We start from the raw sequence: 50,668 nt of genomic DNA on the forward strand, positions 1-50,668 counted from the left end.
CCCCCCACCCCCGCCGCAACCAACCCCCCACCCGAACACCCACCCCACCCCCCGAACACACGAACCCGCAAAAACTGGTTGCACCACCCCGTTAGACTGGCCCCATGGCCATTCTCCTCGCGCATTAGACGGCGGGAACGTCCTCAGCCGCCTGTCCCGCCACCAACCCGCCCTGGAGTCTGTCCGTGATCTCCGCCTCCGGTATCGAGCTGCGCGCCGGTGCCCGCGTCCTCATCGAGTCCGCCACCTTCCGTGTCGCCAAGGGCGACCGCATCGGCCTGGTCGGCCGCAACGGCGCCGGCAAGACCACCCTCACCAAGGTCCTGGCCGGCGAGGGCATCCCCGCCGCCGGCGCCGTCACCCGCTCCGGCGAGGTCGGCTACCTCCCGCAGGACCCCCGCACCGGCGACCTCGACATACTCGCCCGCGACCGCGTCCTCTCCGCGCGCGGCCTCGACGTACTGATCCGCAAGATGCGCGAGAACGAGCAGCGCATCGCCAATGGCAAGGGCGCCACCCGCGAGAAGGCGCTGAAGCAGTACGAGCGGCAGGAGACGGAGTTCCTCACCAAGGGCGGGTACGCCGCCGAGGCCGAGGCCGCCACCATCGCCGCCGCGCTCAACCTGCCCGACCGGGTGCTCGGCCAGCCCCTGCACACGCTCTCCGGCGGTCAGCGCCGCCGTATCGAGCTGGCCCGGATCCTGTTCTCGGACGCGGACACCCTCCTGCTGGACGAGCCGACCAACCACCTCGACGCCGACTCCATCATCTGGCTGCGGGACTACCTCAAGACCTACCGCGGCGGCTTCATCGTGATCTCCCACGACGTCGACCTGGTCGAGACGGTCGTCAACAAGGTGTTCTACCTGGACGCCAACCGCGCCCAGATCGACATCTACAACATGGGCTGGAAGCTCTACCAGCAGCAGCGCGAGGCCGACGAGAAGCGCCGCAAGCGCGAGCGCGCCAACGCCGAGAAGAAGGCCGCCGCGCTGAACGCGCAGGCCGACAAGATGCGCGCCAAGGCCACCAAGACGGTCGCCGCACAGAACATGGCCCGCCGCGCGGAGAAGCTGCTGTCCGGCCTCGAAGACGTCCGCATGTCCGACAAGGTCGCCAAGCTGCGCTTCCCCGAGCCCGCGCCCTGCGGCAAGACCCCGCTGACCGCCGAGGGGCTGTCCAAGTCGTACGGCTCGCTGGAGATTTTCACCGACGTCGACCTGGCGATTGACAAGGGCTCCCGCGTGGTCATCCTGGGCCTCAACGGCGCCGGCAAGACCACGCTGCTGCGCCTCCTCGCAGGCGTCGAGAAGCCCGACACCGGGCAGGTCACCCCCGGCCACGGCCTGAAGCTGGGCTACTACGCGCAGGAGCACGAGACCCTCGACCCGGACCGCACGGTCCTGGAGAACATGCGCTCCGCCGCGCCCGACATGGACCTGGTCGAGGTCCGCAAGGTGCTCGGCTCGTTCCTGTTCTCCGGCGACGACGTCGACAAGCCGGCCGGTGTCCTGTCCGGCGGCGAGAAGACCCGCCTCGCCCTCGCCACCCTGGTCGTGTCGTCGGCGAACGTCCTGCTCCTCGACGAGCCGACCAACAACCTCGACCCGGCCAGCCGCGAGGAGATCCTCGGCGCGCTGCGCACCTACAAGGGCGCGGTCGTCCTGGTCACCCACGACGAGGGCGCGGTCGAGGCACTCCAGCCGGAGCGGATCATCCTGCTGCCGGACGGCGTCGAGGACCTGTGGGGCGCGGACTACGCGGACCTGGTCGCCCTCGCCTGAGCCCCACCCAGTCCCATCGGTCAGTGCGGCTTGATCGAATGGTTGATCCACTGCGTATGGATCATTCGGCTTAGCCGTGATCCATCATCTGTGTGAGATCTCCTCGTACCCAGGTGTGTCCTACACCCGATTCCGGTGAATCCCTTTATCGACAAGGGCTCGGTCGTGTGACCTTCCTGACCTGCCCCTTCGTGGATCAACCCGTTCGGCCGTACGCACACCACTCGACGGAACTACGAATTCCACTTGTGGGGATGCGCTCCTGTCGTCAAAACCCTCATCCACGGACCTTGCCGAATGGGTGGCCATGAAGGCCCGGAGGGGTGATCATGAGGGGACCAGAGCGCACTTCCCATGAGGAGGCACGGGTGGCCGAGACTCTGAAGAAGGGCAGCCGGGTGACCGGCGCCGCGCGCGACAAGCTCGCGGCAGACCTGAAGAAGAAGTACGACGCCGGTGCGAGCATCCGGGCATTGGCCGAGGAGACCGGCCGCTCGTATGGCTTCGTGCACCGCATGCTCAGCGAGTCGGGCGTCACGCTCCGTGGGCGTGGCGGGGCGACGCGGGGCAAGAAGGCCGCTTCGGCCTGACCCCCGGGGCGCCCCTCGACTTCGATGGTGGCCACCCGGTCGGTCCGGTGATCGGCTGGGTGGTTACTGTGCAGTCACTTATGAGTGCCTCGGTACGGCACTCACGATGACCGCACCCATCGGAGGCGCCCATGGCTTCGCTCGACCCGGTACTCGACAAGGACGGCGTACGGCTCACCGTCGACGACGCGATCGCCACGGTGACGCTGACCAACCCGGCCAAGCGCAACGCGCAGAGCCCCGCTCTGTGGCGGGCGTTGACCGAGGCCGGTCGGCTGCTGCCGGGCACCGTCCGGGTGGTCGTGCTGCGCGCCGAGGGCAAGTCCTTCTCGGCGGGCCTCGACCGGCAGGCCTTCACCCCCGAGGGCTTCGACGGCGAGCCGTCCTTCATCGACCTCGCGCGTGGCAGCGACGAGGAGTTGGACGCGACCATCGCCGAGTACCAGGAGGCGTTCACCTGGTGGCGGCGCAGCGACATCGTCTCGGTCGCCGCCGTCCAGGGGCATGCCATTGGCGCGGGTTTCCAGCTCGCCCTCGGCTGTGATCTGCGCGTCGTCGCCGACGACGTGCAGTTCGCCATGCGCGAGACCAGCCTGGGCCTGGTCCCGGACCTGACCGGCACTCATCCGCTGGTCGGGCTCGTCGGCTACGCCCGCGCGCTGGAAATCTGCGCCACGGGACGCTTTGTGCACGCGGACGAGGCCGTGAACACCGGGCTGGCGAATGTCGCCGTACCGGCGGCCGAGCTCGACGGTGCGGTCCGCGACCTCGCGGCGGCGCTCCTTGCCGCGCCGCGCGACGCGCTGATCGAGACCAAGGCGTTGCTGCGCGGCGCGGGGGAGCGGACGTACGAGGAACAGCGCGTCGCCGAACGCGCGGCTCAGGCACGGAGGTTGCGGGATCTCGCGGGCCTGGGCGAGTGACGCCGTCAACCCACCGCCGTGATCAGTACGGCCACTGACGGGTGATCTTTCAACGCCGATCCCACCTGTGCGCGGACATGCCGGGCCACCTCCAAGGCCCGGTGGTCCGCGCCGACGGCGATTTCCACCCGGACATGCCGGCGCGGCAGCGTGGCCTCGCCAGGGCTCTCCTCGATGTGCACCGCCCGGCCGAGTATGTCCGTAAGCCGCGTCACGCCCGGGACCGCAAGGGCCGCGGCGGCCACGGCGGCCGCGTCGCCGTCCGCGGGCTGCCGCGCCCGGGGCGGCTCCGGCGCTCGTACGATGTCCGGTTCCGCGTCCTCGTCCAGCAGGGCCGTCACCCGTAGGTCGACCTCCGCCACCGTCAGCCCCAGCCGTGCCGCCGCGGTCGCCGACAGGACCGTACGCAGCCGGGCGGCGGTCGTCGGCAGCGGCTCGGCCGCCGTGGCCGCGCAGTCGGCGGTCAGGCGAAGAGGGCCCGGTGGCAGGGCAGTCGGTGGGGGCGGTACGGCGGGGGCGTGGGCGGCGTCCGGGTCGGCCAGGGTGATCCGGAGCGCGCCCAGGCGCACGCCCGGCACCGCGTTCCCCGCGCGCCGCAGGACCGTCGCGGCCGCCCCTTCGGCGATCCACGCGCCGTCGCGCGGGCCGCCCAGCGGGAGCAGTCTGCCGAGGCCCAGCTGCTGTCGTACTGCCTGCGTCCATCGGTCCGCCGTCATTGCTCCAGCCTGCCGCATTCCCGGCGCGGGTCCGTGCAGCCTCACTTACCGTGGTCGCAGGACGACGGAAGGACGCACGGCGATGACCGAGATGGACCGGAACCGGACGCAGACCTCCGAAGGAGAGACCGAGCCGCCGGTGCAGACCCGCAAGCCCGTCAGGCGGGGCGGCGGGGATCCGGGGACCCGGGGCAGGACCACCATCGCCGACGGGGTCGTGGAGAAGATCGCCGGGCTCGCCGCCCGCGACGTCGTGGGCGTCCACGCGATGGGCAGCGGACTGAGCCGCACCTTCGGGGCCGTACGGGACCGGGTGCCCGGTGGGTCGAAGTCCGTGACACGTGGCGTGAAGGCCGAGGTCGGCGAGGTGCAGACCGCGCTCGACCTGGAGATCGTCGTCGATTACGGGGTGTCGATCGCGGACGTCGCGCGGGCCGTGCGAGAGAACGTGATCGCGGCCGTGGAGCGGATGACCGGCCTGGAGGTCGTCGAGGTCAACATCGCGGTGAGCGACGTCAAGCTTCCCGAGGAGGAGGAAGAGGAACCGGAGCCCCGGATTCAGTGACGTACCGTCACTCGAAGACCGTAATGGACCAGAATGACATCGAACGCATCCCTAATGGGCCCGAATGACTCGCACGGCTACGAGCTGAGGAGCGCACGATGAGCAGGGCCGTGGTCGGCATGATCGCCGGAATGGCGCTGGGTTTCGCCGGGTACTTCGGCGGGTTCGGCGCGTTCGTGCTGGTGGCGGCGCTGGGCGCCGTCGGGTTCGTCGTCGGCCGGTTCCTGGAAGGGGATCTGGAACTCGGCGACTTCTTCCGCACCCGCGACCGGCGGCGGTGACGTCCGTGAGCAGCGGGGGCGACGAACCACGCGGAGCGGGCGCCGTGATCCCGGCGGGCGAGCGTGGGCAGACCACCATCGCCGACCGGGTGGTCGCCAAGATCGCCTCGCAGGCCGCCCGCGAGGCGCTCGGGAAGCTCCCGCAGGACGCGGCCCGCCCACATGCCACGGTTGTCGTCCACCACGATGTGGCCCGGGTGCGCGTCGATCTCGAACTCGACTACCCCAGCGACATCGGCTCCCGGTGCGGCCAGGTGCGTCGCCATGTCGTGGAGCGGGTAGGCGCGTTGGTGGGAATGGAGGTTCCGGAGGTCGCCGTCCAGGTGGAGCGGCTGCATCTGGCGGCGGCGCACGCGGCACAGGGGAGGACCCGATGAGCGAGCCCCAGGGCTCCGAGGGCACCACACAGAGACTGCCGGTGATCGAGAAGGCCGAACCGGAGTTGGGCCAGTCCGAGTCGGCGGCCGCCTACGAGCCCCGGCCCGCACTCGAAGGCGAGGACGGCCGAACCCACCGCTTCTGGTCGGCCCGCCGCGTCCCCGCGGCCGTCGTCGCCACGCTGCTGCTGGTCGTGGCCGGCACCTTCCTCTACGACATCGCAGCCGTACGCGCCGACCAGCGGGCCATGTTCTGGCGGCGGGAACTGGCCCGGCAACTCGCCGAACGCCCCCTCGACGACACCTGGGTCCTGGTCGGCGCGGGCGTCGCCGCCGCCCTCGGCCTGTGGCTGATCGTGCTCGCCGCCACGCCCGGCCTGCGCGACGTCCTGCCGATGCGGCGCACGCACCCCGACGTACGCGCCGGACTGCACCGGGGCGCCGCCGCGACGGTGCTGCGCGACCGGGCCATGGAGGTGTCCGGGGTGCAGTCGGTACGGGTGCGGATGCGCCGCCGGCGGGCCGACGTCCGCGCGGTCTCGCACTTCCGTGAACTGGACGACGTACGCGCCGATCTGGACGAGGTGCTCGCCGACGCGATCAGGGCACTGGGCCTGTCCCGCCGCCCGGCGCTGTCGGTGCATGTCCGGCGGCCCGGCCGGAAGGGGTGACTACGGTGCTCAGGACCGTCAACCGGGTACTGCTCGGCGTCGCAGGACTCGTGATGGTCGTGCTGGGCGGCGCGGTGCTGGCCGTCGGGCTGGGGGTCGAGGCGCCGTCCTGGTGGATCCACGACAGCCGCAACGACGTACTGCTCAGCGACGCCGAGCGGACCCGGTGGCGGGACGCCGGCTGGTGGTGGCCGACCGTGCTCGCCGCCCTCGCGGTCCTCGTCCTGCTCGCCCTGTGGTGGCTGGTGGCGGTGGTGCGCCGGCGTCGGCTGGCCGAAGTGCTGGTCGACACCGGCGACGGCGAGGGCGCCCTGTTGCGGGGCAGCGCCCTGGAGGGCGTACTCGCCGCCGAGGCGACCGCGCTGGACGGCGTCGCCCGCGCCCACGTCCACCTCACGGGCCGCCGCACCGCCCCCGCGGCCCGCGCCAGGCTCCTGCTGGAACCCCACGTGGACCCGGGGGAGGCGCTGGACCACCTGGCGAACCAGGCCCTGGCCCACGCCCGCACCTCGGCGGGGCTGGCGTCGCTGCCGGCGGAGGTACGGCTCAAGGGCGTCAGGCACCGCGCGGAAAGGGTCAGTTGACGCCCGCGAGCCCCACGCCGGGAAGGGTCGCTCGACGCCCCCAGAACCCGTCCCGGCGCCGGACGCGGCGGGAGGCTACCGCCGGTGCCACGTGCGGCCACTCCGCCCAGGCCGGGCATCCGCCGGGCGCGGGAAGGGCCGTTCACGGCCTCAGGCCCGCGCCGGGAGGGGTCGGTTGACGGCGTCAAGAGCACCGCCCAGCCCCACATCCGCCGGAAAGGCTCAAGCCGACGCCCTCAGAAGCCGTGCCGCGCCCCACCGTCCACCGGCACCATGACCCCCGTCAGGTACGACGCGGCCGGAGACATCAGGAAGGCCGCCGTACGCCCGAACTCCTCCGGCATCCCGTACCGCCGCAGCGGAATCCGCGACTCACTGGCCGCCCGGGTCGCCTCCGGATCTGCCGACAGTGCGTCCAGCTCCCGGACCCGGTCCGTGTCGATCCGCCCCGGCAGCAGGCCCACCACCCGCACGCCCCGCGGACCCAGCTCGTCCGACAGCGACTTGGCGAACCCGGCCAGGCCCGGCCGCAGGCCGTTCGAAATCGTCAGCCCCGCAATCGGCTCGTACACCGACCCCGACAGTACGAACCCGATGACACCCCCGGCCTCCAGCTCCGCGGCCGCTGCACGAGCCAGCCGCACCGCCCCCAGGAACACCGACTCGAACGCGGCCTGCCACTGCTCGTCGGTGTTGTCGGCGACGAACCCGGCGGGCGGACCGCCCACGCTCACCAGAATCCCGTCGAACCCGCCGAACCGTTCCCGCGCCGCACCGATCAGCCGTGCCGCCGCCTCCGGATCGGCGTTGTCCACGGCCACGCCGTGCGCGTTCGGCCCCAGCTCCGCCGCCGCGTCGGCGACCCGCTTCTCGTCCCGCCCCGTGACGACGACTTTCGCACCGTCGGCCACCAGCTCGCGCGCGGAGGCGTTGCCCAGTCCACGCGTGGCCCCGGTGACGACGTACACCCGGTCCTTCAGTCCAAGATCCATGGGCCCTATCCTGCCCCCTCGTCCCCGAACAGGGCGAGGGCCGTGTTCACCAGGCCGATATGGCTGAACGCCTGCGGGAAGTTGCCGAGCTGGCGGCCGGACACGGGGTCGTACTCCTCGGACAGCAGCCCCACGTCGTTCGTCAGCCGCACCAGCCGTTCGAACAGCTCGCGGGCCTCCTCCCTGCGGCCCGTCATGTGCAGCGCGTCCGCCAGCCAGAACGAGCACACCAGGAAGGTGCCCTCACCGCCGGGCAGCCCGTCGACGACCGTGTGGTCGGTGCTGTAGCGGCGCAGGTAGCCGTGGTGACCGAGTTCGGCGCGGACCGCCTCGACGGTGCCCTGCACGCGCGGGTCGTCGGGCGGGAGAAATCCCACGCGCGGGATGAGCAGCAGGGCCGCGTCGAGTTCGCGGGAGCCGTAGTACTGCGTGAAGGTGTTCCGCTCGGGGTCGTAGCCCCGTTCGCACACCTCGCGATGCACCTCCTCGCGCAACTGCCGCCAGCCGTGCAGATCGCCCTTCAGCTCCGGATGCCGCTCCATGGTGCGCACCGCGCGGTCGGCGGCCACCCACACCATCACCTTGGAGTGCACGAACTGACGGCGGCCGCCGCGCACCTCCCACAGCCCCTCGTCCGGCTGTCGCCACGCCGACCGCAGGAACTCCATCAGGGCGCACTGCAGTTGCCACATGTGCGGCTTGACGGCCATCCCCGACGTCCGCGCCAGCGACAGCGAGTCCATCACCTGGCCGTACACGTCCAGCTGCAGCTGCCGTACGGCGGCATTGCCGATCCGGACCGGAGTGGAACCGGCGAAACCGGTCAGCCACGGCAGTACGGACTCGGGCAGCCGTCGCTCGCCGGCCAGCCCGTACATGATCTGCATGTCCGCCGGGGCGCCCGCGACCGCGCGCACCAGCCAGTCACGCCAGGCCTCGGCCTCCTCTTGGTAGCCGGCCATCAGCAGCGCCCCCAGGGTGAGGGTGGAGTCGCGCAGCCAGCAGTAGCGGTAGTCCCAGTTGCGTACGCCGCCGATCTCCTCCGGCAGGGAGGTGGTGGGGGCGGCGACGATGCCGCCGGTCGGGGCGTAGGTGAGGGCCTTCAGGGTGATCAGTGAGCGGAGCACGGTGTCCCGATGCGGGCCGTGGTAGCGGCACCGGGCCGACCAGGCCTGCCAGTCCGCGATGCTGCCGCGCAGTGCTTTGTGCGGGTCGACGAGGGGCGGGCGCGGCTCGTGGGAGGGGTGCCAGGTGAGCACGAACGCGACCTTCTGGCCCTCGTCGACCGTGAACTCCGAGTGGGTGCCGAAGTTCTCGCCCCAGGTGAGCACGGGCGGCTCACTGCGCAGCCACACCGAGTCCGGGCCCGCGACGGCCACCCGGTGGCCGTCGGACCTGCGCATCCACGGCACGATCGAGCCGTAGTCGAAGCGGAGGCGGAGGGTGCTGTGGACGGTCACGCGGCCGCTGAGGCCCTCCACGATGCGTACGAGGTCGGGGGCGCGGTCGCGCTGGGGCATCAGGTCGGTGACCCGGACCGAGCCCTGGGGGGTGTCCCACTCGGTGTCCAGGACCAGCGTGCCGGGACGGTAGGCACGCCGCGTGCAGGCGTGTGGGGCGCCGTCGGCGTCCTTGGGGGCGATCCGCCAGTGGCCGTTCTCCTCGTCGCCGAGCAGCTTGGCGAAGCATGCGGCCGAGTCGAAGCGAGGCAGGCACAGCCAGTCGACGGAGCCGTCCCTGCCGACGAGGGCGGCGGTCTGCTCGTCACCGATGAGGGCGTAGTCCTCGATACGGCTCTTGGCGATGTCCTCGGCGGAAATCCTGGTGGGCGGGTGCACGGAGTGCGGGTTCCCGGGGGGCCGGTCGGGCAATCGGGGGGTGGACCGGGTGGGGGAGCGGGGCCGCACCGGTGCTGGTGCGGCGTGGGTGGTGCAGGCCTGCACCGGCGGGGGCGCGGCATGCGTGGCGAGGCTGCACCGGCGCGGATGGCGCTGGCTGCACGTGCGCCGGTGCCGCACAGGTGACGCGCACTAAACCGGTGCCGGTGCTGTTTCCTCCTGCTGTGCCTCGCTCGCCGCCTGTGCGCGGTCCCGGGACTCGCGGCGGGCCAGGATCACCCAGCCGACGGGGACGCCCGCGGAGAACAGCCACCATTGGATGGCGTACGCCATGTGGTTGCCGATGCTGTCGTGGTCCGGGGCGGGGATCAACTCGGGCGTGTCGCCCTTCGGCTCTGGCGCGGTCAGTTCGATGTACCCGCCGAGGACCTGCTTGCCGAGGCGCTCGGCCTCCTGCCCGCTGTTGATCAGCATGATCTGGCGGTCCGGCAGGCCCTGGACGTTCTTGATACCGCTCTCGGCGGTCGTCTGGTCGGGCATCAGCCGCCCGGTGACGGTGACCTCACCCTGCGGGGGCGCGGGGATCTTCGGGAATGCGGTCTGGCTCAGCCCGTCGGAGGGCACCCACCCCCGGTTGACCAACAGAACCTTGCCGTCGTCCAGGACGAAGGGGGTCAACACGTGGTAGCCGACCTCGTCGTCCGCGTTGGTCCGGCGGCGTACGACGACCTCCTGCGCGGTGTCGAAACGCCCCTGCGCGGTCACGCGCCGGTACAGGTCGGCGTCCTTCACCTCGGCTCCGGGCGAGGTCAGCGACTCCACCGGGACCGGCTCGGCGGCCAGCGATTCGGCGATCACGTTGTTCAGCGCGACCCTGCGCTCGTGCCGGTGCAGCTGCCAGAAGCCCAGCTCGATCATCGTCGGGATGAGCGCGAGGACGACAAGGGTGAGGATCACCCACTGCCGGGACAACAGGAAGCGGTACACCCCACGACCGTACATCTCGGGCCGTGGGGTGACGTGGGTGGGGGTGCGGGACGGGTTCCCCGGGGCTCAGACGCGGTCGACGATGCCCACCCTCCCCTCCGCGCGGGCGCAGTGGGCGCCGCAGTACCAGTGGCCCTCGACCTCGACGCCCTGCCCGATGATCTGGACCCGGCAGTGCTCGCAGATGGGTGCCATGCGGTGGATCGCACACGCGAAGCAGTCGAAGACATGCACCGCGCCCTGCGCGTGCACCTCGAAGGTCATTCCGTAGTTATTGCCGCAAACCTCGCAAGTCGCCATGCGCCACAGGGTGAGCCGTCCCAGAGGCGGGGGCGAGCGGACGCCGGGCGAGTCGCACACCAATCACCCGTCCGTACGGTCATGCCTCCGACGCCGGTTCCACATCCCTCAGCAGCTGCCCGAACGCCGCCTCGTCGACCACCGGCGTGCCGTACTGCCGGGCCTTGACGACCTTCGAGGTGCCCGCGTCCGGGTCGTTGGTGACGAGCAGGCTGGTCCGCCGGGACAGGCTCGTGGCGACATGCAGCCCCGCCTCGATGGCACGGTCCTCCAGCAGCTCGCGTTCGACGGACGTGTCCCCGGAGAAGGCGACCCGCATGCCCTGCTTGAGGCGTTTGCCCTCTTCGTACCGCCCCGGGTTGGGATACGGGCAGGCGGGTCTCTTGCGGGACGGACGCCAACTGCCCGGTCGGTAGCCGCCGTATCCGCCCGCCTGCTGCCCGATCATGGCGGCGGGCCGCTCCACCCACTCGGTCAGCGGCCGGCACTCGTGCAGCGGCAGCCGCACGCCGCCCTCCGCCGCGGCCCTGAGGCTCGGCCGGAACGCTTCCGCCAGCACGCGCGCGTCGTCCAGCGCGTGGTGCGCCCGCCGCTGTACGACGCCGAAGTGCGCGGCCAGCGACTCCAGCTTGTGGTTGGGCAGCGGCAGCTCCAGAGCCTTGGACAGGGCGATGGTGCACAGCCGCTGCCGTACCGGCGCCTCGCGCCGCACGCGCGCGTACTCGCGGGCGATCATCTGCCAGTCGAACACCGCGTTGTGCGCGACGAGCACCCGGCCCTCCAGCCGGGTCGCGAACTCCTCGGCGATGTCCTCGAAGAGCGGCGCCCCTTCGAGCGCCTCGCTCGTCAGCCCGTGGATCCACACCGGGCCGGGGTCGCGCTCCGGATTCACCAGCGTGTACCAGTGGTCCTCGACCTCGCCACGCCCGTCCAGCCGGTAGACCGCCGCGGAGATTATCCGGTCGTCCCGCGCCAGCCCCGTGGTCTCCACGTCAACGACCGCGTATCCGTGGGGATACGCGGTCGGCCAGGCTGTCGGGAAGGACGCTGCGGGCGTGCGGTCTTCGAGCATGGTCATTGAGGATACGGGCCGGGACTGACACCGCTGTCCGTCAGGTCTCCTGGTCCGCCTGCCTGTTCGAGCGGCGTACGTCTGCGGCGGCCAGGGCGGGTCGGCGCGCACCCGCGACGGTCCTTGGTGCATCCTCCGACCGTGACGGAACCCACGCATGACGAGGCCCATGGAGGCGCGCTCGGCGAACGCCTCAACTGGCTGCGGGCGGCGGTCCTTGGTGCCAACGACGGCATCGTCTCCACGGCCGGCCTGGTCGTCGGCGTGGCCGGCGCGACGGACGACCGCTCCGCTCTCCTCACGGCGGGCCTCGCGGGGCTGCTCGCCGGTTCCATGTCGATGGCTGCCGGGGAGTACGTCTCGGTCTCCACCCAGCGCGACTCCGAGATGGCCGCCCTGGCCCTGGAGAAGCGGGAGCTGAGGGAACAGCCGGATGCGGAGCTGGAGGAACTGACGGACCTTCTGGAGGAACGCGGACTGTCCCGGGACGTGGCCCGTGAAGCGGCGGTCCAGCTGACGGAACGTGACGCCCTCCGCGCGCACGCGCGCGTGGAACTCGGCATCGACCCCGACGAGCTGACGAACCCCTGGCACGCGGCGTGGGCCAGCTTCCTGGCGTTCACGGCGGGCGCGTTGCTGCCGTTGCTGGCGATGGTGCTGCCGCCCGAGGACTGGCGGCTGCCCGTGACGGTGGGGTCGGTACTGGTGGCGCTGGCCTGCACGGGGTGGAGCAGCGCGCGCCTGGGGGCGGCGAAGCCGGGGCGGGCCGTGGTGCGCAATGTGGGCGGCGGGGCGGTGGCCATGGGGGTCACGTATGCGGCGGGGAGCCTGCTGGGGGCGGCGGGAGTCTGACTCCGTGCTCGGCCGAAGGCGCCGGCCATTGGTGGAGATCGCCAACAAGCAAGCGCGTACCGCCGGTAATACTTGTCGGTAACAACCTCTAGCCGTGGCCGACCGGCGGTCCTACGGTGCACGCATGCCGAACCTCCCCAATGTCGTGGTCTGGTCCATACCGGCCTTCGTGCTGCTCACCGTCATCGAGATGATCAGCGTCCGCCTCCACCCGGACGAGGACGCGGCCGGTTACGAGACCAAGGACGCCGCCACGAGCGTCACCATGGGACTCGGCAGCCTCTTCTTCGACCTGCTGTGGAAGATCCCGATCGTCGCCATCTACACGGCCATCTACGAGCTGACGCCGCTGCGGGTGCCCGTGCTGTGGTGGACCGTTGTGCTGATGCTGCTGGCGCAGGACTTCTTCTACTACTGGTCCCACCGCGGTCACCACGTCATCCGCATCCTGTGGGCCTGTCACGTGGTCCACCATTCGAGCAAGAAGTTCAATCTGACCACCGCGCTGCGCCAGCCGTGGACGTCCTTGACCGTTTGGCCGTTCTATGTGCCCTTGATCGCTCTCGGTGTGCATCCCGCCGCTCTGGCGTTCTGCTCGTCCGCGAACCTCGTCTACCAGTTCTGGATCCACACCGAGCGGATCGACAAGATGCCCCGATGGTTCGAGTTCGTGTTCAACACGCCGTCCCACCACCGGGTGCACCACGCCTCCCAAGGCGGCTATCTCGACCGCAACTTCGGCGGCATCCTCATCGTCTGGGACCGCCTGTTCGGCTCCTTCGTCGCCGAGACCGAGCGGCCGGTGTACGGACTGACCAAGAACATCAACACGTACAACCCGCTGAAGGTCGCCACCCACGAGTACGTCGCCATCGCCAAGGACCTGAGAGCCGCCAGCGGTTGGCGTGAGCGTGCGGGGCGCCTTTTCCGCGGGCCGGGCTGGCAGCCCGCGCAGGCACCGTCGACAGCGCCGTCGCCGGAACCGGCCGGGGAGAGCGCGGCGGCGTGAGGACTCCTCGGACACTCCTCGCCGCCTTCGGCCTCGCCGCCGTCGTCGACCTCACCTCGCTCGCCGTCGGCTTCGAGCCCGGGCACACTGTCGCCAAGCCGCTCCTGATGCCCCTCCTCGCCGCCTGGGCCGCCCTGCGCGGCGCGCCCCGACTGCTCGTCGTCGCCCTGCTGTTCGGCTGGGGCGGGGACACCCTGCTCCTGTCGGACGCCGAGCCCGCCTTCCTGGCCGGGATGGCCTCCTTCGCCGTGGGGCACGTGTGCTACCTCGCCCTCTTCAGGGCACACGGCCGGCGCAACACCGCTCCACGCGCGCGTACGGGCCTGATCGCCCTCGGCTACGCCGCCGCGCTGACCGGCACCGTCGTCCTGCTCTGGCCCGATCTGCCCGCCGACCTGCGCGTCCCCGTCGCCGCCTACAGCGCGCTGCTCACCGCCATGGCGTACGGCGCCCTCACCCGGCTCGGCCTGCTCGCCGGGCTCGGCGGCGCGCTCTTCATGCTCTCCGACACCCTCATCGCCACCGGCGTCGCCGACTGGCCACAGCTGCCCAGGCCGGACTTCTGGATCATGCTCACGTACATCGCCGCGCAGTACCTGCTGACCCGGGGCACGCTCGGCGTGCGGGACACGATGCGGGGCGCTCAGGATGCCGGTCCCGGTGGTCCTGGCGAGCTGCGGCCGGGCCGAACGGATGACCCCGTCCGGCCCGGCCGGCTGTAACAAACGCCCCGACTACTTGGTCACGGCGTCCAGCGCGTCCGCCATGCCCCAGCCGTAGAAGCCGTTGTAGTTCTTCGGCCCCTCGCACACCGCGTCGACCTTGCCGTCGCCGTTGATGTCGTAGGGGTCCGTGCACGGCGTGGCGTCCGCCTCGGCGTACAGCAGGGCCTTCACCAGGGCGGGCGGGGCGTACGGGTGCGTCGACTTGATCAGGGCGGCGACCCCGGCGACATGCGGCGACGCCATCGACGTACCGGCCATGTAACCCCACTTGCCGCCGGGCAGCGTGCCCAGGATCAGACCGCTGGTCGCGGGCGGCTCGGGCTTCTGGTACGCCGTCGAGTCGCCGCCGGGCGCGGCGATGTCGATGACGCCGAAGCCGTGGTTGGAGAAGGACGACTTCAGGCCCTTCGCGCCGGTCGCCGCCACCGTCACGATGCCGGGCAACTGGGTCGGTATGTCGTAGCACTCGGACGGGTCGATCACCCGTTCGCTGGGCGTGGAGTCGTTGGGGGAGACCGGGTCGGTGATCTCGTCGGCCGCGAGGTCGTAGTTCTCGTTGCCGGCCGCGGCGACGTTGACCGCGCCCTTCTTCTCCGCGTACTTCGAGGCCCGGGTGATGGCCTCCACGAGCGCCTTCTGGTCCGGGTCGTTCTTGCAGTTGAAGTACCAGGGGTCGGTGTAATAGCTGTTGTTCGTGACGTCCACGCCGTGCTCGGCGGCCCAGACGAAGCCGCAGACGACGGCCTCTGTGTAGAAGAAGCCGGCGGTGGTCGACACCTTGATGCCGGACACCTTCACGCCCGGCGCCACCCCCGTCATGCCGACGCCGTTCTTGGCGGCCGCGATCTCCCCGGCCACATGCGTGCCGTGCGGGCTCTCCGCCGCGCTGGGCCGCCAGGCACCGTCGGTGGTGTCCGGCTTGCCCGTGACGCAGTTGACGGACGCCTCGCGGTCGAAGTTCGGCGCGATGTCCGGGTGGGTGTCGTCCACGCCGGTGTCGATGACGGCGACGGTGACCCGATCGCTTCCGAGCGACTTCTCATGGGCCTTGTCCGCCTTGATGGCCGGCAGGTCCCACTGCAGCGACTGGAGCGGGTCCTGCCCCTCGACGGCCTCCACATCCGCCAGGTCCTCGGCCGTGAGCACCTTCGGCGTCCCCACGTCGGTCGTGGACTGCGCGGGCAGCGGCGCCGTCCGGGTGGAGCCGGCCGACTGCACTCCGCGTACCTTCCTGATCGTACGAGCGAACTCGGCGTTCGCCGAGTGCACAACGATCACACCGATCTGGTCGTACGACATGACGATCGTGCCGCCGGCCTCGGCGATCGCCTTCTTCACGTGCCCCGAGGAGCCCTTCCCGGGGCGGACGTTGACGACATAGCTGAGCGAGGTGGCGTCGGTGGCCACCTGGGCGGCGGGCTGCGCCGCGGACGCCGTGGCGTTCGGCAGGAACGCGAGAGCCGTCGCCATGGCCATCCCGACCGGGATCACCAGGGCACGGCGGTGGCGGGGGTGAGGCACTGTCATGGTGTGCGTGTCTCCAGTTCGTTCGCGGTAGTACGAGCGGACCGTGCGGGAAGTTTCCGGGCGGGCGTGCGGCGGCGCGGCCGGTGATGCGGCCGCGCCGCGGCGTGAGCGACTATTTGACCGCGCGCAGCGCGTTGACGATGCCGTGTCCGTAGAAGCCGTTGACGCGTGTGCCGCCCTCGCACACCGCGTCCTGCGTACCGTCACCGTTCTGGTCGTACGACTCGGGGCAGGCCGTCTTGTCCGCCTGCGCCTTGAGCAGCCACTGGAGCTGTGCCGGGCTCGCCCACGGGTGCTCGGACTTCAGCAGCGCGGCGACGCCCGCCGCGTGCGGCGAGGCCATCGAGGTGCCCTGCAGGAAGGCGTACTGGTTGTTCGGCATGGTCGACAGGATGCGGCCGTTCTTCGACGGCGTGTCCGGGATCTGGTAGAGCCGGTCGCCGCCCGGCGCCGCCACGTCGACGACGCCCTTGCCGTACGAGGAGTAGTACGACTTGAGGTTCTGCACGCCCGTGGCGCTGACGGTGACGATCCCCGGGAGCTGCGTCGGCACGTCGAAGCACTCGTGCGGGTCGATGGTGCGCTCGACCGGGGTGGAGTCGTCGGGGCTGCTGTCGTCGACGATGGCGTCCGCGTCCAGGTCGTGGTTGGAGTTGCCTGCCGACGCCAGGTGCAGGGTGCCCTTCTTCTGGGCGTACAGCTGGGCCCGGTTGACCGCGTCGACAATCGCCCGCTGGTCCGGGTCGTCCATGCAGTTGTACAGCCACGGGTCGACGTAGTAGCTGTTGTTCGTGATCTCGACGCCGTGATCGGCCGCGAACACGAACGCGCACACCACGCTCTCCGGGTAGAAGAGCCCGTTGTGCGGGTCGCTCACCTTGATGCTGGAGACCTTCACACCCGGCGCCACGCCGGCGACGCCGATGTCGTTGCGGGCCGCGGCTATCTCACCGGCGACATGCGTGCCGTGGTAGTCCTCCGCGGTGTACGGCCGCCAGGCCCCCTCGCTGGTGTCCGCGACGCCGCCGACACAGTTGGCGGACTGGCCCGCGGAGAAGTTCGGGGCGAGGTCGGGGTGGGTGTCGTCGACGCCGGTGTCGATCACGGCGACGGTGACCTTGCGGCTGCCCGGGTTGATCTGCGCGGCCTTGTCGGCGCCGATCGCCCGCAGGTCCCACTGGTCGGCTTCGAGGGGCTCGCTCCCGGCCGTGGCGGCCGCCTCGACCTTCGCGGCCTCCGCGGCGGTCAGGTAGTCGGCCGCGTCCTGGTCCGTCGTCCCCGCGGCGACCAGCGGAGCGGTGCGCGTGGCACCCGCCGACTGCACGCCACGGGCCTTGCGTATCTGCGCGCCGAAGTCCGGATTCGCCGAGTGCACGACGATCACGCCGATCTTCTCGTACGTGGTCACGACCGTGCCGCCGGCCGCGGCGATGGCCTTCCGCACCGACGCGATCGTGTGACGGTCCGTCTTGGTGTTGACGACGTACGCCAGATTGGGCGCGTCCGCGGACTGGGCGGCGGAATCCGCGTGCGGGGCGGCCGAGGCGGCCGCAGGCAGGAAGCCGAGCGAGGCGGTCAGCGACAGCACGACGGGCACGGCGAGAGCGAGCCGGCGTCTGGAACGCAGATGAGCCATGGGGTCTCCACATCATCCGGAAAAAGAAACCGGCCCGAGGCACAGGTGGTGCTCGGGCAGGTACATGACGGGTGGTGCAGGGTGAAGCTATCCCTCGACCTCGCTGGCCAGCAATCACTTCCGGCGATGACTTCGGAGTTTTCCGGCGATGACTTCTGAAAGAACTCAGAGCGGTTGAACCGGTCCACGCGCGGCGCCGTGACGTTGAACAGGGAGCCCGAGCACGATCGAGCCCCCTGTCGGATCACGCACCCAGCCACTAACATCGCCGCCCGGTTCCCGTGATCCACATCACTACCATCAGCACCGCATCCGCAACGCGAGGAGACTCCGTGGCCACCGACGCACCGCCCCCCTCGAACACAGAACATCGACTCCCCTCGACCGAGGAGTTCGTCGAGGTGCAGAACAGCGCGGAGTTCGGTGAACTGCGCCGCTCCTACCGCTCCTTTGCCTTCCCGCTGACCGTCGGCTTCATCGCCTGGTACCTGCTGTACGTCCTGCTGTCCAACTACGCGGGCGGCTTCATGGGCAGCAAGCTCTTCGGCAATGTCAACGTCGCCTTTGTCTTCGGTATCGCCCAGTTCGTCACCACGTTCCTCATCGCCTGGTGGTACTCGCGGCACGCCGCCGCGAAGCTCGACCCCAAGGCCGAGGCCATCAAGTCCCAGATGGAGGGCCGCGCATGAGCCCCGTACAGCACACCGTTCTCGCGGCCAACGAGGCCAGCGAGCACCGCCCGCTCATCATCACGCTGTTCGCACTGTTCGTCGTCGCGACCCTTTTCATCACGGTTTGGGCGGGCCGCCAGACCAAGAGCGCGGCCGACTTCTACGCCGGTGGGCGCCAGTTCAGCGCCTTCCAGAACGGGCTCGCGGTCTCCGGCGACTACATGTCGGCCGCGTCGTTCCTCGGCATCGCGGGCGCGATCGCCCTCTTCGGATACGACGGTTTCCTGTACTCCATCGGCTTCCTGGTCGCCTGGCTGGTCGCCCTGCTCCTGGTGGCCGAGCCGCTCAGGAACTCCGGCCGCTACACCATGGGTGACGTTCTCGCCTACCGCATGCGCCAGCGCCCGGTCCGTACCGCGGCCGGCACTTCCACGATCGTCGTGTCGATCTTCTACCTGCTGGCCCAGATGGCGGGCGCCGGTGTCCTGGTCTCGCTGCTGCTCGGCATCACGTCGGACTTCGGCAAGGTCCTCATCGTCGCCCTCGTCGGCATCCTGATGATCGTGTACGTCTCCATCGGCGGTATGAAGGGCACCACTTGGGTCCAGATGGTCAAGGCCGTGCTGCTCATCGGCGGCACGATCCTGATCACCTTCCTGGTGTTGCTGAAGTTCAACTTCAACATCTCCGACCTGCTCGGCACCGCCGCCGAGAACAGCGGCAAGGGCGCCGCCTTCCTGGAGCCCGGCCTGCAGTACGGCGCCACCGGCACCTCCAAGCTGGACTTCATCTCCCTCGGCATCGCCCTGGTGCTCGGCACCGCCGGTCTGCCGCACATCCTGATCCGCTTCTACACGGTGCCCAACGCCAAGGCCGCCCGGAAGTCCGTGAACTGGGCGATCGGCATCATCGGCGCCTTCTACCTGATGACCATCGCCCTCGGCTTCGGCGCCGCCGCGCTGATCTCCCAGGACGAGATCATCGCGTCGAACCCGTCCGGCAACACGGCGGCGCCCCTGCTCGCCCTGCACCTCGGCGGCATCGACTCGGCCTGGGGCGCGATCCTGCTGGCCACGATCTCCGCGGTGGCCTTCGCGACGATCCTCGCCGTGGTCGCCGGTCTCACCCTCGCCTCGTCCTCGTCCTTCGCGCACGACATCTACGCCAACGTCATCCGCAAGGGGCAGGCCACCGGCGAAGAGGAGGTCCGGGCGGCCCGCTGGGCGACCGTCTTCATCGGCATCGTCTCCATCGCCCTGGGCGCCCTCGCCCGCGACCTCAACGTGGCCGGTCTGGTGGCCCTGGCGTTCGCGGTCGCCGCGTCCGCCAACCTGCCGACGATCCTCTACAGCCTGTTCTGGAAGCGGTTCACCACCCAGGGCGCGCTGTGGTCGATCTACGGCGGTCTGATCGTCGCCGTCGGCCTGGTGCTGTTCTCGCCCGTCGTCTCCGGCGACCCCAAGGCGATGTTCCCCAATGTCGACTTCGCCTGGTTCCCGCTGAAGAACCCGGGCATCATCTCCATCCCGTTCGGCTTCCTGATGGGCTGGCTCGGCACCATCCTGTCCAAGGAGGAGCCGGACACCGGCAAGTACGCCGAGCTGGAGGTCCGGTCCCTGACCGGCACCGGCGCCCACTGAGCACGCCCCCTGAAGCGGCCGCGTCTTACGTCGTGGGATCGGGCCTTAGTCGTTGTCAGTGGGGTCACGTAGGCTCGCAGATGTCGGAGAAAGAAGTGCTCCGGAGAAATCCGGAGAAAGATGTGCTCCGCTGCGTGTGATCCGCCACGAGGGAGGGGGCCACGTGCTCATCGACACCTACGGCCGGCAGGCCACCGACCTGAGGGTCTCGCTGACCGACCGCTGCAATCTGCGCTGCACGTACTGCATGCCCGAGGAAGGCCTGCAGTGGCTGGCCAAGCCCGACCTGCTCACGGACGACGAGATCGTGCGGCTGATCGACATAGCGGTCACCACCCTGGGCATCGAGGAGGTCCGGTTCACCGGCGGCGAGCCCCTGCTGCGCCCCGGCCTGGTCGGCATTGTCGAGCGCGTCGCGGCCCTTGAGCCGCGCCCTCAGATGTCGCTGACAACGAACGGCATCGGCCTCAAGCGCACGGCGGCGGCCCTGAAGGCGGCGGGCCTGGACCGGGTCAACGTCTCCCTGGACACCCTCCGCCCCGATGTGTTCAAGGCCCTCACCCGCCGGGACCGCCACAAGGACGTCATCGAGGGCCTGCACGCCGCCCGCGAGGCGGGCCTGACCCCGGTCAAGGTCAACTCGGTCCTGATGCCGGGCCTGAACGACGACGAGGCCCCCGACCTTCTCGCCTGGGCGGTGGAGCACGACTACGAGCTGCGCTTCATCGAGCAGATGCCCCTGGACGCCCAGCACGGCTGGAAGCGCGACGGCATGATCACGGCCGGGGACATCCTGACCTCCCTGCGCACCCGCTTCGACCTCAGCCCCGAGGGCGACGAGGCCCGTGGCTCGGCCCCGGCGGAGCGCTGGCTGGTCGACGGCGGCCCGCACCGCGTCGGCGTCATCGCCTCCGTCACCCGCCCGTTCTGCTCGGCCTGCGACCGCACCCGCCTCACGGCCGACGGCCAGGTACGCACCTGCCTGTTCGCGACGGAGGAGACCGACCTGCGCGCGGCGCTGCGGTCGGGAGCCCCGGATGAGGAAATCGCCCGCATCTGGCGCCTGGCGATGTGGGGCAAGAAGGCGGGCGCGGGCCTGGACAACCCGAGCTTTGTGCAGCCGGACCGTCCCATGTCAGCGATCGGTGGCTAGGAGTTCGTCGGCGGGCTAGGACGCCTCGGGTTCCTGCCAGTCGGCGAACTTCACCACGTCCTTCAAGAACCCCCGCACCCCGAGAAACTGCGAAAGATGCTCGCGATGCTCCTCGCACGCGAGCCACGTCTTGCGCCGCTCAGGCGTGTGAATCTTCGGGTTGTTCCACGCCAGCACCCACACGGCGTCGGCACGGCAGCCCTTAGCGGAGCAGATCGGGGTCTCGTCACTCACAGGTTCGTCTCACCACTGCACAGAAAAGGCGACGCCGAGCAGCCACGGGGGGAGCTGCCCGGCGTCGGTCTGTCGCTCCGACGGGGGATGCGGAGCGCCTACGAAGTATGTCACGGGTAACCGGTTGCCGGGCACCTGAACAACATGATTGATCTGAGCTTTTCCATAGTCCTGAACGAAGGCTTGATCCGCAGGCCTCAGGTCCTCTGCTCCGGCCGCTCCTTGGCCGGATCACCCACCCCGTCCTCCGGTACGGATTCCGTGAAACCGCTGTCGTCCGCCCTCGGCGGCGCAAGCATCGGCGGAGGCGGCACAGTCACGAACGTCGACGGCAACGACGGCGCGTTCTCCCGCCCGGCGTTGGCGATCACCACCGCGATATAGGGGAGTACCGCGCCCAGCACCAGCGCCACGATCGCGACATGCCGCTCGACGTTCCACAGGGTCGCTGCGAGGATCACCGCGAGCGTACGGACCGACATCGAGATGACGTACCGCCGCTGCCGGCCGCGGACGTCCTCCTGGAGGCCCTGCCGGGCTCCGGTGATCCGGAACACCTGGCCGTTGACGTCGCCATGCCTATTCCGCATCACGTTCCACCATCCGCCCGCCTCGGATTCTCCCCGGCCCGTCCCAGCTCCGCACCCGGCCGGAACCGGGGCCGGACAACCTCCACGTTACGCCGCCGCCGCGCCGCCCACGAGACCGGGTCCCCCTCCTGCCTGGGCGAACGCCGTCGGACGTCGCGCGTACGGCCGTACCCGACATGCGCCGAACGGCCGAGGGGCCGAGACTGGGTGTAATGCTCACGTCGAGCCGTACGAGGAGGCAGCCATGGGTTGGTTGTGGGCGATCATCGTGGGATTCGTGCTGGGTCTGATCGCCAAGGCGGTCATCCCGGGCAAGCAGCACATCCCGCTCTGGCTGACCACCATTCTGGGCATGATCGGCGCCATCGCCGGCAACGCCATCGCCCGGGGCTTCGGGGTCGCCGAGACGGCCGGCATCGACTGGAGCCGTCACATCTTCCAGCTCGTGGCCGCGATCATCCTCGTCTTCCTGGGCGACATGGCGTACATGCAGCTCAGGGGCGGCAAGCGACGCGCCTGAGACGACGCACGACGCACGACGTACGACGAACGGGGCGGTCTCCGCTGTCGGGAGAGCCGCCCCGCTCGCACTTCGGTACGTCCGCTCAGGCGCCCGTGACCTCGACCGCCGCCAGGTTCTTCTTGCCGCGGCGCAGCACCAGCCAGCGCCCGTGCAGCAGGTCCTCCTTGGCCGGAACGGCGTCCTCGGAGCCGACCTTCGCGTTGTTCACGTAGGCGCCGCCCTCCTTCACCGTGCGGCGTGCCGCCGACTTGCTCGGCACCAGGCCGACCTCGGCGAACAGGTCCACCACCGGCGCCGGCTCGGCGACCTGGATGTGCGGCACCTCGGACAGGGCCGCCGCCAGCGTCCGCTCGTCCAGCTCGGCCAGCTCACCCTGCCCGAAGAGGGCCTTCGACGCGGCGATCACGGCGGCCGTCTGGTCGGCGCCGTGCACCAGCGTCGTCAGCTCCTCGGCCAGCGCGCGCTGCGCCGCACGCGCCTGCGGACGCTCCTCCGTCTGCCTCTCCAGCTCCTCCAGTTCCTCACGGGACTTGAAGGACAGGATCCGCATATACGTCGAGATGTCCCGGTCGTCCACGTTCAGCCAGAACTGGTAGAACGCGTACGGCGTCGTCATCTCCGGGTCCAGCCAGACGGCGCCGCCCTCGGTCTTGCCGAACTTGGTGCCGTCCGCCTTGGTCATCAGCGGCGTCGCCAGCGCGTGCACGTTGGCGTGCGGCTCCAGCTTGTGGATCAGGTCCAGACCGGCCGTGAGGTTGCCCCACTGGTCGCTGCCGCCCTGCTGGAGCGTGCAGCCGTAGCGCCGGTAGAGCTGCAGGAAGTCCATGCCCTGCAGGATCTGGTAGCTGAACTCGGTGTAGCTGATGCCCTCGGAGGACTCCAGGCGCCGGGCGACGGAGTCCTTCGTCAGCATCTTGTTGACGCGGAAGTGCTTGCCGATGTCCCGCAGGAACTCGATCGCGGAAAGGTTCGCCGTCCAGTCGAGGTTGTTGACCATCACGGCCGCGTTCTCACCCTCGAAGGACAGGAACGGCTCGATCTGGCGGCGCAGCTTCTCGACCCAGCCGGCGACCGTCTCCGGGTCGTTCAGCGTGCGCTCCGCCGTGGGGCGCGGATCGCCGATCAGGCCCGTCGCGCCGCCCACCAGCGCCAGCGGCCGGTGACCGGCCTGCTGGAGCCGGCGCACGGTGAGCACCTGCACCAGGTGCCCCACATGCAGGGACGGCGCGGTCGGGTCGAAGCCGCAATAGAACGTGACGGGACCGTCCGCGAGCGCCTTGCGCAGTGCTTCCTCATCGGTGGAGAGGGCGAACAGCCCACGCCACTTGAGCTCGTCGACGATGTCCGTCACGGTTCTCGTGTCTCCTTGGATGATCTTCGGGCCGTCGGGTGACCGCCGCCTACGAGGTTATACGCCCCGACTGACAGAACTCATATTGAAATCCGGGATCCGCAGCGGCGGCATCGCGGCCCTGGTGAACCAGTCGCTCCACTCCCGGGGCAGCGTCTTCTCCGTGCGCCCGGCCTCGACGGCCCGGCCCAGCAGCCCGACCGGCGACTCGTTGAACCGGAAGTTGTTCACCTCGCCGGTGACCTCCCCGTTCTCGACGAGGTAGACGCCGTCCCGGGTCAGGCCGGTCAGCAGCAGCGTCGCCGGGTCGACCTCGCGGATGTACCACAGGCAGGTCAGCAGCAGCCCGCGCTCGGTGCTCGCGACCATCTCGTCCAGGGAGCGGCCCTCGCCCCCGTTCTCCAGGATCAGATTGTCGATCCCCGGCGCCAGCGGCAGCCCGGTCAGCCCCGCGCTGTGCCGACTGGTGAGCAGATGCCTCAGCTCACCCTCGGCCACCCACTCCGTCGGCGTCAGCGGCAGACCGTTGTCGAACACCGACGAGTCGCCCCCGGAGGAATGCGCGAGCACGAAGGGCGCGGCCTCGAGGCCCGGCTCGTTGGGGTCGCTGCGCAGGGTCAGCGGCAGCTCGGTGAGCCGCTCACCCACGCGCGTGCCGCCGCCCGGCTTGGAGAACACCGTCCGGCCCTCCGCCGCGTCCCGGCCCGACGCCGACCACATCTGGTAGATCAGCAGGTCCGCGACCGCGGTCGGCGGCAGCAGCGTCTCGTACCGCCCGGCGGGCAGCTCCACGCGCCGCTCGGCCCAGCCCAGGCGTACGGCCAGCTCGGCGTCCAGCGCCGCCGGGTCGACGTCCTTGAAGTCCCGTGTCGACCGGCCGGCCCACGCCGAGCGGGTCCTGTCGGGCGACTTGGCGTTCAGTTCCAGCGTCCCGTTCGGCTGGTCGTGCCGCAGCCGCAGCCCCGCCGACGTACCGAGGTAGCTGGAGGTCATCTCGTGGTTGGCGAAGCCGTACAGCTCGCGGCCGCCCGCACGCGCGCGTGCGAACGCCTCACCCAGCGCCGGCGCGAAGTCGGCGAACACGGCGGACGAGGTCTCGGCGGGCGTGTCCGTGAAGTCGGGCGACTCCGGCACGCCCGTCACCAGCGGCTGCGCGTCCTCGGCGGGCCCGGCGCCCCGCGCGGCGGCCTCCGCGGCCCGCACCAGGGGTTCCAGCTCATCCACGGTCACCGCGGACCGCGACACGACACCCGACGCCGTGCCCTCCTTGCCGTCGACGGTCGCCACGACGGTGAGCGTCCGCCCGCGCGTGACGCCGTTCGTGGTCAGCGCGTTGCCCGCCCAGCGCAGGTTGGCGGTCGAATGCTCGTCGGCGATCACGACACAGCCGTCGGCCCGGGACAGCTCCAGGGCCCGCTCGACGATCTCGTGCGGCTTGTGGTTGGGGGCGCTCATCGACCGGCCTCCTGGGTGGTGTTCAGAATGTTGACGCCCCTGAAGAGGGCCGAAGGGCAGCCGTGCGACACGGCCGCCACCTGGCCCGGCTGGGCCTTGCCGCAGTTGAAGGCGCCGCCGAGGACATACGTCTGGGGACCGCCGACGGCCGCCATGGAGCCCCAGAAGTCGGTCGTCGTCGCCTGGTAGGCGACGTCCCGCAGCTGCCCCGCGAGCCGCCCGTTCTCGATCCGGAAGAAACGCTGCCCGGTGAACTGGAAGTTGTAGCGCTGCATGTCGATCGACCAGGACCGGTCACCGACGACGTAGATGCCCCGCTCCACACCCCCGATGAGGTCCTCGGTCGACATCCCGGCCGGATCCGGCTGCAATGACACATTGGCCATCCGCTGCACCGGCACATGCGCGGGGGAGTCGGCGTAGGCGCACCCGTTGGACCGCTCGAACCCGGTCAGCCGGGCGATCCTGCGGTCGAGCTGATAGCCGACGAGGGTGCCGTCCTTGACGAGGTCCCAGGACTGCGCCTGCACGCCCTCGTCGTCGTACCCGATGGTGGCGAGGCCGTGCTCGGCGGTGCGGTCGCCGGTGACGTTCATCAGCTGCGAGCCGTACTTCAGCTTGCCGAGCTGGTCGAAGGTGGCGAAGGAGGTGCCGGCGTAGGCGGCCTCGTAGCCGAGCGCGCGGTCCAGTTCGGTGGCGTGCCCGATGGACTCGTGGATGGTCAGCCACAGGTTGGACGGGTCGACGACGAGGTCGTACAGGCCGGGCTCCACGCTCGGCGCGCGCATCTTCTCGGCGAGCAGATCGGGCAGCTGGGCGAGTTCGGCGTCCCAGTCCCAGCCGGTGCCCGTGAGGTACTCCCAGCCGCGTCCGACGGGCGGTGCGATGGTGCGCATGGAGTCGAACTCCCCGGTCGACTCGTCGACCGACACCGCGGTCAGCTGAGGGTGCAGCCGTACGCGCTGCTGTGTGGTCACGGTCCCGGCGGTGTCGGCGTAGAACTTGTTCTCGTGCACGGTGAGCAGCGAGGCGTCCACATGGTCGACCCCGTCGGCGGCGAGCAGCCGCTCGCTCCACTCGGCCAGGAGCCCCGACTTCTCCTCGTCGGGCACGGTGAACGGATCGATCTCGTACGACGAGATCCACGTCTTGTCGGCATGCACCGGCTCGTCGGCCAGCTCCACTCGCTCGTCCGACCCGGCCGCCTTGATCACCTGCGCGGACAGCTTCGCCATCGCCACGGCCTGGCTCGCCACCCGCGCGGCCGCGTCCATGGTCAGGTCCACACCGGACGCGAACCCCCAGGTCCCGCCGTGCACGACCCGCACCGCGTACCCGAGGTCGGTGGTGTCCGACGACCCGGACGGCTTGCCGTCCCTGAGCCGCCAGGACGCGCTGCGCACCCGCTCCAACCGGAAGTCGGCATGCTCCGCCCCCAGCGCCCGCGCGCGTGCGAGCGCGGCGTCGGCCAGGGCGCGTAGCGGAAGCGCCGTGAAGGCTTCGTCGATGGTATGAGGCACCGAGGGTCTCCCTGCTGTCGTCGCCTGTCGGGTCCGATCATGTCGCGGGAGCGGTCCCGCGGACCACATGTTTCAGTCCGCCGTACGCGACTTTCTGTAGGGATTCGACAGTGGCGCCCCCGCGCCACTGTCGGTGCCCGAATGTCCTGTGGCGTGGGCGGACCGATAGGTTTTCGGTGAAGCCGCCTGTCATCCAGGTGTTCGGGCGGGGGTACCAGACCGCTATCGAAAGGGTGATCCGTTGAGCCGCTCGGTTCTCGTCACCGGAGGCAACCGGGGCATCGGCCTCGCCATCGCCCGCGCTTTCGCCGACGCCGGCGACAAGGTCGCGATCACTTACCGCTCGGGTGAGCCGCCGGCCGCCCTGGCGGAATTGGGCTGCCTCGCCGTCAAGTGCGACATCACCGACCCCGAACAGGTGGAGCAGGCCTACAAGGAGATCGAGGCCGAGCACGGCCCCGTCGAGGTCCTGATCGCCAACGCCGGGATCACCAAGGACCAGCTCCTGATGCGGATGTCCGAGGACGACTTCACCTCGGTCATCGACACCAACCTCACCGGCACCTTCCGGGTCGTCAAGCGCGCCAACCGCGGCATGCTGCGTGCCAAGAAGGGCCGGGTCGTCCTGATCTCGTCGGTGGTCGGGCTGCTCGGCTCGGCGGGTCAGGCGAACTACGCCGCCTCCAAGGCCGCGCTGGTCGGCTTCGCGCGCTCCCTCGCCCGTGAGCTGGGCTCGCGCAACATCACCTTCAACGTCGTCGCGCCGGGCTTCGTCGACACCGACATGACGCAGGCGCTGACCGACGAGCAGCGCGCGAACATCGTGTCGCAGGTGCCGCTCGGCCGGTACGCGCAGCCCGGGGAGATCGCCGCGACGGTGCGGTTCCTCGCCTCGGACGACGCCTCGTACATCACTGGAGCCGTCATCCCCGTAGACGGCGGACTGGGAATGGGTCACTGATCACCATGAGCGGAATTCTCGAGGGCAAGCGCGTCCTGATCACCGGTGTGCTGACGGAGGCCTCCATCGCCTTCCACGCCGCGAAGCTGGCCCAGGAGCAGGGCGCCGAGGTCATCCTCACCGCGTTCCCGCGGCCCACGCTGACCGAGCGCATCGCCAAGAAGCTCCCCAAGCCCACCAAGGTCATCGAGCTCGATGTCACCAACGACGAGCACCTCGGGCGCCTGGCCGACGTCGTCGGCGAGGAGCTCGGCGGTCTGGACGGCGTCGTGCACTCCATCGGCTTCGCGCCGCAGGACGCGCTCGGCGGCAACTTCCTCAACACGCCGTTCGAGTCGGTCGCCACGGCCATGCACGTCTCGGCGTTCTCCCTCAAGTCGCTGACCATGGCTTGCCTGCCGCTGATGCAGAACGGCGGCTCGGTCGTAGGTCTCACCTTCGACGCCCAGTTCGCCTGGCCGCAGTACGACTGGATGGGCCCCGCCAAGGCCGCCCTGGAGGCGACCAACCGCTACATGGCGCGGGACCTCGGCAAGCAGAACATCCGCTGCAACCTCATCTCGGCGGGCCCGCTCGGCTCCATGGCCGCCAAGTCCATCCCGGGCTTCGGCGAGCTGGCCTCCGTGTGGGACAGCCGCTCCCCGCTGGAGTGGGACCTCAAGGACCCGGAGCCGGCCGGCCGCGGTGTCGTCGCCCTGCTGAGCGACTGGTTCCCGAAGACCACGGGCGAGATCATCCACGTGGACGGCGGTCTGCACGCCATCGGCGCCTGACCGATCGATCACCCGGTGATCGATCGGTCACCTGATCCCGGTGATCGCCTGATCACCTGATCACAGCTGATCAAGGGCCCGCATCCGGCTGGGTGCGGGCCCTTGGCGTGTCCCCCGTTCGGCCTATCCGGCCGGGCGGGGCGGGGGGCGACTGGGCACCCTGGAGTACGCGTTCACTACGCGTCCCTCCCCAGCACGGCCGAGGAGGTCCCCCTTGTGCGCCTGTACCGCTGCCTGGCCTCAGTGACCGTCGCCGTGGCTCTCGTCCTGTCCGCGCCGTACGACGCGCTGCCGCACGCGCGCGTGGAGGCTGGGGATGCGAAGGCTCCGCCGCCGTTCGGCGCGGCGTGCCGCACCCGGATCGAGGGCTCCCATGTGGTCGCCCACTGCCACAACCCCTATGTGGACGTCGACCGCGTCCGCCTGCACATCGAGTGCGACCGGTGGTGGGACCTGGACACCGACAGCGCGCCCGTGGACACCGAGCCCGCGATGACCGTGCGCCTGACCGGCCGCTGCTGGAAGGAAGTCCGCTCGGCGTGGATCAGCCACCAGAACCGGGGGAGCTGATCCGGCCAGGGCGGCACTGGAACGGATAGCTCGCCGCCTCCGTCGCCGCCGTCCCGGCGTCGCCCGCGCGGATGGCGTCCAGCAGCCGGCCGTGGTCCATGTACGTCTCGGGGGTCAGCTCCTCGCCGATGTCCTCGCGCAGCCAGTCCCGCAGCACCTCGCCCAGGTCGGCGTGCATCGCGGTCATCACGTCGTTGTGGGAGGCGGCCACGACGGCCAGGTGGAAGGTGGCGTCCGCCGCGACGAATGCCTCCGCGTCACCCGACTCCCAGGCCTCCTCCCGCCGCAGCAGCAGCGCGTCGAGCTGCTTGAGGTCCTTCTCGGTGCGCCGCTCGGCGGCCAGCTTCGCGGCGGCCGACTCCAGCGTGGAGCGCAGCTCGGCGATGTGCCGGGGGTCGGCGCCGGCGAACCGGCGGTGCATCACGCCGGCCAGCTCGCTGGTGGCCACGACGTACGTGCCGGAGCCCTGGCGGATGTCCAGCAGGCCGTTGTGCGCCAGCGCCCGGACGGCCTCACGGACCGTGTTGCGGGCGACCCCGAGCTGCTCGACCAGCTCGGGCTCCGTCGGGATGCGGGAACCGACCGGCCACTCACCCGACGCGATCTGGTTGCGCAGCTCGGCGATGACCTGTTCGGACAGTGCCGAACGGCGGGGATGGCTCAAAGGCATGGCACACCTTCGCACGGGAACGCCGACTGCGGACCGCACCGGGATGGACAACCAATCATCCCATGATTCTATGATGGGCAGCATGGCAAGCGAGGAAACCCGGACGCAGCACCACCCCGACATACGCAGCTCGGCCACGGACGAGCCCCGGAACGCGACGGAAGCCTCGCCCACGCGCGCGTGGAGCCGTACGGCGGCCGGGACGTCACCCGCGCGCGCGTGGACCACGCGCCTGGTCGTCGTCGGCATCGTGCTGTCCGCCCTGAACCTCCGCCCCGCCATCACCAGCCTCGGCGCGCTCCTGGAGGAGGTCCGCGACGGGCTCGGCATGAGCGGCAGCGTGGCCGGACTGCTCACCTCCGTGCCGCCGCTCTGCTTCGCCGTCTTCGGCGTCATGGCACCGCGACTGGCCCGCCGCTTCGGTGCGGGCGCGGTGGTCTGCGCCGGCATGGCGGCCATCACCGCGGGTCTGCTCATACGGCCGTACACGGGCGGCACGGCCGGGTTCCTGGCCGCCAGCGCCCTCGCCCTGATGGGCATCGCGGTCAGCAACGTGCTGATGCCGGTCATCGTCAAGCGCTGGTTCCCGGACCGGGTCGGCTCCATGACCGGCCTGTACTCGATGGCGCTCGCCCTCGGCACCTCCCTCGCGGCCGCGGTGACCGTGCCCATGACCGAGGCGCTGGGCGGCAGTTGGCAGTCGGGCCTCGCCGTATGGGCGGCGCTGGCGGCCGCGGCCGTGCTGCCGTGGCTTCCGTTCGTACGGGACCGAGGGGGCGTACGGGGCGAGGGCCCGGCCTCCGCCGCACAGACGTCCGGACGTGAGCCGCACGCCCGCGGGGAGGCCGCCTCGGCTCCCGCGCTGCGGATCACCCGGAGCCGTACCGCCTGGGCGCTCGCCGTCTTCTTCGGGCTCCAGGCCACCGCCGCGTACATCACGATGGGCTGGATGCCGCAGATCTTCCGCGACGCGGGCGTCCCCGCGGGCACGGCCGGACTGCTCCTCGCCGTCACCATGGTGATGGGCGTGCCGCTGGCCTTCGTCATCCCGCGCCTGGCCACCCGGCTGCCCCAGCAGGGCCCGATCGCGCTCGCGCTGGGCGTCTGCGGACTCGCCGGATACGCCGGGCTGTACCTCGCGCCGGCCGGGGGCGCCTGGGCCTGGGCCGTGCTGCTCGGCGTCTCCAACTGCGCCTTCCCACTGGCCCTCACGATGGTCGGGATGCGGGCGCGCACCGGCGCGGGCGTCGCCCAGCTGTCGGCGTTCGCGCAGAGCACCGGGTATCTGATCTCCATCCCCGGGCCCCTGCTGGTGGGCGTCCTCTACCAGCACAGCGGCGGCTGGGGCCTGCCGCTCGCGCTGATGGCCGCGCTGATGGTCCCCCAGATGGCGGTGGGCCTGCTGGCGGGCCGCAACCGCACGGTGGAGGACGAGGCGGCTCGCTGACCCCCGCGGATCCGGCGCGGGCGCGGAGTGCGAGACTTGCCGTATGCCAGTGCTCGACCCGAACCCCCGCAACGGCCAGAAGAAGATGCTGCTCGTCTTCGGCTCGTTCCTCGCCATCTTCGTGATCATCGCCATCATCGCGTCCATCGCCGCGCCGTGACGGCTTCCCCGCTGCCCTGCGGGCCATGGTGGGGCTAGCCCCACCATCCCCTAGGGGGCGAGGGTCAGGGTCAAGTGGGTGGATCACCGGATGGGTTGGCGGCTCTTGATTCCGTAGCTTCGAAATGTGGCCACAGGACGCGGGCCATCACCGTCGAGGACGACCCACGGAGGCAGCATGTCGGCCAGCACGCACACCCGGCCCCGCCCGGCGACCACGGGCCGTGTCGACAGCCGCCTGCCCTGGTGGGCCCTCGCCCTGCCGACGCTCGCCTTCGTCGTCCTGCTGGCGCTGATTCTGAACCCCTCCGAGGCCCACGCGGCGAGCGGCGAGCCGGCGATCGCCCACCTCGTCGAGCGCGCCCATCAGCTGATATCGCGCTGAGCACGCCCCAAGCCGCCCGTCAACTCCCTGCGCCCCATGGCCTGTTTTCATGCGAAGCTGGATCTCATGAGCGTCGCTGAACCCCGCAGGATTGTCCTCTTCCGGCATGCGAAAGCCGACTGGCCACAGGTGAACGACCACGAGCGGCCGCTCGCCGAGCGGGGCCGCAAGGACGCCGCTGTCGCCGGACGCAAGCTGGCCGACTCCGGCATCACCTTCGACCTGGCCCTCTGCTCCACCGCGACCCGGACCCGAGAGACCTGGAAGCTCGCCGTCCATGAGTTCCCCCAGCGGCCGAAGACCGTCTACGAGGAGCGGATCTACGAGGCCTCGCCCGGCGAGCTGATCGCCGTGCTCAACGAGACTCCCGACGACGCGCAGAACGTCCTGCTGGTCGGCCACAACCCCGGCGTGCAGGGCCTCGCCGAGGTGCTGTCCGGCTCGGCCGACGGCGACGCCCGCGAGCGGTTGAGCCGCCGCGGCTTCCCGGCCGCAGCCTTCGCCGTGCTGTCCTTCACCGGCTCCTGGAAGTCCCTGGAACCGGGCGTGGCCACCCTGCTGGACTACTGGGCCCCGTCCGAGTGACCCACCGCGCACACCAGGGGCCCGGCACCACAGGGCGCCGGGCCTCTCGTAAGCAGCGCGGCTAAGGCTCAGTCGTCCTCGTGCGCGTCCGCCGCCTCGACCTCTTCGCGGGTGACCCCGAGCAGATAGAGGACCGTGTCCAGGAACGGCACGTTCACCGCGGTGTGCGCCGCCTCGCGCACCACCGGCTTGGCGTTGAAGGCGACCCCGAGACCCGCCGAGTTCAGCATGTCGAGGTCATTGGCGCCGTCGCCGATCGCCACCGTCTGCGACAGCGGTACGCCCGCCTCCGCGGCGAACCGGCGCAGCAGCCGGGCCTTGCCCGCCCGGTCCACGATCTCGCCGGTGACCCGGCCGGTCAGCCTGCCGTCGACGATCTCCAGCGTGTTGGCCTGCGCGAAGTCGAGGCCCAGCCGCTCCTTGAGGTCGTCGGTGACCTGGGTGAACCCGCCCGAGACGACGCCCACTTGGTAGCCGAGTCGTTTCAGCGTGCGGATCAGCGTGCGCGCGCCCGGCGTCAGCCGTACCTCGCTGCGGACCTTGTCCACCACCGACGCGTCCAGCCCCTTCAGCAGCGCCACGCGTGCGTGCAGCGACTGCTCGAAGTCCAGTTCCCCGCGCATCGCGGCCGCCGTCACCTCGGCGACCTCCTTCTCGCACCCGGCATGGGCGGCGAACAGCTCGATCACCTCGTCCTGGATGAGGGTCGAGTCCACGTCCATCACGACCAGGCGCTGAGCGCGTCGGTGCAGTCCCGCCGCCACGACCGCCACGTCCACGCCGAGTGCCGCCGCGTCCGTCACCAGGGCGGTGCGCAGCGGCTCGGTCTCCACGCCGGACACCGCGAACTCCACCGCTGTCACCGGGTACTTGGCGAGCCGGAAGATACGGTCGATGTTGCCGCCGGCCTTGGTGATCCGCCCGGCGATCGCGGCCGTCGCCTCGGCGGTGAGCGGATGCCCGAGCACCGTCACCAGGGACCGGCCATGACCGCGCGGCCGGTTGTCGCCGTGGCCGGAGATGATCTCGGCCTGCATTCTCATCGACTCCGCCCAGCTGTGGACGGTCGCCCGCAGCTCGCCCTCCAGGCCCTGGGGCGGCTCGGTCACGAGCGCGCACAGCACAATCCGGCCTCGCGTCACGACCTGCTCGATGTCGACCACGTCGACGGAGTAGGCGGCGAGGGTGTCGAAGAGTCCGGCCGTGATGCCCGGCCTGTCCCTGCCGAAGATCTTGACAAGGAGAGTGGGGGCGTCAGAGGTCTGCGAAGCGCTCATGGTGTTCCCACGGTAACCGGCACCGAGTGCCGATCGCCCCCGAGGTCCGCCTGGCGGACACGGAACACTCAATAACCCTGGATGTCGCTCCGGTGGCGAACGCCTGACAGGTCGGCCACGGCTTCGCCCCACGACCCGCCTCACCGGCCACGCTTCGGCCGCCCCGGAGGTGGCGGGCTCGGAGGTGGCGGCTCCGGCGGGGGCCCAGGAGGCGGCGGGCCGTCCTGCGCTGAAGAGGAACCCGACGGCCGCCTTCCGGACGACGAGGCCCCCGGCGTGCCCCGCGGCCCTCGCGGAGGCGGCGGCTCGAACGGCCGGGCGACGGTCGGGGCGTCGTACACATCGTCGCCACCCGGGGCCTGCCCCGGCGGCTGCGGCCCGTGGTGCTCGGGCGTCTGTTCGGGCGGCTGTGGCCCCTCATGCTCAGCCGCCCGCCCCGGCGGCTGTGGCCCGTCGTGCTGAGGCGTCTGGCCGGGCGGCCGTGGCCAGTCGTACTCACGCGCCTGCCCGGGTGGCCGTGGCCCCTCATGCTCAGCCGCCCGCCCCGGCGGCTGTGGCCCGTCGTGCTGAGGCGTCTGCCCGGGCGGCTGTGGTCCGTCGTGCTCCGGCGTCTGTCCGGGCGGCTGTGGTCCGTCGTGCTCCGGCGCCTGCCCGGGAGGCCGTGGCCAGTCGTACTCACGCGCCTGCCCGGGACGCCGTAACCCGTCGTACTCACGCGCCTGCCCAGGCGGCCGTAGCCCGTCATGCCCACGCGCCGGTGCCGGCGCCCGCAGCCCGTCATGCTCAGCCGCCCACCCCGGCGGCCGTAGGCCCTCGCTCCCGAGCCCTCGCGCATCCCCACCTCCAGCTGCCCCACCCGGCGGCCGAGCATCCTCCGGCTCCCGCACCCCGTCCGGCAGCCGCAGGTACGGATTGGTGTCAGGGTTCGGCGGCCGGTACGGCGTACTCGGCACATACGGCCCAGAGGTCCCCGCATACCCCCGCACCCCCACCGCCACGTCACTGAGTGCCAGCGGAGCCACCCGCCGCCCCGCCGCCCCACTCGCGTACGCCAGCAGCGCCCCGGCGGCCCCCGCTCCCGCGCCCCACAGCGCGCCCAGCAGCAGCGCCATCCCGAGGTGCCCGCGCAACTCGACCCCCGCTCCGAACGCGTCGAACCCCAACACGGACAGCGAGGCATCCACGGACACCTCCGCCAGCCACCCGAGCAGCGGCAACGCCAACGCGGTCACAACCCCCAGCCGCAGCGCACACCGCCCGGCAAAGCCGAGGGCACCCGAACCCCGTACGCCCCCAGCACCAGCCCCCACCGGCGCCCGCACGCCCGCCCCCACGGGAGTGCGCACCGCCTGCAACACCCCCGCCAGCAGCATCATGACCACCGCCGCCACCCCCAGCAGCCACACCCGCCCGTCCAACTCCGCCAGCCGCCCCAGCGTCACCGGCTGGTCCGAGTCGACCAGCAGGTCGTCCAGCGGATCCGGCAGAAAGCGGGTGAGCGCCCCCGACGCCTCCCCGTGCCAGGGCACGAACAGGCCGATGGGAACGCCCAGCCACACCCCGTTCGGCGCGCCCAGCAGCGCCGCCCCCGCGATCCGCCGGGGATGGTCGTCGCCGATCGCCGCGTACGCTGCCGCCGCGAGCCCCGCCGCGACCGCCACCAGGAGCACCGTGACCAGCGCGGACACGGCGGGCCGTACGACCCGGTGCACCGCCTCCCAGCCGCGCGGCAGGGGAGTGCGGCGGGAGGCCAGCAGCGCGATCAGCAGCACCCCGGCGACCCAGCCCAGCCCGCCGAGCAGCGTGGGCGCCGTGTCGACGCTGAAGCCCACCGCCGCCTCCGCGTCGATCAGGTCGCCGACCCGATCGGGCAGCAGCCCTCCGATGTCCCCGACGTCACCCAGCCCGGGAATCTCGATGCCCCCGGAGCCCGAACCGCCGGGCAGGTCGTCGAGGCCGAGCGCGCCCCCGTCGATGGTGATGACGTCGTGCCCGGCCCACGCCAGCCCGCCCAGCGTCGCCACGAACAGCACGACCACCGCGCCCGCGCGCGCGAGGAGTTCGGAGGCCGAGATCACAACTCCCGCCGCCCGCAGGGATCGTAGGAAGAACCAGGACAGAAGAAGCGCGCCGACCAGGCTCACGCCCAATGGCGTGATCTCGACGGCCGTGGTGGCCTCCGCGCCGGTCAGCCCGAAAGCGGACACATCGCCGGACGGCGTCACCGAACCACCCGCCCCAAGGGCCACCACCGCCGCGGTCATCGGCCCCAGCGAACCGGCCGAGTCCGCTTCCAGGAGCCGCAGTCCGAGCGCCGCCGTGCCCGCCATCCCGATCAACGCCCAGCTCACGGCGGCGATCGCGGACAGCAGGATGTCGACCCACGGCAGCCTCGTGCCGTACCCGGCCTTCTCGACGCTCACGGCAGACCCCCCGATCCGCGGCGCGGCGTCACCGCCGCGCATGCCCCCATCGCGTGGGATTACCACTCTCCGGGCCGATTTCAACCCCGTCAACGGCGCACGGGGACGCGCCCGTACGCGGTCTTCACAAGGCCCGACTTTCGGTCAAGGGGCCGCTCCTGAAATAGTTCCCCCCGATGTTCGACATCCCTAGACTCCCTGCGACGGGGGTAACTCGGGGGACAACTCAGTGGGGCATGGAGTGCCGGAACTCGTACTGCAAACCAATGGACAAACCTGGACGCTCGACCCGTCCAGGGCTTACACACTCGGACGCGATCCGCAGGGCGACATCGTGTTCGACGACGCCAGGGTCTCCTGGCGGCACGCCACGGTCAGTTTCAACGGCCGTAGTTGGGTCATCGAGGACCATGGCAGCACCAACGGAACGTTCGTGCAGGGCCAGCGGATCCATCAGTTGGAGATCGGCCCCGGCTCGGCCGTCAACCTCGGCAACGCGACCGACGGACCGCAGCTGAGCCTGTCCGGCGCCGCGGCCGCCGTCGCGCCGCAGGCCCAGCCGCAGCAGCAGCCGTTCGCCGCGCAGGGCGCGAATCCGGGCTGGTCCCAGCAGGCGCCGCAGCAGCAGGCCCCTCAAGCGGGCTGGCAGCAGCCCGCCCAGCCGTTCCCGCAGCAGCAGGGCCCGGCGGAGCAGCACGCGCAGAAGGTGCCCGGCGGTGCGGCGGGGGCACCACCGGTCTACGGCGACCGCAGCCCGACCACGTTCCACCAGTTCGCGCTCGGCCGTGTGATGCGCATCGGGCGTGCCCTGGAGAACGACCTGGTCGTCTCCGACCTGCAGGTCTCGCGTCACCACGCCGAGTTCCACTCGACGCCCGACGGCCGCATGGAGATCCGCGACCTCGGCTCGCACAACGGCACGTACGTCAACGGTCAGCCGATCGCCAAGGGCGGCTCCCAACTGCTCGGCCCGACCGACATCGTGGGCGTCGGCCACTCGACGTTCCGCATCGTCGGCGACCGCCTCGAGGAGTTCGTCGACACCGGTGAGGTGTCCTTCTCCGCCCGCCACCTGACCGTCACGGTCGACGGCGGTAAGCAGATCCTCAAGGACGTCTCCTTCGGCGTCCCGGAGAAGTCGCTGATCGCGGTCATCGGCCCGTCCGGCTCCGGCAAGTCGACCCTGCTGAAGGCGCTCACCGGGTACCGGCCCGCCAACCAGGGCGAGGTCCTGTACGACAACCGCAACCTCTACAAGCAGTTCGCCGAGCTGCGCCAGCGCATCGGTCTGGTCCCGCAGGACGACATCCTGCACAAGGAGCTGACCGTCAAGAAGGCCCTCAAGTACGCGGCCAAGCTGCGCTTCCCCGCCGACACCACGGCCGCGGAGCGCGAGGCCCGCATCGACGAGGTGCTGCGCGAGCTCAAGCTCGACATCCACAAGGACAAGAAGGTCACCTCCCTGTCCGGCGGCCAGCGCAAGCGCGTGTCCGTCGCCCTGGAGCTGCTGACCAAGCCGTCGCTGATCTTCCTCGACGAGCCGACCTCCGGCCTCGACCCGGGCATGGACCGCGATGTCATGCAGCTGCTGCGCGGCCTCGCCGACGACGGCCGTACGGTCCTGGTGGTCACTCACTCCGTGGCCGAGCTGGCACTGTGTGACAAGCTCCTGGTGATGGCCCCGGGCGGCTCGGTCGCCTACTTCGGCCCGCCCGAGGAGGCGCTGAACTTCTTCGGCTACGACACCTGGGCCGACGTCTTCTCCGCCTTCGAGAACTACCGCGACTACGACTGGGCGGGCCGCTGGAAGGGCTCGCAGCACTACCAGATGTACGCCGCGGACATCGACGCCGTCGCCCCGCAGGCCGTACAGATGCCGGCCATGCAGGCGATGAAGCCGCCCAAGCCGCAGGGCTGGATGTCCCAGTGGGTCACGCTGGTGCGCCGCTATGTCTCGGTGATCGCGTCCGACAAGGGCTTCCTCGCCCTGATGGTGATCCTGCCGGCCGTCCTCGGCGCGGTGAGCCTGCTCATCGAGCCGGACAACGGCCTGCTGCCCAACGACGCCAACCCGCGGACCGGCCGGATCATCCCCAACGGCACGGCCACCACCGTCCTGCTGATCCTCGCGGTCGGCGCCTGCTTCGCCGGTGCCGCCAACTCGGTCCGTGAGCTGATCAAGGAACGGGTCATCTACGAGCGGGAGCGTGCGACCGGCCTGTCCCGCTCGGCGTACCTGATGTCCAAGGTGTTCGTGCTGGGCATGATCACCGTGTTCCAGGGCCTGCTGGTCGGTGTGATCGGCTTCTCCAGCCGGGAGCTGCCTCAGGAGGGCCTGATCCTGGGCAGCGCCACGATGATCGAGCTCTCCCTGCCGATCATGGCGCTCGGCTTCACCTCGATGATGTTCGGCCTGATCATCTCGTCGCTGGTGAAGACGGCCGAGAAGACCATGCCGCTGCTGGTCATGTTCGCGATCATCCAGGTCGTGTTCACGGGCTGCCTGTTCGCCCTGAACGGCACGGTCGGCGTCAACCAGTTCTCGTATCTGATGCCGTCTCGCTGGGCGGTCGCCGCGGCCGGCGCCACGCTGGACTTCAACAAGATCAGCCCGCCCCAGGAGGGCGGCGACACCGACCCCCTGTGGGAGCACACGGTCGGCGCGTGGACCATGGACATGGTCGCCCTGCTCGCGCTCGGCGTGATCTGCGGCTTCTTCGTGGCCCGCTTCCTGCGCCGCCACGAGCCCGAGGTCATGCGGAAGTAATCGCGTCTCTACGACGCCGAAGGGCGGCACCCCGTCAGGAGGGTGCCGCCCTTCGGCGTTCGTCGACCGCGTCGTGCGGCAAGAGGTCCGCGCCGACCTCAGTACGCGCTGTTGACGTTGTCGATCGAGCCGTACCGGTCGGCCGCGTAATTGGCGGCGGCGGTGATGTTGGCGACCGGGTCGTAGATGTTCCAGGAGGTGCCGGGCACGTGGTACGCCTTGAAGGTCGGCGGGATCACCTGCAGCAGGCCCTTGGACGGGATGCCGTTCCGGGCGTTGATGTCCCAGTTGTTGATCGCGTTCGGGTTGCCCGAGGACTCGCGCATGATGTTCTTGTGCAGGCCGTGGTAGGAGCCCGGGATGCCCTTGGCCTTCATGATCGACAGCGCCTCACGGATCCAGCCGTCGAGGTTGTTGCCGTAGGACTTCTTCACGGCGACCGGCTGGAACGCGATGCGCTCGACGGACCGGTTCGCGGCGGCCTTCGCCTCGCGGCGCAGCTCCGCCTCCTTCGCGGCGGCGGCCTGCGCGGCGGCCTTCTTCGCGGCAGCGGCCGCGGCAGCGGCCTTCTTCTTGGCGGCGGCCTCGGCGGCGGCCTCCTTCTTCGCCGCGATGGCCTCGACCTTCAGGCTGGCACCGGCGAGCTGGTCGGTGACGCTGGCCTTGACGTCCTTGACCGGCTCGGAGCTGTAGGCGACGTTCGCGGGGGCTGCGGCCTCGGCGGTGGTGGTCTCTCCGCCCGAGGGCACCGTGGAGAACGCGAGGGCGGCGGCGCCGAGCGCGGCGGCACCGGCGAGGGCGATCTTGTTCTTGGGCATGGCTGATGGACCTCTTCGAATAGCGCGGAGGTCGCTCACGTCCGGCGGGGGACAGGTGCTTCCCGCACGAACGCCGCGGGCAGACAACCCGCGGCGCTGAGCGACGGCAGCCATTCTTAGCGGCCGCAAAAACCAGTGGCAAAGGTGTGACCTACGATCCCGGGTAGTGGATCAGGGAAGGGCAAATCGGGACAGACCAGAACGTCTTTCCCGCTCGCTCCATGTCTCTTTGTCTCCTATAGTCCTTCGTACGTGATCTGCGCCCTATGTGCGGCCTCACATCGGCGACGTAGCGGTCTCACCAGCAGTTGCTGGAGCAATGCTCAGTGTGACCGGCCTCCTCCGGAAGGAGGAGATGCACGTCCCCGAACTCGTGCCACAGGTAGCGGTGGCGCAGCGCCTCCTCGTACCCCCGGTTGATCGCCGCCGCGCCGGCCACCGCCTCCAGCATCAGCAGATGCGAGGCCTCCGGCTCGTGCAGCCCGGTCAGCAGCCCGTCCACCACCCGCACCCCGCGCTCTGGCGTCACCACGAGGTCCGTCCACCCCTCGACCGCCCGGACCACCCCGTCGGACCCCGCAGCGGACTCCACGGCGCGTACGGCCGTCGTACCCACCGCGATCACCCGGCCGTCCCCGGCCCGCACCGCGTTGATGACCCGCGCCGACGCCTCCGGCACCGCGAACCGCTCCGGGTACGGCGGCTCGTGCGCCTCCGCCGAGGCCACCCCGGTGTGCAGCGTGATCGGCGCGAACTGCACACCCCGGCTGACCAGCTCCGCCACCATCCGATGCGTGAAGGGCCGTGCCGCACTCGGCATCTCCGCACTGCCCGCCCCGTCGGCCGGCGGCAGCGCGAACACCGTCTGGTACACGGACAGCGGCTGATCCCGCTCCGTGTAGGAGTAGCGAATGGGCCGCCCGTACGCACCCAGCAGCTCGCGCACCTCCGCCCCGGTCGCCCGCGCCCACCACAACCGCTCGCCCCGCGCACTCAGCGGCTCCTCCAGCACCAGCCGCACATCCCCGGGCAACCGCACCTCCGTACCCGCCGGACCGCCCGCACGCGCGCGTGTGGTGCCCTTCTCATCCGGATCCCGCAGCTCGACGGCCCACCGCCCGTCATCGCCGCGCGTCGAGAAATGCACCACCACGCGCGCGTGCCCGATCCACCCGTCCACCGCCGCCGCCAGCGTCGGAGAGGTGTTCACGATCAGCAGATCACCCGCCCGCAGCAGCCGCGGCAGCTCCGCGAAGGCGTGGTGCGAGACCTCAGTCCCACGCGACACCAGCAGCCGTACGGCATCCCGGTCCAGCCCCGGCCCGCGCTGCTCGGCCGGCACGCGCGCGGACAGCTCCTGAGGGACCTTCCCCCACTCCCGGACGTGCTCCACGGGCGTGACGCCGAGAGCCGACGTCATCACTCCCCCTCCAGCAGGGCCGGCGCCCCGTAGCGGCCGCTCGCCGGACGCTCGTCCAGCAGCCGCAGGAACGCCGGCACCACACTCGCCGGCTCCGGCCGCGGATCGTCGTCCTCCGGTACGGCCGCCGCATACAGCTCCGTCGCCATGTCCCCGGGGTCGACCGCCCAGACCCGCAGCCCGGGCTCCTCGGCGGCGAGCACCGCCGCGAGCTGGTCCAGGGCTGCCTTCGACGCCCCGTAGCCGCCCCACGTCTCATACGCCTCGGCCGCCGCGTCCGAGCTGACCGCGATCACCGCGGCCCGCTGGGACGCCCGCAGCAGCGGCAGCGCCTCCTGGACCAGGCCCAGCGCGGCCACCACGTTCACCTCCAGCGCCCGCCGCAGCCCGTCCAGGGGCAGCTGGTCCAGCCGGACCAGCGGTTCGGCGCCCAGCGCGCTGGCGTTGGTCACCAGCAGATCGACACCGCCCAGCTTCCAGGCCGCCGCCACCAGCTCGGCCCGGTGCCCGGCGTCCGTGACATCCCCGGAGAGGGCCTCCACCCGCGTCCCGTGCGCCGCGAGCGCCGCCGCCGTCTCCTTCAGCGCCCGCTCGCCCCTGGCGTCCAGCACCAGGTCCCACTCGCGCGCGGCCAGGGCCTCGGCCAGCGCCCGCCCCAGCCCCTTCGACGCCCCCGTGATGATCGCTACCGGCATGACACGTTCCCCTCGTCCTCGACGCCGCTTGATCGGCTGCCCTCAACGTAGGAACCGCGGACCCCGCCCCGCCTCGGACGCGGGCCGCAAAGCGGCGGGGCCCTTCGACCTAAGCCGCAGGTCCACGACCTCCGGACTAGGCCCAGCGGCCTAGGCGGCTGCCGTCACCGGTCCGATCCGCGCTGTCACACCCCGCCGGTAGCGTGGAAGCCATGAGTCAAGGTCCCCGGTCCGGCCTCGCCGCGGTGAGTTCCGCGCTGCTCGCCATGAGCAGGCATCTGGAGGTGCGTGACGTCCTCAAGACGATCGTCGCCTCGGCCCGCGAGCTGCTCGACGCGCAGTACGCCGCGCTGGGCGTGCCGGACGACCACGGCGGCTTCGCGCAGTTCGTGGTCGACGGGGTCAGCGACGCACAGTGGAAGGCCATCGGCCCGCTGCCCCGCCAGCACGGCATCCTCGCCGCGATGCTCAAGGACGCGAAACCGCAGCGCCTGGCCGACGTCCGTACGGACCCCCGCTTCGAGGGCTGGCCCTCCGCCCACCCCGACCTGGCCGACTTCCTGGGCCTGCCCATCCGCGACGGCGACGAGGTGATCGGCGCGCTCTTCCTGGCCAACAAGAACTGTCCGAAGCCCGAGGGCACCTGCGGCTTCACCGCCGACGACGAGGAACTGCTGTCCATCCTCGCCCAGCACGCCGCGATCGCCCTCACCAACGCCCGGCTCTACGAACGCAGCCGCGAGCTCACCATCGCCGAGGAGCGCTCCCGCCTGGCCCACGAGCTGCACGACGCGGTCAGCCAGAAGCTCTTCTCCCTGCGCCTGACCGCCCAGGCCGCCACCGCCCTCATCGACCGCGACCCGGCCCGCGCCAAGGGCGAACTGCAGCAGGTGGCCGCGCTCGCCGCCGAAGCCGCCGACGAACTGCGCGCCGCCGTCGTCGAATTGCGCCCCGCGGCCCTCGACGAGGACGGCCTCGTCGCCACCCTGCGCACCCAGGCGCAGGTCCTGGACCGCGCCCACACCGCGCACGTGACCTTCACCGCCCACGGCGTGCGCGCCCTGCCCGCCGCCCAGGAGGAGGCCCTGCTGCGCGTCGCCCAGGAGGCCCTGCACAACGCCCTGCGGCACTCCGGCGCCGACCGGGTCGACGTGACCCTGGCCAGGCGCGGCAGCGGCGCCGTCCTGCGCGTCACGGACGACGGCGGCGGCTTCGACCCGCACGCGATACGTCGTGCCGGACGTCACCTCGGCCTGGTCTCCATGCGGGACCGGGCGGGCGGCGTGGGCGGCACGCTCACCGTGGAGTCGGCGCCCGGCAAGGGCACCACGATCGAGATGGAGGTCCCCGGTGGCTGACGCAATCAGGGTGCTGCTCGTCGACGACCACCAGGTGGTCCGCCGGGGCTTGCGCACCTTCCTCGAAGTGCAGGACGACATCGAGGTCGTGGGCGAGGCCGCCGACGGCGCCGAAGGCGTCGCCCACGCCGAGGAACTGAAGCCCGACATCGTCCTCATGGACGTCAAGATGCCCGGCATGGACGGCGTCGAGGCGCTGCGCAGACTCCGCGAACTGGGCAACCCCGCGCGCGTGCTCATCGTGACCAGCTTCACCGAGCAGCGCACGGTCGTCCCGGCCCTGCGCGCCGGCGCCGCCGGGTACGTCTACAAGGACGTCGACCCCGACGCGCTCGCCGGCGCCATCCGCTCGGTGCACGCCGGGCACATCCTGCTCCAACCCGAGGTGGCGGGCGCCCTGTTGTCCCAGGAGGAGACCAACTCCGGTCAGGGCAGGCCGGGTTCGCTCACCGAGCGGGAGCGCGAGGTGCTCGGCCTGATAGCGGACGGCCGCTCCAACCGCGAGATCGCCCGCGCGCTGGTCCTCTCCGAGAAGACCGTCAAGACCCACGTCTCGAACATCCTGATGAAGCTCGACCTGGCGGACCGCACGCAGGCCGCCCTGTGGGCCGTACGGCATGGCGTGACTGGCTGAAAACAGGCAGAAAAGGCAGAAAAGCACTCCGTACGGCAATACGGAGGGTTCCCTTCCGGACTGAGATTCATACCGTCGTGGGAATGTCCCCCGGATGGCGCATCCTCCGCGCGGCTCCGGCGTTCTTCAGTGCGTGCTGCGGCGACTGGCCGTGGCAATCGCATCAGAAGGGCTTACGAAGTGAAGAACCTGAAGAAGGCAGCGGCCGTGACGATGGTGGCCGGTGGTCTGGTGGCCGCCGGTGCCGGTATGGCCTCCGCCACCGACGGATCGCACGCCACCGGCAAGGCTGTGGGCTCGCCGGGTGTCATCTCGGGCAACCTCGTCCAGGCCCCGGTGCACGTTCCGGTGAACGCCGTCGGCAACAGCGTGAACGTCGTCGGTGTGCTGAACCCGGCCTTCGGCAACCTCGGCATCAACCGCTGAGTTTCCGCCGTGTCGGCCGTCGGCCAGGACCACGTGGGCAAGCTCCCGACCCACGCCCCCACCGCCTGACGCCGACCGGGCACCAAAGGGCTCCGCGAGTCATGGACGACTCGCGGAGCCCTTCGCCGATTTCACGTGAGCCGGCCACCAAGGCAGCCGACGATCACCGCATCCCCCGCTCCCGCTCCTCCACCACGGAGTTGTACGCCGCGACCTGCGCCCGCCGAGCCGTCCGCTCCACCGGCCGCAGCACCTCCGCCCGGGCCGCCATCTCCGAGGCGCTCACCGCACCCCCGTGCCCGTTCTCGTACGCCACCGAGATCAGCACCCCGACCCGCTGCGCCAGCTCCAGCACCCGCACCGCCCGCCCCGGATACCCCGGCGCCAGCACCTCCTGCCCCCGCTCGGCCCGCGCCCGATACGCATCGATCGCCGCCTCCGCCACCGGCCCCGACCCGGCCACATCCAGCCGCGTCAGCACCTCGGTCGCGTCCCTGAGCGCCTCCGCCAGCTCCCGCTCCGCCTCCCCGAGCGACGGCACATCCGCAGGCGGCGTCTCCCGCACCGGCAGGCAGTGCCACACCACCTCGACATGCACATCACCCTCGGGCCCGGCCTCGTACACCTCGGGAACCAGCCCCAGCGCACCCCCGTGGCAAATCACCGCCTCCTCGGCCTCCAGCGCCCGCGCATTGAACTCCGGCGGCCCGCTCAGCCCCAGCGGATGCCCCGGCGCCGGCAGCGCGACCCGCAGCCCGCTCACCCCGAGCGCCCGCAGCCGCCCCAGCGCGAGCGTGAGCCCGACGGGCGCCGACTCACCCGGCAGCCCCTCCACCCGGTGCACGGCGTCATCGCCCACGATGGCGAGCACGGCGTCATCCGGCGAAACAAGTCCGGCAAGAAGGGCATTTCCCCAAGCGGCAAGGCGTCCAGAGCGCGGTTCCGAGAGCATGCTCCCACCCTAAGTACCGGGCCGAGGGAATGGACCGACTGACCGGTGGCGTAGATTTCGTTGAGGGCTGCGCCCACCGGTGCGGCCCCGAGCCACAGGCGTACGCGACAGCCGAGACCGGCCACACTGCAAGGGGAGACAACGCGCTCATGAGCGATGTTCTGGAGCTTCAGGACGTATCCGTGGTCCGCGAGGGCCGGGCTCTGGTGGACCAGGTCTCCTGGTCGGTCAAGGAGGGCGAGCGCTGGGTGATCCTCGGCCCCAACGGCGCCGGCAAGACCACCCTCCTCAATGTCGCGTCCAGCTACCTCTTCCCCAGCAAGGGCACCGCCACCATCCTCGGCGAGACCCTCGGCAAGGTCGACGTCTTCGAGCTGCGCCCCCGCATCGGCATGGCCGGGATCGCCATGGCCGACAAGCTCCCCAAGCGCCAGACCGTCCTGCAGACCGTGCTGACCGCCGCGTACGGCATGACCGCGGGCTGGCACGAGGACTACGACGAGATCGACGAGCAGCGCGCCCGTGCGTTCCTGGACCGCCTCGGTATGTCGGACTTCCTGGACCGCAAGTTCGGCACCCTCTCCGAGGGCGAGCGCAAGCGCACCCTGATCGCCCGCGCCCTGATGACCGACCCCGAGCTGCTCCTGCTCGACGAACCCGCCGCCGGCCTCGACCTCGGTGGCCGCGAGGACCTCGTACGCCGCCTCGGCCGCCTCGCCCGCGACCCGATCGCCCCCTCGATGCTCATGGTCACCCACCACGTCGAGGAGATCGCCCCCGGCTTCACCCACGTCCTCATGATCCGCCAGGGCAAGGTCCTCGCCGCCGGCCCGCTGGAGCTCGAACTCACCTCCCGCAACCTCTCCCTGTGCTTCGGCCTGCCGCTTGTCGTCGAACAGGTCGGCGACCGCTGGACCGCCCAGGGCCTTCCGCTGTCCTGAACCCGCGAAGTCCCCGCGAAGACACGGGTAAGAAGCCCGTCCCAAACCAGATCGCGCCCTGTGCGCGCACGTTCCGCGGTCCTACCATGACCGTGTGGAAATCGACGCGTGGGTATGGTGGTTGATCGCGGCGGCCGGGCTCGGCGTCGGACTCGTGATCACCGCAATGCCCGAACTCGGCATGCTCGCGGTGGGCGCCGTCGCGGCCTCGGCGACCGCCGGCCTCTTCGGCGGAGACGCCGTCTTCCAGGTCGTGGTCTTCGCCGTCGTCTCCACCGCCCTCATCGCGGTGGTACGCCCCATTGCCAAACGGCACCGCGCCCAACAACCCCAACTCGCCACCGGCGTCGACGCGTTGAAGGGCAGACAGGCCGTCGTACTGGAACGCGTCGACGGCTCGGGCGGGCGCATCAAGCTCGCCGGAGAGGTCTGGTCGGCCCGCGCCCTCGACTCTGGTCGTACCTATGAGGCAGGCCAGGAAGTGGACGTCGTGGACATCGAGGGAGCCACGGCAATCGTCATATGACCTCGCACGACGCAAGGTGACCGAACACCCCACGAGGTGCGCGACGGTCTGTCAGACTCGACCAGCAAGATCTTGGACAAGCATAAGATCTTCCAAGAGCGCCGAGGCGGAGAAGGGTACGGGGAGCGACGATGGAACCGGTCATCATCGTCCTGATCATTCTGGTGGTGTTGGTCTTCATCGCCCTGATCAAGACGATCCAAGTCATCCCGCAGGCCAGCGCCGCCATCGTGGAGCGCTTCGGCCGCTACACGCGCACGCTGAACGCGGGCCTCAACATCGTCGTCCCGTTCATCGACACCATCCGCAACCGCATCGACCTGCGCGAACAGGTCGTCCCGTTCCCGCCGCAGCCGGTGATCACCCAGGACAACCTGGTCGTCAACATCGACACGGTCATCTACTACCAGGTCACCGACGCCCGGGCCGCCACCTACGAAGTCGCCAGCTACATCCAGGCCATTGAGCAGCTGACGGTCACCACCCTGCGCAACATCATCGGCGGCATGGACCTGGAGCGCACCCTCACCTCCCGCGAGGAGATCAACGCGGCCCTGCGCGGCGTCCTCGACGAGGCCACCGGCAAGTGGGGCATCCGCGTCAACCGCGTCGAACTCAAGGCGATCGAGCCGCCCACCTCCATCCAGGACTCCATGGAGAAGCAGATGCGCGCCGACCGCGACAAGCGCGCCGCGATCCTCCAGGCCGAAGGTGTCCGGCAGTCCGAGATCCTGCGCGCCGAGGGCGAGAAGCAGTCCCAGATCCTGCGCGCCGAAGGTGAGGCCAAGGCCGCCGCACTGCGCGCCGAGGGCGAGGCCCAGGCCGTCCGTACGGTCTTCGAGGCCATCCACGCCGGCGACCCGGACCAGAAGCTGCTCAGCTACCAGTACCTCCAGATGCTGCCGAAGATCGCCGAGGGCGACGCCAACAAGCTCTGGATCGTCCCCAGCGAAATCGGCGACGCCCTCAAGGGCCTGTCGGGCGCCATGGGCAACTTCGCCCCCAAGCCCGGCGGTTCGGACTCGGGCAACGGCACCGGCTCAGGCACGGAACGCCGCGAGAGGCCGTCGATCGACTAGGGGTGCGTCCGTACGTGGGTCAGCCCCCGCGCCCTTGCTTTTAGGGGCGCGGGGAACTGCGCGATCAGCCACAACGAACCGGCAGCCAAAGGACAACAGCCAGCCCTACGGTCTAAGCCGCAGCCGACGCCAACCACTCAGGCAACGCCTCATAGTCGTCCTGCGCCAAAGCCAACAGCATCGCATCCGCCGGCGTCGGCTCAAACGGCTCCCGCAGCAACGGCATACCCGCTTCGTCCGGCGTCCGATTAGCCTTCCGGTGGTTGTCCTCCGCGCACGAGGCCACCGTGTTCAGCCAGGTGTCCTGACCCCCTTGGGACCGCGGCACCACGTGGTCCACGGTCGTCGCCCGACGACCGCAGTACGCGCACCTGTGCCGGTCCCGCACCAGCACACCCCGCCTCGACCACGGCGCTTGTCTTCGGAACGGCACCCGCACATACCTGCACAACCTGATGACCCGGGGCGCCGGTATGTCGACCGCGGCTCCGCGCATACGCAGTTCGGGGTGGGCCTGCTCGACGACGGCCTTGTCCTGGAGCACCAGAACGACGGCTCGGTTCAACGTCACCGTCGACAGCGGCTCGAAGCTCGCGTTCAGTACCAGCGTGTCCCGCATACCAGCCCACCTCCCGTGTGCACCGGCCCACCCCTTGGCGGGCTGGGATCAACTCTGGCCGTGCACGCCGAGATGGACAACGCAATATCCGCTGCTCCCACGAGGTCCGACCTCGCAGCCCCCGGCCACAAAAATGCCCGCCTCCGATCACTCCAAGACCAGAGGCGGGCAAACGTTCGGTGAACGTCAGGCTTCGGCGGGCACCTCGTACTCACCGATGAGCTGGGCGCGCGCCAGCGTGTGGAACCGCAGATTGAAGCCCACGACGGCCGGACTGGCGTCCGAGTCCGGACCGAGCTTCTCCTGGTCCACGGCGTAGACCGTGAACACATACCGGTGCGGCCCGTCACCCGGCGGCGGCGCTGCACCGCCGAAGTCCTTCGTGCCGTAGTCGTTGCGCGCGTGCGACGCGCCCTCCGGCAGTCCCTCGAACTTCCCGCTGCCCGCACCCGCCGGCAGCTCCGTCACCGAGACCGGGATGTCGAACAGCACCCAGTGCCAGAACCCGCTCCCCGTCGGGGCGTCCGGGTCGTAGCAGGTCACCGCGAAACTCTTGGTCTCGGCAGGAAAACCCTCCCACCGCAGCTGCGGAGAGGTGTTGCCGGCCGCGTGGACCTGAGCGTCCTTGAGGGTCGCACCCTCCCGCACGTCCTCACTCGTGACCGTGAACGACGGCACCGGCGGATGGAAGTCGTGGGGGAGCGGCCGCCTCTTGAGCTCGGTCACCTCGATACCTCCTGATCGGATGGTTCAGTGGGTTCCGAGCCTAGAACCAGTTGCGCTTGCTGCCGACTTCGGACAGCCACTGGTTGAGATACGCCACCCAGTCGGTGCCCTGGTAGTCGTGCAGCCCCACCTGGAACGAGCGGAACGTGTCGCTGCCCTCGCTGAACAGACCCGGCTTCTTGTCCATCTCCAGCACGACATCCATCGCCTGCTGGTCGGCCACGAAGCTCAACTCCACCTGGTTCAGCCCCCGGTACTGCTGCGGCGGCAGGAACTCGATCTCCTGGTAGAACGGCAGCTTCTGCCGCGTACCCCGGATGTGACCACGCTCCATGTCCGCGTTCTTGAAGCGGAAGCCCAGCTGGATGAACGCGTCCAGGATCGCCTTCTGCGCCGGCAGCGGATGCACGTTGATCGGGTCCAGGTCACCGGAGTCCACCGCACGCGCGATCTCCAACTCGGTGGTTACACCGATGTGCATCCCGCGCAGCGCCTGACCGTCGATCATCGTGATCGGCGTCTCCCACGGGATGTCCAGCCCGAACGGCACCGCGTGCACGGCCTCTGCCTGCAGCTCGAAGGCACCGCCGAGACGCACCTTCGTGAACTCGATGTCCTGCTTGTACTCCGTGTCCTGGCCCTCGACCTCGACCTTGGCCTGCAGCCCGACCGACAGCGCCTCGATCCGCTGGTTCACGGACCCGCCCTGGATGCGCACCTCACCCTGGACCACGCCGCCCGGAACGACGTTGACCTCGGTCAGCACCGTCTCGACCGAAGCCCCACCGGCCCCCAGACTCGCGAGCAGCTTCTTGAACGCCATGTCTCTCCCTCGATCACTACGCTCACTACGTCTCTGATCACTACAAACGCGATCCGGCCGCGGCCGGTTCCGGGCCCCACCCTGGCAAGACGAACGCCCCCTGGCCACCCCACCACACCCACCCGTCTGCACTACCCTCGGACGGCATGATCGCGACCCCCGACCGTACGCCCCTGCCCCGAGAGTTCTTCGCCCGGCCCGTACTCGAAGTGGCCCCCGACCTCCTCGGCCGCATCCTCGTACGCACGACCCCGGACGGTCCGATCGCGCTGCGCCTGACAGAGGTCGAGGCCTACGACGGCCCGAACGACCCCGGCTCCCACGCCTACCGCGGCCGCACACCACGCAACGACGTGATGTTCGGCCCGCCCGGACACGTGTACGTCTACTTCACCTACGGCATGTGGCACTGCATGAACCTGGTCTGCGGCCCGGACGGCACAGCGAGCGCCGTTCTGCTCCGCGCCGGCGAGATCATCGAGGGCGCCGAGCTGGCCCGCACCCGTCGACTCTCGGCCCGCAATGACAAGGAACTGGCCAAAGGTCCGGCCCGCCTGGCCACGGCCCTGGACGTGGACCGCACCCTGGACGGCACCGACGCCTGCGCCTCCGGCGACACGCCCCTGCGCATATTGAACGGCACCCCCGCGTCCTCTGACCAGGTACGCAACGGCCCACGCACCGGAGTGGCCGGCGACGGCGGCGACGGGGACGTCCACCCCTGGCGCTTCTGGATCGCCAACGACCCGACGGTGAGCCCCTATCGGGCCCATGTCCCGAGGCGCCGCCGAAGTTGACGCGCACTCGGAAGGTGCGTAATGTAGCCCGAGCCGCTGAACCGGGTACTGCGATCGTCAGCAGCCGGAGCGGCCAACCCACTACCTAGCGAGCAACCCCTCAGCGGGGTCGATTCGGGCGTGCCCGCATGCCTGAATTCGAATCCGCAGAACCCGATTATGAATCGGGTGGGGGAATCGGCTAACGTAGTGAATGTCGAAAGGCCGCAAGGCCGAAAGACAAACCCGCCGACCGGGAATCGGAACCGAAAGGATCTGATAGAGTCGGAAA

At 70.5% G+C, this 50,668-nt stretch carries 52 protein-coding genes and 1 pseudogene; 30 read left to right on the plus strand and 23 right to left on the minus strand.

The genetic code is table 11. The annotated features are described in order from the left end of the window. Positions 1–185 precede the first annotated feature (185 nt). From abc-f to SSP24_RS09935, 3 genes are all read left to right on the plus strand, one after another. A complete protein-coding gene (gene abc-f, locus SSP24_RS09925; RefSeq protein ID WP_141309063.1) occupies positions 186–1,784 on the plus strand; it encodes a ribosomal protection-like ABC-F family protein in 1,599 nt (532 codons plus the stop codon). Between the two features lie 368 nt (positions 1,785–2,152). Continuing rightward, on the plus strand, positions 2,153–2,374 hold the full coding sequence (locus SSP24_RS09930; protein ID WP_018567695.1) for a helix-turn-helix domain-containing protein: 222 nt from the start codon (positions 2,153–2,155) through the stop codon (positions 2,372–2,374). Between the two features lie 131 nt (positions 2,375–2,505). Then, positions 2,506–3,297 carry an enoyl-CoA hydratase/isomerase family protein gene (locus SSP24_RS09935; RefSeq protein ID WP_141309065.1) on the plus strand — a complete coding sequence of 264 codons (792 nt, stop codon included), beginning with the start codon at positions 2,506–2,508 and terminating at the stop codon, positions 3,295–3,297. Between the two features lie 5 nt (positions 3,298–3,302). On the opposite strand, the gene SSP24_RS09940 is transcribed toward SSP24_RS09935, so the two are convergent. Continuing rightward, positions 3,303–4,013 carry a nucleopolyhedrovirus P10 family protein gene (locus tag SSP24_RS09940; protein ID WP_141309067.1) on the minus strand — a complete coding sequence of 237 codons (711 nt, stop codon included), beginning with the start codon at positions 4,011–4,013 and terminating at the stop codon, positions 3,303–3,305. 82 nt (positions 4,014–4,095) lie between these two features. Between SSP24_RS09940 and SSP24_RS09945 the strand changes: the two genes are divergently transcribed. The 5 genes from SSP24_RS09945 (at position 4,096) to amaP (ending at position 6,491) form a co-directional block, all read left to right on the plus strand. Then, positions 4,096–4,578 carry an Asp23/Gls24 family envelope stress response protein gene (locus SSP24_RS09945; protein ID WP_141309069.1) on the plus strand — a complete coding sequence of 161 codons (483 nt, stop codon included), beginning with the start codon at positions 4,096–4,098 and terminating at the stop codon, positions 4,576–4,578. A gap of 98 nt (positions 4,579–4,676) precedes the next feature. Further along, the gene (locus tag SSP24_RS09950; RefSeq protein WP_141309071.1) at positions 4,677–4,859 is read left to right on the plus strand and encodes a hypothetical protein; all 183 of its coding nucleotides are present in this window, start codon (positions 4,677–4,679) and stop codon (positions 4,857–4,859) included. Continuing rightward, positions 4,856–5,236, plus strand: a complete 381-nt coding sequence (locus tag SSP24_RS09955; protein ID WP_141309073.1) for an Asp23/Gls24 family envelope stress response protein — start codon at positions 4,856–4,858, stop codon at positions 5,234–5,236. The genes SSP24_RS09950 and SSP24_RS09955 overlap by 4 nt, the downstream gene beginning before the upstream one ends. Next, positions 5,233–5,907 (plus strand): DUF6286 domain-containing protein, encoded by a 675-nt coding sequence (locus tag SSP24_RS09960; RefSeq protein WP_141309075.1) that lies wholly within the window; start codon positions 5,233–5,235, stop codon positions 5,905–5,907. The genes SSP24_RS09955 and SSP24_RS09960 overlap by 4 nt, the downstream gene beginning before the upstream one ends. 5 nt (positions 5,908–5,912) lie before the next feature. Continuing rightward, positions 5,913–6,491 carry an alkaline shock response membrane anchor protein AmaP gene (gene amaP / locus SSP24_RS09965; RefSeq protein WP_141309077.1) on the plus strand — a complete coding sequence of 193 codons (579 nt, stop codon included), beginning with the start codon at positions 5,913–5,915 and terminating at the stop codon, positions 6,489–6,491. 236 nt (positions 6,492–6,727) lie between these two features. Here amaP and SSP24_RS09970 read toward each other — a convergent pair whose 3' ends face one another. From SSP24_RS09970 to SSP24_RS09990, 5 genes are all read right to left on the minus strand, one after another. Further along, positions 6,728–7,483: an SDR family oxidoreductase gene (locus SSP24_RS09970; protein WP_141309079.1), complete on the minus strand. Its 756-nt coding sequence runs from the start codon at positions 7,481–7,483 to the stop codon at positions 6,728–6,730. Positions 7,484–7,488: 5 nt separating this feature from the next. After that, positions 7,489–9,321 carry a glycoside hydrolase family 15 protein gene (locus tag SSP24_RS09975; RefSeq protein ID WP_229864866.1) on the minus strand — a complete coding sequence of 611 codons (1,833 nt, stop codon included), beginning with the start codon at positions 9,319–9,321 and terminating at the stop codon, positions 7,489–7,491. 192 nt (positions 9,322–9,513) lie between these two features. Continuing rightward, a complete protein-coding gene (locus SSP24_RS09980) occupies positions 9,514–10,308 on the minus strand; it encodes an SURF1 family cytochrome oxidase biogenesis protein (protein WP_141309081.1) in 795 nt (264 codons plus the stop codon). A gap of 66 nt (positions 10,309–10,374) precedes the next feature. Then, positions 10,375–10,608, minus strand: a complete 234-nt coding sequence (locus SSP24_RS09985) for a metallothionein (protein ID WP_141309083.1) — start codon at positions 10,606–10,608, stop codon at positions 10,375–10,377. Between the two features lie 79 nt (positions 10,609–10,687). Continuing rightward, positions 10,688–11,680, minus strand: coding sequence for a DEDDh family exonuclease (locus SSP24_RS09990; RefSeq protein ID WP_141309086.1), 993 nt, complete (start codon positions 11,678–11,680; stop codon positions 10,688–10,690). A gap of 141 nt (positions 11,681–11,821) precedes the next feature. Between SSP24_RS09990 and SSP24_RS09995 the strand changes: the two genes are divergently transcribed. The 3 genes from SSP24_RS09995 (at position 11,822) to SSP24_RS10005 (ending at position 14,263) form a co-directional block, all read left to right on the plus strand. Beyond that, complete coding sequence (locus tag SSP24_RS09995) at positions 11,822–12,532, plus strand: VIT1/CCC1 transporter family protein (protein WP_141309088.1); 711 nt, start codon at positions 11,822–11,824, stop codon at positions 12,530–12,532. Between the two features lie 124 nt (positions 12,533–12,656). Then, positions 12,657–13,541, plus strand: a complete 885-nt coding sequence (locus SSP24_RS10000; RefSeq protein ID WP_141309091.1) for a sterol desaturase family protein — start codon at positions 12,657–12,659, stop codon at positions 13,539–13,541. After that, positions 13,538–14,263: a lysoplasmalogenase gene (locus SSP24_RS10005; RefSeq protein ID WP_141309093.1), complete on the plus strand. Its 726-nt coding sequence runs from the start codon at positions 13,538–13,540 to the stop codon at positions 14,261–14,263. The genes SSP24_RS10000 and SSP24_RS10005 overlap by 4 nt, the downstream gene beginning before the upstream one ends. Before the next feature lie 12 nt (positions 14,264–14,275). Here SSP24_RS10005 and SSP24_RS10010 read toward each other — a convergent pair whose 3' ends face one another. Together SSP24_RS10010 and SSP24_RS10015 are read right to left on the minus strand one after the other, a co-directional pair. Then, positions 14,276–15,793, minus strand: coding sequence for a S8 family peptidase (locus SSP24_RS10010; protein ID WP_141309095.1), 1,518 nt, complete (start codon positions 15,791–15,793; stop codon positions 14,276–14,278). Between the two features lie 112 nt (positions 15,794–15,905). Continuing rightward, a complete protein-coding gene (locus tag SSP24_RS10015) occupies positions 15,906–17,429 on the minus strand; it encodes a S8 family peptidase (RefSeq protein ID WP_141309097.1) in 1,524 nt (507 codons plus the stop codon). A gap of 332 nt (positions 17,430–17,761) precedes the next feature. Between SSP24_RS10015 and SSP24_RS10020 the strand changes: the two genes are divergently transcribed. The 3 genes from SSP24_RS10020 (at position 17,762) to moaA (ending at position 20,893) form a co-directional block, all read left to right on the plus strand. Continuing rightward, positions 17,762–18,118 carry a DUF485 domain-containing protein gene (locus SSP24_RS10020; RefSeq protein WP_141309099.1) on the plus strand — a complete coding sequence of 119 codons (357 nt, stop codon included), beginning with the start codon at positions 17,762–17,764 and terminating at the stop codon, positions 18,116–18,118. Then, positions 18,115–19,740: a monocarboxylic acid transporter gene (locus tag SSP24_RS10025; RefSeq protein WP_141309101.1), complete on the plus strand. Its 1,626-nt coding sequence runs from the start codon at positions 18,115–18,117 to the stop codon at positions 19,738–19,740. Before SSP24_RS10020 ends, SSP24_RS10025 begins: the two co-directional genes overlap by 4 nt. A gap of 163 nt (positions 19,741–19,903) precedes the next feature. After that, positions 19,904–20,893, plus strand: a complete 990-nt coding sequence (moaA, locus tag SSP24_RS10030; RefSeq protein WP_141309103.1) for a GTP 3',8-cyclase MoaA — start codon at positions 19,904–19,906, stop codon at positions 20,891–20,893. 15 nt (positions 20,894–20,908) lie between these two features. On the opposite strand, the gene SSP24_RS10035 is transcribed toward moaA, so the two are convergent. Further along, entirely contained in the window at positions 20,909–21,127 is a 219-nt protein-coding gene (locus SSP24_RS10035) for a hypothetical protein (protein WP_141309106.1), read from the minus strand. 197 nt (positions 21,128–21,324) lie between these two features. Next, on the minus strand, positions 21,325–21,717 hold the full coding sequence (locus SSP24_RS10040) for a DUF3099 domain-containing protein (protein WP_141309108.1): 393 nt from the start codon (positions 21,715–21,717) through the stop codon (positions 21,325–21,327). Between the two features lie 244 nt (positions 21,718–21,961). Here SSP24_RS10040 and SSP24_RS10045 point away from each other — a divergent pair, with 244 nt between their 5' ends. Further along, the gene (locus tag SSP24_RS10045) at positions 21,962–22,237 is read left to right on the plus strand and encodes a GlsB/YeaQ/YmgE family stress response membrane protein (RefSeq protein ID WP_141309110.1); all 276 of its coding nucleotides are present in this window, start codon (positions 21,962–21,964) and stop codon (positions 22,235–22,237) included. A gap of 85 nt (positions 22,238–22,322) precedes the next feature. Here SSP24_RS10045 and tyrS read toward each other — a convergent pair whose 3' ends face one another. The 3 genes from tyrS to SSP24_RS10060 are packed head-to-tail and all read right to left on the minus strand — an operon-like array spanning position 22,323 to position 26,566. Beyond that, on the minus strand, positions 22,323–23,591 hold the full coding sequence (gene tyrS, locus SSP24_RS10050; protein WP_141309112.1) for a tyrosine--tRNA ligase: 1,269 nt from the start codon (positions 23,589–23,591) through the stop codon (positions 22,323–22,325). A gap of 57 nt (positions 23,592–23,648) precedes the next feature. Beyond that, complete coding sequence (locus tag SSP24_RS10055; protein ID WP_141309114.1) at positions 23,649–25,046, minus strand: metallopeptidase TldD-related protein; 1,398 nt, start codon at positions 25,044–25,046, stop codon at positions 23,649–23,651. Beyond that, a complete protein-coding gene (locus SSP24_RS10060; RefSeq protein ID WP_141309116.1) occupies positions 25,043–26,566 on the minus strand; it encodes a TldD/PmbA family protein in 1,524 nt (507 codons plus the stop codon). The genes SSP24_RS10055 and SSP24_RS10060 overlap by 4 nt, the downstream gene beginning before the upstream one ends. A gap of 241 nt (positions 26,567–26,807) precedes the next feature. Here SSP24_RS10060 and fabG point away from each other — a divergent pair, with 241 nt between their 5' ends. From fabG to SSP24_RS10075, 3 genes are all read left to right on the plus strand, one after another. Beyond that, positions 26,808–27,527 (plus strand): 3-oxoacyl-[acyl-carrier-protein] reductase, encoded by a 720-nt coding sequence (fabG, locus tag SSP24_RS10065; protein WP_141309118.1) that lies wholly within the window; start codon positions 26,808–26,810, stop codon positions 27,525–27,527. Between the two features lie 5 nt (positions 27,528–27,532). Beyond that, positions 27,533–28,300: an enoyl-ACP reductase FabI gene (gene fabI / locus SSP24_RS10070; protein WP_141309120.1), complete on the plus strand. Its 768-nt coding sequence runs from the start codon at positions 27,533–27,535 to the stop codon at positions 28,298–28,300. A gap of 216 nt (positions 28,301–28,516) precedes the next feature. Then, entirely contained in the window at positions 28,517–28,870 is a 354-nt protein-coding gene (locus tag SSP24_RS10075; protein ID WP_141309122.1) for a hypothetical protein, read from the plus strand. Here the strand turns inward: SSP24_RS10075 and SSP24_RS10080 are convergent. Further along, positions 28,845–29,540, minus strand: coding sequence for a FadR/GntR family transcriptional regulator (locus SSP24_RS10080; protein ID WP_141309124.1), 696 nt, complete (start codon positions 29,538–29,540; stop codon positions 28,845–28,847). The genes SSP24_RS10075 and SSP24_RS10080 overlap by 26 nt on opposite strands. 82 nt (positions 29,541–29,622) lie before the next feature. Here SSP24_RS10080 and SSP24_RS10085 point away from each other — a divergent pair, with 82 nt between their 5' ends. The 4 genes from SSP24_RS10085 (at position 29,623) to SSP24_RS10100 (ending at position 32,116) form a co-directional block, all read left to right on the plus strand. Then, complete coding sequence (locus tag SSP24_RS10085; protein WP_373306657.1) at positions 29,623–30,987, plus strand: CynX/NimT family MFS transporter; 1,365 nt, start codon at positions 29,623–29,625, stop codon at positions 30,985–30,987. A 43-nt stretch (positions 30,988–31,030) separates the two neighbouring features. After that, on the plus strand, positions 31,031–31,147 hold the full coding sequence (locus SSP24_RS44880; RefSeq protein WP_141309129.1) for an SGM_5486 family transporter-associated protein: 117 nt from the start codon (positions 31,031–31,033) through the stop codon (positions 31,145–31,147). A gap of 177 nt (positions 31,148–31,324) precedes the next feature. Beyond that, positions 31,325–31,531, plus strand: a complete 207-nt coding sequence (locus SSP24_RS10095) for a hypothetical protein (RefSeq protein ID WP_141309131.1) — start codon at positions 31,325–31,327, stop codon at positions 31,529–31,531. A 66-nt stretch (positions 31,532–31,597) separates the two neighbouring features. Continuing rightward, complete coding sequence (locus SSP24_RS10100) at positions 31,598–32,116, plus strand: SixA phosphatase family protein (protein ID WP_141309133.1); 519 nt, start codon at positions 31,598–31,600, stop codon at positions 32,114–32,116. Positions 32,117–32,184: 68 nt separating this feature from the next. Here the strand turns inward: SSP24_RS10100 and serB are convergent, their stop codons facing one another. Next, positions 32,185–33,393 (minus strand): phosphoserine phosphatase SerB, encoded by a 1,209-nt coding sequence (gene serB / locus SSP24_RS10105; protein WP_141309135.1) that lies wholly within the window; start codon positions 33,391–33,393, stop codon positions 32,185–32,187. Positions 33,394–33,959: 566 nt separating this feature from the next. Then, positions 33,960–35,858: pseudogene (locus SSP24_RS10110) on the minus strand (streptophobe family protein); the annotation flags it as partial. Between the two features lie 187 nt (positions 35,859–36,045). Here SSP24_RS10110 and SSP24_RS10115 point away from each other — a divergent pair. Then, positions 36,046–38,583: an ABC transporter ATP-binding protein/permease gene (locus SSP24_RS10115; protein WP_141309139.1), complete on the plus strand. Its 2,538-nt coding sequence runs from the start codon at positions 36,046–36,048 to the stop codon at positions 38,581–38,583. A gap of 98 nt (positions 38,584–38,681) precedes the next feature. Here the strand turns inward: SSP24_RS10115 and SSP24_RS10120 are convergent, their stop codons facing one another. The 3 genes from SSP24_RS10120 to SSP24_RS10130 all read right to left on the minus strand — a co-directional run bounded on the left by SSP24_RS10120 (position 38,682) and on the right by SSP24_RS10130 (position 41,516). Continuing rightward, positions 38,682–39,401 carry a transglycosylase SLT domain-containing protein gene (locus tag SSP24_RS10120; protein WP_141309141.1) on the minus strand — a complete coding sequence of 240 codons (720 nt, stop codon included), beginning with the start codon at positions 39,399–39,401 and terminating at the stop codon, positions 38,682–38,684. Positions 39,402–39,699: 298 nt separating this feature from the next. After that, positions 39,700–40,821: an S-adenosylmethionine:tRNA ribosyltransferase-isomerase gene (locus SSP24_RS10125; RefSeq protein WP_141309143.1), complete on the minus strand. Its 1,122-nt coding sequence runs from the start codon at positions 40,819–40,821 to the stop codon at positions 39,700–39,702. Continuing rightward, complete coding sequence (locus SSP24_RS10130; RefSeq protein ID WP_141309145.1) at positions 40,821–41,516, minus strand: SDR family NAD(P)-dependent oxidoreductase; 696 nt, start codon at positions 41,514–41,516, stop codon at positions 40,821–40,823. The genes SSP24_RS10125 and SSP24_RS10130 overlap by 1 nt, the downstream gene beginning before the upstream one ends. Before the next feature lie 212 nt (positions 41,517–41,728). On the opposite strand from SSP24_RS10130, the gene SSP24_RS10135 reads away from it, so the two are divergent. The 3 genes from SSP24_RS10135 to chpE all read left to right on the plus strand — a co-directional run bounded on the left by SSP24_RS10135 (position 41,729) and on the right by chpE (position 43,934). Beyond that, on the plus strand, positions 41,729–42,874 hold the full coding sequence (locus SSP24_RS10135) for a GAF domain-containing sensor histidine kinase (RefSeq protein ID WP_141309147.1): 1,146 nt from the start codon (positions 41,729–41,731) through the stop codon (positions 42,872–42,874). After that, positions 42,867–43,508: a response regulator gene (locus SSP24_RS10140; RefSeq protein ID WP_141309149.1), complete on the plus strand. Its 642-nt coding sequence runs from the start codon at positions 42,867–42,869 to the stop codon at positions 43,506–43,508. The genes SSP24_RS10135 and SSP24_RS10140 overlap by 8 nt, the downstream gene beginning before the upstream one ends. Before the next feature lie 180 nt (positions 43,509–43,688). Continuing rightward, on the plus strand, positions 43,689–43,934 hold the full coding sequence (chpE, locus tag SSP24_RS10145) for a chaplin ChpE (RefSeq protein ID WP_141309151.1): 246 nt from the start codon (positions 43,689–43,691) through the stop codon (positions 43,932–43,934). 163 nt (positions 43,935–44,097) lie between these two features. On the opposite strand, the gene SSP24_RS10150 is transcribed toward chpE, so the two are convergent. Then, positions 44,098–44,886 carry an Rv1486c family protein gene (locus SSP24_RS10150; protein WP_141309153.1) on the minus strand — a complete coding sequence of 263 codons (789 nt, stop codon included), beginning with the start codon at positions 44,884–44,886 and terminating at the stop codon, positions 44,098–44,100. A 149-nt stretch (positions 44,887–45,035) separates the two neighbouring features. On the opposite strand from SSP24_RS10150, the gene SSP24_RS10155 reads away from it, so the two are divergent. The 3 genes from SSP24_RS10155 to SSP24_RS10165 all read left to right on the plus strand — a co-directional run bounded on the left by SSP24_RS10155 (position 45,036) and on the right by SSP24_RS10165 (position 47,432). Next, a complete protein-coding gene (locus SSP24_RS10155; RefSeq protein ID WP_141309155.1) occupies positions 45,036–45,827 on the plus strand; it encodes an ABC transporter ATP-binding protein in 792 nt (263 codons plus the stop codon). A gap of 94 nt (positions 45,828–45,921) precedes the next feature. Continuing rightward, positions 45,922–46,353 carry an NfeD family protein gene (locus tag SSP24_RS10160; RefSeq protein WP_141309157.1) on the plus strand — a complete coding sequence of 144 codons (432 nt, stop codon included), beginning with the start codon at positions 45,922–45,924 and terminating at the stop codon, positions 46,351–46,353. Between the two features lie 131 nt (positions 46,354–46,484). After that, positions 46,485–47,432, plus strand: a complete 948-nt coding sequence (locus SSP24_RS10165) for an SPFH domain-containing protein (protein WP_141309159.1) — start codon at positions 46,485–46,487, stop codon at positions 47,430–47,432. Between the two features lie 112 nt (positions 47,433–47,544). Here the strand turns inward: SSP24_RS10165 and SSP24_RS10170 are convergent, their stop codons facing one another. From SSP24_RS10170 to SSP24_RS10180, 3 genes are all read right to left on the minus strand, one after another. Continuing rightward, the gene (locus SSP24_RS10170; protein ID WP_141309161.1) at positions 47,545–48,051 is read right to left on the minus strand and encodes an HNH endonuclease; all 507 of its coding nucleotides are present in this window, start codon (positions 48,049–48,051) and stop codon (positions 47,545–47,547) included. A 186-nt stretch (positions 48,052–48,237) separates the two neighbouring features. Next, positions 48,238–48,777, minus strand: coding sequence for a YbhB/YbcL family Raf kinase inhibitor-like protein (locus tag SSP24_RS10175; protein WP_141309163.1), 540 nt, complete (start codon positions 48,775–48,777; stop codon positions 48,238–48,240). Positions 48,778–48,817: 40 nt separating this feature from the next. Then, positions 48,818–49,600: a sporulation protein gene (locus SSP24_RS10180; RefSeq protein ID WP_141309165.1), complete on the minus strand. Its 783-nt coding sequence runs from the start codon at positions 49,598–49,600 to the stop codon at positions 48,818–48,820. 146 nt (positions 49,601–49,746) lie between these two features. Between SSP24_RS10180 and SSP24_RS10185 the strand changes: the two genes are divergently transcribed. After that, the gene (locus SSP24_RS10185) at positions 49,747–50,397 is read left to right on the plus strand and encodes a DNA-3-methyladenine glycosylase (RefSeq protein WP_141309167.1); all 651 of its coding nucleotides are present in this window, start codon (positions 49,747–49,749) and stop codon (positions 50,395–50,397) included. The last annotated feature ends 271 nt before the right edge of the window (positions 50,398–50,668 follow it).

It is taken from the genome of Streptomyces spinoverrucosus, from assembly GCF_006539505.1.
GTDB classification, from domain to species: Bacteria; Actinomycetota; Actinomycetes; order Streptomycetales; family Streptomycetaceae; genus Streptomyces; species Streptomyces spinoverrucosus.

Coding starts and splice junctions, on each gene's coding strand:
- SSP24_RS09935 (WP_141309065.1), top strand. CDS start 2,506: ATGGCTTCGCTCGACCCGGTACTCGACAAGGACGGCGTACGGCTCACC.
- SSP24_RS09940 (WP_141309067.1), bottom strand. CDS start 4,013: ATGACGGCGGACCGATGGACGCAGGCAGTACGACAGCAGCTGGGCCTC.
- SSP24_RS09945 (WP_141309069.1), top strand. CDS start 4,096: ATGACCGAGATGGACCGGAACCGGACGCAGACCTCCGAAGGAGAGACC.
- SSP24_RS09950 (WP_141309071.1), top strand. CDS start 4,677: ATGAGCAGGGCCGTGGTCGGCATGATCGCCGGAATGGCGCTGGGTTTC.
- SSP24_RS09960 (WP_141309075.1), top strand. CDS start 5,233: ATGAGCGAGCCCCAGGGCTCCGAGGGCACCACACAGAGACTGCCGGTG.
- SSP24_RS09970 (WP_141309079.1), bottom strand. CDS start 7,483: ATGGATCTTGGACTGAAGGACCGGGTGTACGTCGTCACCGGGGCCACG.
- SSP24_RS09985 (WP_141309083.1), bottom strand. CDS start 10,608: ATGGCGACTTGCGAGGTTTGCGGCAATAACTACGGAATGACCTTCGAG.
- SSP24_RS09990 (WP_141309086.1), bottom strand. CDS start 11,680: ATGCTCGAAGACCGCACGCCCGCAGCGTCCTTCCCGACAGCCTGGCCG.
- SSP24_RS10000 (WP_141309091.1), top strand. CDS start 12,657: ATGCCGAACCTCCCCAATGTCGTGGTCTGGTCCATACCGGCCTTCGTG.
- SSP24_RS10010 (WP_141309095.1), bottom strand. CDS start 15,793: ATGACAGTGCCTCACCCCCGCCACCGCCGTGCCCTGGTGATCCCGGTC.
- SSP24_RS10015 (WP_141309097.1), bottom strand. CDS start 17,429: ATGGCTCATCTGCGTTCCAGACGCCGGCTCGCTCTCGCCGTGCCCGTC.
- SSP24_RS10025 (WP_141309101.1), top strand. CDS start 18,115: ATGAGCCCCGTACAGCACACCGTTCTCGCGGCCAACGAGGCCAGCGAG.
- SSP24_RS10040 (WP_141309108.1), bottom strand. CDS start 21,717: ATGCGGAATAGGCATGGCGACGTCAACGGCCAGGTGTTCCGGATCACC.
- SSP24_RS10045 (WP_141309110.1), top strand. CDS start 21,962: ATGGGTTGGTTGTGGGCGATCATCGTGGGATTCGTGCTGGGTCTGATC.
- SSP24_RS10055 (WP_141309114.1), bottom strand. CDS start 25,046: ATGAGCGCCCCCAACCACAAGCCGCACGAGATCGTCGAGCGGGCCCTG.
- fabI (WP_141309120.1), top strand. CDS start 27,533: ATGAGCGGAATTCTCGAGGGCAAGCGCGTCCTGATCACCGGTGTGCTG.
- SSP24_RS10080 (WP_141309124.1), bottom strand. CDS start 29,540: ATGCCTTTGAGCCATCCCCGCCGTTCGGCACTGTCCGAACAGGTCATC.
- SSP24_RS10085 (WP_373306657.1), top strand. CDS start 29,623: ATGGCAAGCGAGGAAACCCGGACGCAGCACCACCCCGACATACGCAGC.
- SSP24_RS44880 (WP_141309129.1), top strand. CDS start 31,031: ATGCCAGTGCTCGACCCGAACCCCCGCAACGGCCAGAAGAAGATGCTG.
- SSP24_RS10095 (WP_141309131.1), top strand. CDS start 31,325: ATGTCGGCCAGCACGCACACCCGGCCCCGCCCGGCGACCACGGGCCGT.
- SSP24_RS10100 (WP_141309133.1), top strand. CDS start 31,598: ATGAGCGTCGCTGAACCCCGCAGGATTGTCCTCTTCCGGCATGCGAAA.
- serB (WP_141309135.1), bottom strand. CDS start 33,393: ATGAGCGCTTCGCAGACCTCTGACGCCCCCACTCTCCTTGTCAAGATC.
- SSP24_RS10120 (WP_141309141.1), bottom strand. CDS start 39,401: ATGCCCAAGAACAAGATCGCCCTCGCCGGTGCCGCCGCGCTCGGCGCC.
- SSP24_RS10125 (WP_141309143.1), bottom strand. CDS start 40,821: ATGACGTCGGCTCTCGGCGTCACGCCCGTGGAGCACGTCCGGGAGTGG.
- SSP24_RS10130 (WP_141309145.1), bottom strand. CDS start 41,516: ATGCCGGTAGCGATCATCACGGGGGCGTCGAAGGGGCTGGGGCGGGCG.
- SSP24_RS10135 (WP_141309147.1), top strand. CDS start 41,729: ATGAGTCAAGGTCCCCGGTCCGGCCTCGCCGCGGTGAGTTCCGCGCTG.
- SSP24_RS10150 (WP_141309153.1), bottom strand. CDS start 44,886: ATGCTCTCGGAACCGCGCTCTGGACGCCTTGCCGCTTGGGGAAATGCC.
- SSP24_RS10155 (WP_141309155.1), top strand. CDS start 45,036: ATGAGCGATGTTCTGGAGCTTCAGGACGTATCCGTGGTCCGCGAGGGC.
- SSP24_RS10165 (WP_141309159.1), top strand. CDS start 46,485: ATGGAACCGGTCATCATCGTCCTGATCATTCTGGTGGTGTTGGTCTTC.
- SSP24_RS10170 (WP_141309161.1), bottom strand. CDS start 48,051: ATGCGGGACACGCTGGTACTGAACGCGAGCTTCGAGCCGCTGTCGACG.
- SSP24_RS10180 (WP_141309165.1), bottom strand. CDS start 49,600: ATGGCGTTCAAGAAGCTGCTCGCGAGTCTGGGGGCCGGTGGGGCTTCG.
- SSP24_RS10185 (WP_141309167.1), top strand. CDS start 49,747: ATGATCGCGACCCCCGACCGTACGCCCCTGCCCCGAGAGTTCTTCGCC.